Below are 55,579 nucleotides of genomic sequence, written 5' to 3' on the forward strand. Positions count from 1 at the left end.
ATTCACGAACATAAGTTGCAACATAGAGGATTTCCGCGCGTGTTAAACCTTTCACTGGGGGCATGTTGCCAAAATCCCAATGATGTGATCCCACGCCATTTTGGGCCGCATTCAAAAATGCCTCGTCGGAATGATGTCCCGGTTCATAAATTATATGGACCAACGGCGGCGCAACGCCATTTTGCCCTGCAGCGTTCACGCCATGGCATTCTGAGCATTTGGCGTCGAAAACCTGTTTACCGATTGACGCATTTTCCGACAGTTCGGTTGGCAATTGCACTTCGACAATCGGCGATCCTTCAGCGATTGCACTGGTGTCTGGATGCGCCATTGAATGGCCTTGTGGGGCAGTTGCGGGCTGCATGACCTTCCAGCCAATAAGGGCTACGCCCAACAAAAGGACCCCACCGATCAGATATCCCGATTTAATCATAATCGTACCTTTTTGAATTTTCTAAAGACTACACTCAAATCGATTTCACCCGAGTGCCTTGAATCTGATAATTTTGCCAAATCATAGGGAGTGTCCGAAAAACAGAAGGCATAGCTAGAAAAGTGATCCCACAGGCAAACACTCTGTGCTTTTGAGTTCTGTTCACTTTTGTTTCCCCATTTCGTCCTCAAATGTTTGCGCAATGGCTGGTACGTTGACCTAGTTTATGCAGTTTTAACGGGATGCTTCAACGTTTTGGAAGCACCAAATTTGTATCCAAATGTATCCTTGACTTTGAAGGAGGATAGACGCGTTTATTGGAAGCCTCACATAAACTAAAGGTTTCTAAAGCCGAAAATCAGCGTACTAAAAAATCAACCTTTAGAATTCGTCCACTTAGCAATGATTGCCTGTTGCGCGTCATGCTAATCCCAATTGGAGGATAGTTCTTAACAGGTAAAAACTGACGAGTATTGGCTCAAATCTAACCGCTTTTTCTCCGATTATACTGTGTGTTGGCGCGCATATATTCATGCATGAAGTCATGAATAAAAAAGTGCCACGGCTCCAAGAAAACAAAACGAAGGCGTAATGATGTGGGCCCTCACCGGCAGCCAATATTCCGGTACACCTGAAGCCCTAAAGAACATATTCACTTGCGAAAACGGACGCCAAGGATTTGCACTCACAGACCTCACGCTTCCAGAAATAAAGCAACCGCTAACAAAACACGCACCATACCAAATTCGCTAAACGCGCATCGCTCAATGGCTTGCCCATGCTCATCTAGAACGGTGTAGGTTTTCGCAAAGCGCACCCCCCTTCAAGATCATCAGATTCGTCACCCAAACACGTGGCTGCCGGATTGCTTGGATCCAAGGTAACGGCCCTATCAATCTCAATGACCGCCTGAGGAGACTCGATGCCCTGCTCCGCGACATGGCCTCCTCATAGCGCTCCATCCGGTAGTAGGTTTGCGCCATTAGCATCCAGCCCTGCGACGCACCGCCTTCAGGGGCCGCGAGCAAACCGGCAAAAAGCTTATCCGTTAGCTCAACAACACGCTCTTCTTCTTGGCCTTCTGTCTGACGGTTGGCGAAAACGAGGTTGGAAAACTCTGGCGACCCTTTGAGGCCCTAGTAGGAAAATGCAACAATACCACCAAAGCCCAAATCATGTGTGCGGTCCTGCTTTTTGTTCATTGATGAAGGTATCAATTTCTTGTTCTTCTGCGTCGCTCAGTCCCTTTGGTGTGGCCTGACGAGACGTTCGTCGGAAGGTGAGCACCCTAATTGCCACCGCCATCAAAAGCAAAAATGGTCGGGTGAGCCGTAATCGCCATACCGCACCTGAATGAAGGCGATGGCTAGGGCGTTGCTATCGCCGGCAACCAGCCTTTCCCGCACGAGCAAGTTCAAATCACGCGCCAATCCGGGCACATCGATGCCTTCAATTGGCGGCAAATCGAAATCCAGCACAGGTTGAGAAATGAGCACGGAAGGTACCTCATTTGGATCACGGTCTGGGTTCAGAACCCACCAACGACAAGCGCAATAAAAATTACCGTGAAGGCAATCAATCGTTTCATAGTTACTCTGCGGGGACTGTTGCGATTGGAAGGGCTTTACGCTACCGGGGACTATATTGAGGTACAAAGGTCGCCCGCAAGTTTCGAGCGGATTGCGCTTTCTGTCTTGGTACTTTGCCCCTCAGGATATCCAATAGGTGATTGGTTTGCCACTACGTTCCACCACAAGAGCACCGCGATCCGCGGCGTAATTGGGCCACGGACCCCTTCCATACCCTCAAATGTCACGCCAAATCCCGCAATAGCAATAATCGTTTCAGGGGTGACAAAGACGATTTCTTATATTTTCCACGCGCCATACCCAATGAAGCCAAACATCGCAATCGCGCGCCCCGTATGGGCGAAGGTCATTTCATGCGCGGCGCATGGCAAATTGCGCGCGCAGACCCCACAAAAGATACGTCAAGGGGGCGGATGCGTGTGGCCCCATCTTGAAGCAACGGGTTGAGGTCATTACCATCCAGAGGCGGTGGAATGGGTTTGAAGTCAGTAACATAAACGAGAAGAATCCCGTACTGATCCACGCCTGCACCACCAGTGTCCGCGCTTTTAGCCGCTCTGGGACGTTGCAGCCAAAGAGCGAAACGCCGGCGCCAAAAACGGGGGGGATCAGGACCCATAGCAATAGTGACCCTGCGTGACGCCCCCGTGCCCCCACAATTTTAAAAAGCAGCGGCTTGAGCGGGTGAGAATTCTCGGCCACGTTTAAAACCGTGAAATCACTGGTTAAAAAACTGCGCATCAAGGCGTCAACGTCTAGAGAAATCATAATATATTACAGTCACTTGGGTGACTCTATGTGCCTTTCCTCTTAAAGGGAAAGGGAGGTAAAAATCGTTAAATTTATCGGTCTATCTTGCCTTATGCTGCGGTGCTATTGGCGAGCGGGATGGTGATTGTGGCGCGCAACCCGCTCTCTTCGCGGTTTAACAGAGATATATCGCCACCGTGTGCGCCAATGATTGTGCGCGCAATCGACAGTCCGAGGCCATGCCCGCCGGTTTCTAACGACCGTGACTGCTCAAGCCGGAAAAAAGGATCGAACACACGCTCAAGTTCCGTGGCAGGGATTCCAGGGCCGTCATCCTCCACGATTATGACAAATTCGTCTTTTGAAACCGTGTGATACACCCGTGTATTTCCCCCATAGCGCACGGCGTTTTCAATGACGTTTCTAAGAGCGCGGCGCATTGCATTGGGGCGCAGGCGCACGTCGATTGTTGGGCCGTCTGCAAGCTCGAATGGAGTGTGCATGTCTGTTTGAAGGGATTGAAGGAAGGCTTTCAGATCAACGACTTCTGGCCCCTCCCCCCCCGTCAACCCGCGTGCAAAGGTTAGGGTTGCCTCGACCATCGACTGCATTTCTTCGACCGAGGCAACCAAACTGTCACGCGTTTCCTCATCATCCACCATTTCGGCGCGGACACGCAGGGCCGTAAGCGGTGAGCGGAGATCGTGCCCAAGGGCTGCCAACAACCGCGTGCGGTCGGCTACAAACCGCGTGAGGCGATCCTGCATCCGATTAAAAGTAGAGGTAAGGTCGCGCACCTCGGCGGGTCCAACCATAGGTAAATCAGAGACATCCTCACCGCGACCCAGACGATCCGCCGCCTGTACCAAACCCCGCAACGGGCCTGTAAGACGGGTCATCAAAAACCAAAAAACGACCCCCAAAATTGCGGCGGCAGAGAGGGCGAAAGTGAGCATGGAATAGATCGGCCATTGAATGGGTGGCCGTTCAAAACGCGTGCTCACATTAAGCCAATCCCCGCCCGTAATGCCAATGGACAGGTTCATTTCAACCGCCGACAACTCGCCGCGCATCATGGCAACATGCATTTGGGCCATTTCCTGCGAAAGGTGTGGGAGAGGCAAAATCTGCCCCTCTATTTCGTGCAGTTCGACGCGAATATCGCGACTAAAACTGTCGTCTAACAACGCCCGAATGCGTCCCTCAACCATGCCACTGTCAGAATGGTCCGCGTGTTGAACAATGGGCCGAGACGCCAATTCAAACCGCACCAAGGGGGAGTTGGACGCGCGCAAAATCGAGACGTGAAGTTCTGGAGGAGCCTCTTCAATTAAGCGCGCAACATTCGCCGCACGACCGGCAGCCTCAAACCCCAATGCAGCGCGAACCGCGAGGCTGCGTTCGTCAGCAAACAACCAAAGGCTAATAAATTGGGCTACCAACAAGGCTGCCATGACCAGAAGAACGAGCTGCACACGCAACGTACGTAAAAGCCCCATCATCCGCCAAAAACCTCAACATCAACCGACAGGCAGTATCCACCATTGCGAATGGTCCTGATGATTTTAGGGCGCAGGACGTCTATTTCAATTTTGCGCCGCAATCGACTGATTTGGTTGTCAATTGTACGATCAAGGGGCCCTCCAGACCGGCCTGCCGCCAAGTCCAAAAGCTGATCCCTGCTCAGAACGACACGGGGGCGTTCGAGCAGCACGACCAGCAATTTGAAATCCGCGCTTGTTAAGGCGATTTCTTCCTGACCTTCGCTCAACAAAACCTGCCGGTCTGCATCCAGAACTAAGTGTGCAAAACGTATTTTCTTACTCGCAAAATCACCGATCACCCTCTCGGGTTGTGCCGCACGACGCAGCACAGCTTTAATACGTGCCAGAAGTTCTCGCGGGTTAAACGGCTTAGAAATATAGTCGTCTGCACCAATTTCGAGGCCGACAATACGGTCCGTATCGTCGCCCAACGCCGTCAACAAAATGATGGGTATTTTTTGCTCTCCAGAAAGGCGCTGACAGACCGATAGACCGCTTTCGCCAGGCATCATGACATCCAAAACGATAAGGTCAAAATGCCCCATCGCCAGCTTGGAATCCATGTCCTTTGCATCTTTAGCTGGGGTGGCCCGCAGTCCATTTTTAATCAAAAAACGGGTCACGCTTTCACGGATTTGCAGGTGGTCGTCTACGACGAGAATATGTGGCGGGTTCATCATGTTCTCTTTCTAAATCAAATATATCCGTCGGGTCAGGCTCATTTTTGTCGCCAATTGTATCAGCCATCCTCCATTGCGACAGATGGATACAAATCCAAGCGTGCGCTGGCTTTGGTTTCTGTCATTTCTTGTCAGTGTAAAGCGGAAATAATTTTGGAGAGACAACAATGTCAAATACCCTCAAAACAGCAATATCTTTTGTCCTATTCACCGCAGTTAGCACCACCGCCTTTGCGGACGCTGGACATCATGACGGAGAAAAGCCCAAAGGCGCACCACAAGCGTTCAATGGTATGATGGGCGGGAATGGAAACATGGGAATGATGGGGGGTGGCCATCATGAAGACATGGCGGGAAGCATGGGCATGATGATGCAAATGCATTCGACCATGATGAACCAGAATATGATGGCGTTGATGCAGGGCGTGATGATGGAGGGCATTGAGGCAGACGCCGATGGCGACGGAACTGTTTCAGACGAAGAAGCGCATGGAATGTTGCAATCGATGCACGCAAATTCGGATGCGAATGACGACGGGACTCTTTCAATCGACGAATTTGAAGTGCTTCACAGCATGATGGTGCGCGCGCAAATGGTTGATAGGTTTCAAAATCTCGATGCAGATGGCGATGGCATGGTAACAATGGGCGAAATGACCGCACCTGCCGACCAAATGGACATGCCGATGCGAGGAAACGGTGGTATGGGTGAAGAGTCTGGTCCGTCCGACAACTAGGCGACCACGCGCGGCACAATCGAAAGGAAACCCCTTTATGCAACTGAACCGTAGGACATTGCTCGGCCTCATCGCAGCTCTCCCCGCAACAACTTTCGCCCCGATTACTTTCGCCCAAAACCGTGAGGTTTGGTCGGTGACTGAGACCTATGAGGCCCTGCAACTGGATGAAATTCTTCTGTTGGATATCCGCTCGCCTCAGGAATGGGCCGAGACAGGCGTGGCACAGGGTGCGTGGCCTGTGAGCCTGCATGAGGAAGGGTTTTCGGAGCGACTTATGGCGGCGCGAACGCTTGCCCAAGACCGGCCCGTTGCGCTGATCTGTGCGACGGGGGGACGCTCAGGGGCCGTTTATAAGAACCTGAAAGCGGCTGGATACGAAAATTTCATTGATGTCTCCGAAGGGATGCTTGGGTCAAGTGTCGGCGCCGGATGGATCAATACGGGTCTGCCAATTGTGACGATTGAAGAGGCGCAGGCCGCCCTTCCCGACGATCTGCTCTAAAACAATAAACGGAGACACAAATTGAAACGTCGAACCCTTCTAGGCGGTATCGCAGCAAGCACCGCAGTTGTGGGCTTTCCGAATTTATCCATTAGTCAGGAAGCTCCCAAACGTCTCGTCATGCCCCCACTTATGGATGCAACGACGACAAGGCGGGTTCGGTTGGAGGCGCAAAAGGGGCGAACTTTGTTTAAAGGTTCGTCCCGCGCTGACACATGGGGATTTAACCAACCCTTCCTTGGACCGACCCTGCGTATGGCGACAGGGCAAACAACGGTCACAGAGGTTACAAACAGTTTGAATGAGCCGATTTCGGTGCATTGGCATGGGCTTCTCGTGCCCGGGAGCGTCGATGGGGGGCCTCATCAACCCATCGCACCGCAGGCAACGTGGACACCAGAAATCTCCCTGACCCAACCCACCGCCACAGCTTGGTATCACTCCCACATTCATGGTGCGACGGCCAAACAGGTTCAGATGGGATTGGCAGGCGTGTTGCAAATCTCGGACGGCCAAGATGACGCCCGAGAACTCCCGTCAACTTACGGGGTGGATGACCTGACTCTCGTAATTCAGGATCGCCGGTTTACGCGCAATGGGCAAATGGATTTGTCCATCGGGATGGCCGAACAGATGACCGGTTTTCTTGGGGATACGATGTTGATCAACGGACAAATCGGCGCGACTGCGGTTGTGCCGCGCGGAGTGGTGCGCCTGCGACTTTTGAACGGATCGAACGCTCGGATTTATACGCTGGCCTTATCCGACAATCGGCCGATGCATCTCGTTGCGACAGATAGTGGGCTCCTAGATCAACCCATCGCCCTCACGAGCCTCAGGATTGCACCGGGGGAACGGTATGAAGTGTTGGTTGATTTTTCCAACGAACGCACGGTGACACTCGTTTCAGCGCAAAATCCGAACACGGGCATGATGGGCGGCGGCAATCAAAGCACCGCCGACTTCCCTGTACTTCCTTTTAGTGTCGATGCATCCCTTCTTACACGGATAACGCGCCTCCCCACGGCCCTTGGTGGTAGCCGCCCAACCGCCGATGCCGCCAACGCGAAATGGCGTCGCTTTTCCCTCGATATGTCGATGGGCATGGGTATGATGTTTCGCCAATCGGACCGGCGCTTTTCCATCAACGGGGCACCGTTTGACATGAAGCGCATCGATTTCAACGTCGACCTTGGCGCAATGGAACGCTGGACAATTTCCGCCGACTTGATGATGCACCCGTTTCACGTTCACGGCGCAATGTTTCAAGTCCTGTCGGAAAACGGCCAGCCACCACAAATTCAAAACACAGGGTGGAAAGACACCGTTCTGGTCAACGGGTCTGTCGATCTCTTAATCAAATTTGATCACCCTGCCTCCAAACAAGCCCCTTTTATGTATCATTGCCACATCCTCGAACATGAAGACGGCGGAATGATGGGCCAATTCACAGTTGGATGAAGGACGTGGTCTACCAAAGTCGCTCCCGATCCCTTCAGGGAACCCTCGCATGTTAAGGATCAAAGCCATCAAAACAAAGCCTCTCGTCATTGCGGTTTTCGCCGTTTTGGCGCTCGCTGCCATCTTGCTTTGGTATTTTGAGGTGCCTGCCATGTTTGACGCCGAGAAAACGACCGCATGGATCGAAAATCTGGGGGTGCTGGGCCCGCTCGCCATCATTGCGCTGATGACCCTCGCGGTTGTCGCCAGCCCAATTCCTAGCGCGCCAATCGCCGTTGCTGCGGGGGCCGCTTACGGCAAGATGGCGGGTATGATCTATGTGGCAATTGGGGCGGAAACGGGGGCCGTTCTCGCGTTTCTCATTGCACGTCATCTTGGCCAAGACGCTGTTGAGCGGTTCCTTGGAGAGAAGGCCGGAAAAGGCCTTTTGGGTTCGCAGAACGCGCTAACGTTTGCGGTATTCTTCAGCCGATTACTGCCGTTCGTCTCCTTTGACGTAATGAGCTACGCCGCAGGCCTCAGTCGCCTGCATCTCTGGCGTTTTCTACTTGCAACCTTCGCCGGCATTCTGCCTGCAAGCTTTGCCTTAGTCTTTCTCGGAGCCGAGGCCATGGAGGGCAATTCAAAGTGGATCATGGGCGTGATTCTTGGACTGGGCCTGCTAACAAGCGTGCCGCTTTTACTTGCGTTTTTCCGACGCAGAACGGCCCTTGAAGACAGTGATGACACCGATGAATAGTTCACAATATTTATTGCAAAAGCACATTCATTGTCGCTTGTTTTCTTAATTTTCTATCGTCAACGCGCTTTTTAACCGCTTGCCGTGGGAGAGTTGCAAGAGCCCCAACGTCGTCGTAAGCGTCCGGTGTTCCCACCGAATTGTGCAATAAGCGCGGCCAAACGCGCCCGACAAAATCGCATTAATCAATTTAGCCTTGCGGCCAGTCGCGGCCTTTGGATAGTGGCAAGCGAAAGATCGATCTATTTGGGAACTCAAGGTGTCGATAAGCATTCATATCAGACTTTTCATTGCCGAATGCATAGTCGCCATTTTGAACATCCCGTTCATTAAATCGATTGGGCGAGTTTGACCGAGCACCACTCCGGATGATGCAGATTTTGATGGCTGCCTCAGTTTAGTTTCCTACCATGCTCAAAGACGCGCAGCCTATGAGATATCATGGTTTTCAATCGTCGGTCCAACCGCTGCGAGTCACTTGTAATTCACTGCAAATTCAACGCCAGTAGCCGGCAATATACCGCGCCATATCCCCAATCATCTCGCGCGCCTCGCCCGTCGTCAGATCAAAATACGGGGCCGTATCCAGAACCGAGCGAATAGAATATTCTGCCCTATGAATCTCCGAAATCGGTGCCTGTAATTGACCACCCGGCCGATGCTCCGGATTGATGTCGAATGCAGGCGACAGCCGCCAGCCGTTCCCACCTCGCAAAAACCCATAATTCCGCAAGTGATCATCTGTTTTGCGCACGAGGCCGCGAAGGCCCGCGGACTTTTAAGCAAGAGGTATAGTCGCTATCGTTTCTTGCTTTCCCAATTTTTCATTTTGTTTAAAAAGTTGTTCATACTCAGAGTGATGCTCTAAAACCTAAGTGCTCTTCAATCGAATTTTGTCCGTTAAAACTTCAGCTTTTGAGGCTTTCAGGGACTTAGCTTCAGCAACTCTTTTTGGGGCTCGTTTATTCTACTTCTTAAGCCAATATAGCACGAAACTTCGGGTATCGAGATATTGATTTTTGCGCAGTGTTCCTTCAGATACGCTAGCCCAGCGACATATTTGGGGGCAACGTCGCGTCGGGCCAGCTTCCGCATTTTTTTGCGGTAAGCTTGACTGCAGTACCTCCACCGTAGTTGGGGTACTTAAAAAGCTACCGATGGCGGTACATGCAAACGCTTTTAAGTCATCCCCAAAGCTTCTTTGTACATCTCCATCACAGCTTCTTCTTCCGCCAAATCATTCGCATCACGCTTACGCAGGGCAATGATTTTACGAAGGACTTTAGTATCGTATCCACGGCCCTTTGCTTCGGACATGACTTCTTTTTGCTGCTCCGCGAGGTCCTTTTTCTCGGCGTCCAAACGCTCTATGCGCTCAATAAATTGACGCAGCTCGTCTGCGGTCACGCGATAAGTTGCATCGCTGGAAAAATCGTTCATCAGAAAACCCTCGTCGGTTTGTTTTGTTTTTTGCTGCGCCATAGCTACTCAACACAATCCAGAGCCGCAAGGGGCTTGCTCTGAAAGCTGACATCCTTTAGGCGGCAAAACACTTGTTCTTGGAGAAAATGAATGGACATCCTGATTATCGCTGGCGCGGTGCTATCCTTGATCGGCCTGATTGGCTTGATCTATTGTATTGTTTCCGCGCTGCGCGCGCGCAAACAGGGCCTAAGCGATGAAGAGATGCGCGTGCTTTTGCGTGGTCTTGTCGCTTGGAATATGGGGGCCCTGTTTACGTCAATCCTCGGCCTTATGATGGTCGTATCCGGAATTTTTTTAAGCTAAGTCAGCGCCTTAGACGGGAAGATTGTTGAAATAGTCTTCCGCGCTCTCGTCTTCTAGGGCGCGTTCAAAGGCTTCCAAATCCTCGGGAACTGGCAAACCAAGCGCGCGCATCTCAGACAGTTTTTCCCGCAAAGATTCCTGCAATATATGCACATCCTCTGGCGCTTTTTCAATTTCGTCCAACAATAGCAGAATTGCCGTTTTTAAGGTCTCAAAAGCCATACTTCCTCCATACTTAACGCGATTCGCCAAAATAGCCCCACGTCAATGCTGTCAGTATACAGTGCTTTTGCGCTTCGGCCTTGAGATATATCAAAGTTTGCCTATATATCTTTTCATCCCAGCGGGGAATCACAGGAAAAGGTGTCGAAGAATGGAACAAAGTTGGATTATGGGCCTCATAGGCGGGCTCATCATAGGGTGTGCTGGAGCAGTATATTTGTTGATGAACGGTCGCATTATGGGCGCAAGCGGTGTCATCGGTGGTTTCATTGATGGGTCGGGTCGCAACATGGAACGCGGCTCGTTTTTGGCAGGACTTTTCATCGTACCCGCGATTTTGGCCGCCACGGTTTACCCCTCCCAAACCAACGTTACCTCCAACCTATTTATCGTAGCCGCCGCGGGCCTTTTGGTTGGAATTGGCACACGCATCGCTAACGGATGCACGTCGGGCCACGGCGTTTGCGGTATCTCGCGTCTTTCGTTGCGCGGCATCGTTGCAACCGTTTTTTATATCCTAGCGGGCGGCCTGACAGTCGTTCTGTTCCGTCACATCTTGGGAGTGATCTAATGCGCAACTTTTATGCTCTTCTCGCCGGAAGCCTGTTTGGCACAGGGTTGCTGATTTCTGGGATGACGGACACCCAGCGCGTTATTGGCTGGCTCGACGTTTTTGGATCATGGGATCCGACGCTCGCCTTCGTCATGGGCGGCGCTATCCTCCCAATGGCGGTAGCATGGGCTTATTCCAAAGGGCGCACGCCAAAATTAGGTGGCACATTCCCTGCACCACCAGAACCACGCCTTGGTCGCGGCCTTGTGGTTGGATCGGTTTTGTTTGGGGCCGGTTGGGGGTTGGCTGGCCTTTGCCCTGGTCCCGCAATTGCATCTTTGAGCTTTGGCGGTGTGGGAGGCCTCACATTTGTTGCCTTCATGACGCTTGGAATGATTTTCGCGCCAAGGCTAAAATCTCGGCTAGAATCCGCCTAAATCACGTGGTAAGAGACGGCATGGATATTAAAACGATTACAGATACCTATGCCGTTTCTGCCCAGATTGAGCCAAACGATGTTCAGGCCTTGGTGGATGCTGGTTTTACCACGGTCATTTGCAACCGACCGGATTCTGAAGTTCCACCAGCCCTACAGGCGGCGGAAATCAAGGCCGCAGTGGAAGCTGCGGGGCTGAAATTTGTGATCAACCCCGTCGTCCATGGGCAATTGACCCAAGATATTCTCGATATTCAGGCCCGTGAGATCGAAACCGCGACTGGCAAGTGTTTTGCATATTGCGCTTCGGGAAATCGCTCAACTGTCGTTTGGGCCTTGGGAAGTGCCGGAAAAATATCCACAAGCCAAATCATTGCGGCAGGCGAGGCGGCAGGCTATCAGCTTGAAGCCATGCGCAACCAACTCGACATTCTCGCCGAAAAATAGGACTTTCCTAGTCGATTTGAATTGGGCTCACGTCCATCTCGAAATCAAGGTCTGGCAAATCGCCCATCGGTGGTAAATTGTCCATCGGTGGCAAGTCACTCATGGATGGAAAATCGTCCATTGCCGGAAAATCGCCCAATCCGTCGTCAGGCTCGTCCACTTCATCCGGTGGACTCATATCGGAAAAATCTTTCGGAACTCCGGTGTCCATTGGCAAAACGGCATCCGTCGCGGTGACAGGTATTGGCCCATCGACGGGTCCCATGGCCTCAAGCGGATTTCCATTCATTTGTGCCATCGAGGACTTTGACTGCGCCGTCTTAGCACCCTCACCACCCGAAATTTTTACCGCGCGAAAACCGTTGGACTGGCCCAACGATCCCTGAGCGACGACGCTTCCATCGCTCCCTTTTACTTTAAGGGTGTTCACGGACATACGCGGCAGTATAATTTCATACCCAACGACAAGATTGGGGACTTCGTCCAACGGCATGGTGAACGTATGCAGGGTCACGTCAATCTCCACCTCGGCTCCCATCACCCCTGCTTCGAGTTTTGTCGTCCATTTTTTGGAGGGACCGACATCCTCGGATGCTTTCGTATCCACCCGCAAGCTCGGATAGGCGAGGATCAAGTAAGCGGGCTTGGCCACCTTGCCCAACCCCACTGCAATCTCAAAACACGCATAATCGTCTTCTGGCAAAACGAGGGGCAGATGGCGCTGATCTTCGATAACACGGGAATAGGAAAACCCAAGAAACCGCGGAAGTTCCTCCTTGCCCGCAAGCTGATGCACGAATTCGGCAAGAACGGCATCTAGAAATGGCTCTACCAAGGACGCATCCGTACGGGTGGGGCGCCGCGCAATCGGCGGATTCGGTGAGACATCCCCTATTGTTTGAATCTCAATCAGACTCGCCAATAGGGCCGCATCCGGAATCGCAATGCCGAGACGATCGTCCGTAGATTGTATGAGCATGTACAGGCGGTTGTCCTCAAGTTTACTGAGCAACATTTCGCGAGTGTGACTTTTCAGGGAAACATCCGACACGATCAACGGTAGGTCCAGTGCATGATCCGCCGCCTTTGGAAGAGCATTGCGCATCGCTTTGCAGGGCGTCATCAACGATAGGTCGGGGCTCTCCCCGACCCGCTCCATCAAGCGTTTTAGTACTGATTGAACCGCGTCGGCAGTCATATTCCTTGAATTCCCAATGGCATACCCTCTGTTTTTGGGCAAACATGGTTGAGAATTCGTTACTAGTGGCCACGACTTCGCAAAAATTAACCCTTAGATCGCGATTTCCTCGCTTGGAAGGTCCAACATCGCATGGGTTACTTTGCGGTCAGGTAATTTACTCGGGAATGAAACGCGGAACGCCGCGCCACTCTGCCCTGGTAAATAGCTCACTTCGCCGCCAAGATTGATCATAATCTCACGGCAAATCGCAAGGCCAAGCCCGGCCCCTCCTGCTGCGGCCTGATCCCCGAGGCGCGAAAATTTCTCAAAAATCAAACCTTGGTTTTTGTTCGAAATTCCTGATCCATTGTCGCCGAAAATAATCTCAATCCACCCATCCGGTGTTGGTGTTCGCACGTGAATACGCAGCACAGGTGTTTCGGCGTCACAGTATTTTTGTGCGTTTGAAATCAGATTGATAAAGACCTGAGTTAATCGATCACTATCAGTATGAAGCGGAACCATTTCGCGCCCCGCATCCCGTATCACGGTGATCGGATGGGCATCATGCGAAATACTCGCCGAAACTGCGTGATCAAGCAACACGCCCAACGTGGCATCCTGTGCATTCAAGCTCACTTGCCCGTTTTCCAGCACCGAAATATCGAGTAAATCGTCCAAAAGCCGCGTCAAGCGTTGGGTCTCATCATGGATAATGCTCGAATATTTTTTACGCTCGGAATCCGTCATTTTTCCCTCCTCGCGCAGAATCTCTGAGAAGGCGCGAATACTGGTCATCGGAGTGCGCAACTCATGGCTGATCTGACTTAAAAAGGCGTCTTTTTGGATCGACAATTCGGTCAGTTTTTCATTCACTTCGCGCAATTGAAGTGCCGTGCGCCCAAGCTCTGCGGTTTTGTTCTCAAGCTGGCTTGAGTATTCTAACATCTGGGCCGTTTCGTCGGCCACCGCCATCAAATCCTCAACCGAAACTGCGGCCCCGCCGACGATCTGCCCAACCATTGCATGCGCGGTAGCAGCGCCAACCGATCCAGCCAATTCGCGCTCAATTCGACTGAGGAAATCTGGCGAAGTATCGGGCAGATACCCCTGTTTTCCCTGTGATTTTGCGGCCTGAAGAAACACTTTCTGCGCCTGATCCGCCCCCAGAATACGTTGGGACATCACCAGAAGATCTTCTGCTTCGCCGCCATGCCCCCTCCACTCTTGCGCGGTCGTCGAATGCTCAAATGCGTTGACGATTTGTGCTCCTTGCAGGCGTTCCAATGGAGAGGGGAAACTCAGTAAAGATACCGTACAAAACGCCAAAGTATTCAGGAATGTGGACCAGACTATCGCATGAACAACGGGATCCAAGCCTTTGATACCGAACAAAGATTGCGGCGCAAGCCAACTTATCCCGAAAGGGCCAAACTCCATCACAGAGGCACTCATAAGACCATTGGCACCAAGGCTGGGTAAAAACAACGCATAGGCCCAGATCGCAAACCCCGTCAGCAGGCCCGCGATGGCCCCGATCCGTGTTGCTCCGCGCCAAAACATACCACCGACGAGGGCGGGCAAAAACTGCGCAACCCCCGCGAAACTGATCAACCCAATGGCCGCGAGCGCCGCGCCGCCGCCTGAGAAACGATAATAGATATAACCAAGCCCCAATATGCCAGCGATTGATGTACGACGCGCAAGCAAAATAACACGCCGCACATCGCCCGAAACCGTCGCACCGCTTTGGTTTTTGGAGAGCCAAAGTGGCATTACAATGTGGTTTGACACCATCGTCGACAGGGCAATCGCCGCAACAACTACCATCGAGGTGGCCGAGGAAAAGCCGCCAAGGAAGGACAACATCGCAAGGCCATTTTGGTTCATCGATAGCGGCAGGCTGAGAACGAATAGATCGGGGTTATTATTGGGCAAAAGTTCGAGGCCAACCACAGCGATTGGCAGCACGAAGAGGCACATCAAAAACAAATACAGCGGGAAAGCCCAACTCGCTGTGGCCACGTGGCGTTCGTCGGAATTTTCCACCACCATGACTTGAAACATGCGCGGCAAACAGATGAACGCGGCCGCCGAAAGGAACGTCAAACTGATCCAGCGGCTGGTGTTGGGGGGGATGTCCGAGAGCGGCGACGCGTCGATCCGCACCAGCGTATCCCCCATACCATCCGCCACGCCCCAGACCACAAATATACCGACGGACAAGAGCGCGACAAGTTTTACAACCGCTTCAACTGCGATGGCCGTCACCACGCCGTGATGGCGCTCGTTGGCGTCCAGATTGCGGGTTCCAAATAACACCGTAAAGACCGCAAGCCCGATCGCCACCCAAAGTGCGGTGGCGTTCAAATCCATGCTGGCACCTTGGCCGCTATGTGTCGCAAAAACCGAAAATGAGAGCGTAACCGATTGAAGCTGCAAGGCAATATATGGCGTAGACCCAACGACCGCCATCAAAGTGACGATAACACCAAGCGACGTCGACTTCCCAAAACGCGAGGAAATAAGATCGGCAATGGAGGTGATCCGCTGCATTTTCCCAACTCGCACCAGTTTTCGGACAAACCACCACCACCCGATCATCACAATCGTGGGGCCGATGTAAATTGTCGCGAACTCAAGCCCTGAGCGCGCCGCATATCCAACGGCACCATAGAAGGTCCAAGCGGTGCAATAAATCGATAGGGATAGCGTATAGACCAGCGGGGATTGCAGCCAGCCAAGCTTCCCTGCCGCTGCGCGTTTTTCGGCGAAAAAGGCTATGAGAAACAGGGCGACAACATAGGTAAGGCAGACGGCAATTAGCGCATTAAACGGGACCATCTCTAGGCCTCGTGGTCCGACTTGGACGCTTTATACTCTTTGCGCCCGATACGATGCAACGGCCGAGCCAAAAGCGCCGCCAGCGCAATCAAAACGACCCACACCCCAAACATAAACAACACCGACCCAGAGATCCCGTCATCGGAGGCATTACTGCGGATCAAGGTCAGAACGCCGACAAGAAGAATGACGCCCAACAGTGGCAAAAGTCGGGCTGCGTCCATAGTTCGGCGCGCCCGATAGGTGGCATGCGCCACAAAGAGGGGGCGCGATGGTTCGTTCATGCGGGGCAAAGTGTTTGCATAATTTCAAGCACTTCGGCGTTGGAGAAGGGCTTGGTCATAAAATGGCTCACCCCGTAACTCTCGGCCAATGCGCGGTCTTTGGTTTGGCCGCGCGCTGTAAGCATCAACACGGGCAACGTCGCGGTCGCTTCGATTTCGCGCAACTCCTTCAGGATGTCAAACCCGCTTTTATGAGGCAGCATAACGTCCAAAATCACCACATCGGGTGCGACATCAAGAACCGCATTCACCGCCGAGCGTCCATCCGCATGGGTATCCACCCGCCAGCCATCACGCGCCAGAATAAAACGGATCGCCTCGACAATATTCGGCTCATCTTCAATCAATAGGACATGTTTGCCCATCTATCCCTCCCGATTCGACAGCCAGTTCGAGAACCCCTGTCAGGAGGCCTCCACCTCCCATTTTACGTGCCCTGACTATTTCGATACTCTTACCTCATGTCAAAAGCAACTTTGATGCGACGCAATCGCAAAACCGGCTAGATCCGGGTCACAGGCGTGTTTGACAGGAAAAGATCGGGCGTGGCCCCGATAATATCTGGCACAAGCGCTGCGGGTAAAATTAACATAGTTGCCTCTAGTTGCGGTGGCACATCAAACGAAAGAGGCGCGACCGACTGACAGATTGCATAGACGAGGAACTGGCGCGCAGAACTGCCCTGCCCCTGTTGAATATGGCGCCGCACGGGTAAATTTGGACGGCTCAGAGCTTGATACAGTGGCCATTCTGGATACGCCCCCCCAAACCTTGGTAAAGGAAATCCGCCGATTGCGTGCCTCAGCACCAAAGCCCCCGTGCCGTCACAAATTGCAAGGCCAATGGCGGCGTTTTCCGTTTCGACAGGGAGGGTCACGAGGCGCCGCATTGTGGAGGGAATGCTGGTGGAAAAAGCGCGGGCTAGCTTTGCGGGGTCGTATTGTGCGCGGATGGCCTCCTGCTGAAACGCTCCCAATGGCATTGCCGCAGCATCTTGCACATAGCGCGTGAAATACTGGCGCGCCGCCTCTTGAGCGGCATCGCCTTCAATTCCTGCTGCAATGACAAGATTGGGAATATCCGCATCGCCAACCTCTAGCGCAGGAAGATGAAAACTATGCTCTCGTAAGTATGCCTCCAAAACGTCGATAGGAGTCCCCGCCTGTGAGGAAGCCGCCTCATCGCGATCGAGATACGTCACCAAAGCCTGCGAAGACTCGGCCAAGCGTACCGAATCCTCATAGAGGTTGCGCTGAAAACGTGTGCGCCACGCCTGCTCCATGTCTTGCGGATCGGCCAGAATAGCCGCAGTGGAGCGGATCGCAGTCACGGTTGAGAGAACTTCATGCAGCGCCCCCGAGAGAATAGGATCATGTGCAAGCCGATCCGTCAGGGCCTCGACTTGGCGCTCCAACGCAGAAACCCGTTGTGTTTGACTGGCCAGCAGCGCCGCCCACCCCGGAAACCGCGCGGCAAACCCCTCTATTTGGTCGATCTCGGCGGCACTCGCCATTTGGCTGGCCGCGGCCGAAAGAAGGCGGGCCAAAAGGGTGGCTTCTGTGCCTTCAGAAAGGGCCGACGCATCAACTGCCAAGGCCCGTGCGATATCCATCAACAGTTTACCGCCAATTCTGCGACGATTGTGTTCGATCAAGTTGAGGTAGGACGGTGAAATTCCGACCTGCCTGGCCAATTCCCCCTGTCTTCGCCCGACTGCGACCCTTCGATCTCGTATTCTATGGCCTGTCAATTGGTGTGACGTCATGCTTCCTCCCGCGGAAACCTCAACAAATGCAGCATTTTCTGCGCGTGCGCGTTAATAACTTTACACATTAATCACTTTTAATGTCTATATCTTTACAAAAATAATCTTTGTTTAAAAGCTATTGTTGCGAAATTTTCGAACCCGGACGAATACTGTTCATGTTCTGTAAAGGGCGAGTGGCATATGCGGAGGAGGCATATGTTACTTAATTCAATCGGGAGGATATGAATGTCCAATTTACTCACTCGTCGTGGTTTACTTAAAACCAGTGCCATCGCTGGCGCTGGTCTTGCTGTTCCCACGATTTTCACAGCGTCGTCCGCAGCGGCCTATACCAATGCCCCTGACGGCAGTGGCGTAACGCTTGGTTTTAACGTACCCCAAACTGGCGCTTATGCCGACGAGGGTGCTGACGAACTTCGTGCCTACCAACTCGCAGTTGAGCACCTGAACGGTGGCGGCGACGGCGGCATGATGAACACCTTTAGCTCCAAGACATTGGATGGCACGGGTATTCTGGGTAACGAAGTTAAATTCGTAACCGGCGATACACAAACCAAATCCGATGCGGCGCGGGCTTCTGCTAAATCCATGATCGAAAAAGACGGCGCAGTGATGATCACAGGCGGCTCTTCTTCGGGCGTTGCAATTGCGGTTCAAGGTCTCTGTCAAGAAGCAGGCGTGATTTTCATGGCCGGCCTGACACACTCCAACGACACCACAGGTAAAGACAAAAAAGCCAATGGCTTCCGTCACTTCTTCAACGCATATATGTCCGCCGCTGCTTTGGCGCCTGTGCTTGAAAAAATGTATGGTAACGACCGCGTCGCGTATCACTTGACGGCGGATTACTCATGGGGCTGGACACAAGAAGAGTCCATCGCCGCAGCCACAGAAGCCATGGGCTGGACCACTGTGAACAAGGTGCGCACACCGCTCGCCTCTACAGACTTCAGCTCGTATATCGCACCTGTGTTGAACTCCGGCGCAGATGTTCTGATTCTGAACCACTACGGCGGAAACATGGTGAACTCGCTGACCAACGCTGTTCAGTTTGGTCTGCGTGAAAAGCAAGTCAACGGCAAGAACTTTGAAATTGTTGTGCCTCTTTACTCCCGCCTCATGGCGCGTGGTGCGGGCGAAAACGTTAAAGGTATCTTTGGCTCGACAAACTGGCACTGGTCCCTTCAGGACGAAGCGTCGCAAGCCTTCGTGCGCTCCTTTGGCGCGAAATATGGCTTCCCACCAAGTCAGGCCGCACACACGGTTTACTGTCAGACACTTCTTTATGCGGATGCGGCACAACGCGCGGGTACGTTTAACCCATGTGGTATCGTTGAAGCGCTTGAAGGCTTTGAGTTTGATGGTCTTGGCAACGGTCCAACACTTTACCGTGCCGAAGATCACCAGTGCTTCAAAGACGTGCTTGTTGTGAAGGGTAAAGAGAACCCAGAAAACGAGTTTGACCTTCTTGAAATCGTTGAAGTTACCCCAGTAAGCCAAGTGACTTACGCCCCAGACAACCCCATGTTTGCGGGTGGTGCTTTGGGTCAATGTAACCCAGGCGCTTAAGGCTTGATCGACAATGGTTGGGCGCATGCGTTGCGCCCAACCCCCTTGGCCCTACAAATGTAGGCGCCCCAAATCATAAAAAAATCGGGTGGGGATAATGGACACGCTCCTTCTTCAAATTCTGAATGGGTTGGACAAAGGGTCTGCGTATGCGCTGATCGCTTTGGGCCTAACTCTAATTTTCGGCACGTTGGGGGTGGTCAATTTTGCCCACGGTGCGCTGTTCATGCTTGGCTCATTTTGTGCCGTCACCTTTAGCAGACTCCTAAGTTTGTCATCCGTCAAGTTGGACGAGACGAAAGTTGATTTCCTCGGCAATCCCGCTGAGATCAAGACCCCCTATGTTGAAGCATGGTTTGGCCCCGAAACGGGTGCAGCCATCATCGACTGGGCGGTCCCACTTTCCCTCCTCCTTGCTATACCTTTCATGATCCTTGTCGGCTTCGTTATGGAGCGCGGGTTGATCAAACATTTCTACAAACGCCCCCACGCGGACCAAATCCTTGTGACCTTCGGGTTGGCGATTGTCCTTCAGGAAATCATCAAGGCGATCTACGGCGCAAACCCCATTCCTACACCGGCCCCGGATGTCTTCAGAGGCTCGTTTGACTTTGGCCTCGCCTTTGGTATGGACGCAAATAAAATCATCTACCCCTACTGGCGCATGGTTTACTTTAGCTTCTCCCTCGTGGTGATTGGTGCGGTCTTTAGCTTTTTGCAATTCACCACCTTTGGGATGGTTGTGCGTGCCGGTATGGCCGACCGCGAAACCGTCGGGCTCCTTGGCATCGACATCGACAAACGCTTTACCTTTATGTTCGGGATTGCGGCCGCCGTCGCGGGGGTTGCTGGGGCGATGTATACGCCGATCAACTCGCCCAACTACCATATGGGGATGGACTTCCTCGTACTAAGCTTTGTTGTTGTGGTTGTTGGCGGTATGGGCAGCCTTCCGGGCGCCGTGCTTGCGGGCTTCATGCTAGGGATACTTGAGAGCTTTGCTTCCATGAATTGGATCAAAGACATCATCCCTGGAATTGACCAGATCATCATCTATCTGGTTGCAATTATCATTCTGCTCACCCGTCCTCGCGGACTTATGGGCCGCAAAGGTGTGATGGAGGAATAATCATGCTAGGTCTCAACAAAAAAGACACCAAATTTCTGCTGCTCGTGATCGCTTTGACCATGTTGACGCCGTTTCTCACGCAACCTTTCGCCGAAAATTCCGGCTTGGCGCAATTCAACGCGGGCTACCCTGATCTCATGCAACGCTTTGCGATCTATGGTATTTTCGCGATCGGGTTCAACATCCTCTTTGGCCTCACGGGCTACCTCTCCTTTGGGCACGCAGCCTTTCTGGGCGTGGGGTCTTACTCCGCAGTCTGGATGATGAAACTCCTCACCGTAAACGTCATTCCTGGAATTATTCTGGCGATTATTGTCTCGGGCCTCTTTGCCCTCGTGATTGGATATGTTTCGCTGCGCCGGTCTGGGATCTACTTCTCGATCCTCACACTTGCCTTGGCACAGATGAGCTTCAACCTCGCCTATTCGGTACTTACCCCCATCACAAACGGGGAAACCGGCTTGCAATTGGCCCTAGATGATCCGCGCATCCTTATGGCGAAAAACACTTCGGGTTCGCTTCCAAACACCAACCTCTTTGGCCTTTCGATGAACAGTTCCGCCAAATGGGAAGTCCTTGGACACGTATTCACCTTCAACGTTGGCTACTACTTCTGTGGCGTGATTGCAGTGATTGCCTTCTACATCAGCCTGCGCATCTTCCGCTCCCCTTTTGGGCTGATGTTGCGCGCGGTTAAAACCAACCAAACACGCATGAGCTATACTGGTTTGAATGCGCGTCCCTACACTTTGGCCGCTTTCGTGATCTCGGGTATGTACGCAGGTTTGGCGGGTGGTTTACTGGCCTCGATGGATCCCCTCGCGGGCGCCGAACGAATGCAATGGACCGCTTCTGGCGAGGTTGTCATCATGACCATTCTCGGCGGTGCAGGTACATTGATGGGCCCTGTCCTTGGGGCTGGCTTCATCAAGTATTTCGAGAACATCTTCTCAAAAATCAACGATACGGTTTTGCACGGTTGGTTTAATTTCCTACCTGATGGTCTGGAAAACCTCCTTGTGACGCTGATCCACCCCTTCGTTGGCAAAGGCTGGCACCTGACCCTTGGCGCGCTCTTTATGCTCGTCGTGATCTTCCTGCCAGGAGGGCTGATGGAAGGCGGACAACGCATCACGAAATGGATTAAAAACAAGCGCAGTGGCGGGGGGGATCCAAACTCTAACAAAACGCATGCCCCGAAACCCACTCCTCACGTGGCCGAATAAGAAAGGATACGAACATGGGTATTCTAGAAGTAAAAAACGTCGGCAAGCGGTTTGGGGGGCTCCAGGCACTCGGAGACGTCAACCTCAGCATTGCTGAAAACACCGTTCATGCAATTATCGGCCCAAACGGGGCCGGTAAATCCACCCTCCTCAACGTTTTGGTTGGCAAACTCATTCCCGATACGGGTTCAGTGATGTTCGACGGCCAATCTGTTTTGGGGCGTAAGCCGCATGAAATCAATCAGATGGGCATTTCCCGTGTGTTTCAAACACCCGAGATTTTTGCCGATCTCACGGTTTTAGAAAACGTTCTGATCCCCTGCTTTGCAAAACGTGACGGGTCCTACCGCTTGCACGCCTTGGAAACCGTTGAAAACGAAGTGGACATTAACGAGCAAGCAGAAAAAATGTTGCTCGATGTGAATATGCAAGACAAACTGCACATGACAGCAAGCTCCCTCTCTCGCGGGGATAAGCGACGCCTTGAGATGGCCATGTGCTTGGTCCAAGAACCGCGCCTGTTGCTGTTAGACGAACCAACGGCTGGCATGGCGCGCGCCGATACCAATAATACCATCGACCTGCTCAAGGAAATCAAAGATAGCCGCGACATTACTATGGCCATCATTGAGCACGACATGCATGTGGTCTTCTCGCTCGCGGAACGCATCACCGTTCTCGCCCAAGGCACTCCATTGGTCGAAGACACCCCCGAAAACATCAAGGGTCACCCCAAGGTAAAAGAAGCTTACCTCGGCGAAACTCAGGAATAGGAGGCCCACATGGCTCTCGCGAAAAACGCAAACCACGCCGCCACGGCTCCGGCCTTTTTCTCCGTCTGGGATTTACATGCTTACTATGGCGAGAGCTACATCGTCCAAGGGGTGAGTTTTAACGTGCATGAAGGCGAAATCCTTGCCCTTCTCGGCCGCAATGGTGCGGGTAAAACCTCAACCTTACGGGCTCTGGCACGTCTCGATGATCCGATGCTTACCCATGGTGAAATCTGGCTCGATCATCAAAATTTGCATAAAATGAAGGCGCATGAAGCGTCGCGTGCAGGCTTGGCCCTAGTTCCCGAGGATCGCCGTATTATTCAGGGTCTTACGGTTGAAGAGAACCTGCAACTTGCGCAGATTGCCGAGCCTATTGGCTGGTCGCTTGAGCGCCTCTATGAGTTGTTCCCGCGCCTTGGCGAACGTCGCAAGCAGGAAGGCGTCACGCTTTCGGGCGGTGAGCAACAAATGCTCGCCATCGCCCGCGCCCTTGCCCGCGATATTAGGGTTTTGTTGCTAGATGAGCCCTATGAAGGGCTTGCGCCTGTCATCGTTGACGAGATTGAGAAAACCCTCAACATCATCAAAGCGCAAGGCATCACCACCGTGATCGTTGAGCAAAATGCCATTCGTGCGCTAAAACTTGCAGATCGTGCGGTCATTTTGGATACCGGGACCGTCGTTTTTGACGGCCTTGCTGACGAGGTCCTTAACGACGACAAATTGCGCGCGGAATACCTCGCTATTTAAAGCACGGCGCAGTTTCAAACGGCCCCGCAGAAAAATGCGGGACCACCCCTCGCGCTTTGCGCAAAAAGTGGTAAACATCGACCAAGGAATTTGTGCCCAGTCTCCTCACGCTGCGCACATCGGGAGGAGAGACTTCAAATGAGTGATAAAACCTACGCACCCAGCGCCGCATTTTCTGCAGAGGCTCACGCAGATAAAGCCACTTACGAAAAAATGTATGCCGCGTCGATCGCGGACCCCGATGCGTTTTGGGGCGAGCACGGCAAGCGAATTGACTGGATCAAGCCCTATACCGAAGTTTCAAACTCGAATTTCGAACTCGGAAGTGTGAACATCAATTGGTACGCCGACGGAACCCTCAATGTGGCTGCCAATTGTATCGATCGCCATCTTGCAACGCGCGGCGACCAAACGGCGATCATTTTTGAACCTGATAGCCCCGACACCCCCGCGCAACACATCACCTATAAACAGCTGCATGAAAACGTCTGTCGGCTTGCGAATGTCTTTAAATCTCAAGGCGTAACCAAGGGCGACCGCGTTGTCCTTTATATGCCCATGATCCCAGAGGCCGCCTACGCGATGTTGGCCTGCGCGCGCATCGGCGCGGTGCACTCTATTGTTTTTGCTGGATTTTCACCGGATGCGCTTGCCAATCGCATTAACGGCAGCGCGGCGAAACTCGTCATTACAGCCGACGAAGCCCCGCGCGGCGGACGCAATACAGCCCTCAAATCAAACGCAGACGCGGCACTTTTGCACTGTAACGACAAAGTAAAATGCTTGGTGGTAAAACACACGGGCGGCCAAACCACTTGGACTGAAGGGCGCGACATCGACGTCAAAGCGGAAATGGCCGCAGCTAGCACCGACTGCGCCCCCGAAGAAATGAATGCCGAAGATCCACTGTTTGTGCTCTACACGTCCGGCTCCACTGGCCAACCCAAGGGCGTTGTCCACTCCTCCGGCGGCTATCTCGTTTACGCCGCGATGACGCACCAGTACACCTTCGATTACCATGACGGCGACGTCTTTTGGTGTACGGCCGATGTGGGTTGGGTTACGGGTCACAGCTATATTATCTACGGCCCTCTCGCCAATGGCGCGACGACTATAATGTTTGAGGGTGTGCCGACATACCCCGACGCGGGGCGCTTCTGGGCGGTTTGCGAGAAACACAAAGTCAACCAATTCTATACAGCCCCAACAGCCATTCGCGCCCTCATGGCGCACGGAAACGGACCCGTTGAAAAACATGACCTTTCCAGCCTCAAACTACTTGGAACCGTGGGCGAGCCCATCAATCCAGAAGCGTGGAATTGGTACAACGACGTGGTCGGAAAAGGCAAATGCCCCATCGTTGACACATGGTGGCAAACCGAAACCGGCGGTCACCTTCTGACCCCCCTCCCCGGCGCAACTGCTACGAAACCTGGCTCCGCAACCCTGCCTTTCTTTGGCATCGCTCCTGTCGTACTTGACGCGACCTCGGGCGAAGAAATCCATGAGACCGAGGCCGAAGGTGTTCTGTGTTTCAAAACAAGCTGGCCCGGCCAAATGCGGACCGTTTTCGGCGACCACGAGCGGTTCGAGAAGACCTATTTTTCCGATTACAAAGGGTATTATTTTGCGGGCGATGGCTGTCGCCGCGATGCGGATGGGTATTACTGGATCACTGGTCGCGTGGATGATGTGATCAACGTTTCTGGCCACCGCATGGGTACTGCCGAAGTCGAAAGTGCATTGGTGGCCCATGCCCATGTCGCCGAAGCGGCGGTTGTTGGCTTCCCGCACCCCATTAAAGGCCAAGGCATTTACGCCTATGTCACCTTGATGAACGGTATTGAGCCAACGGATGAACTCCGCAAAGATCTTGAGAAATGGGTCCGTACGGAAATTGGCCCGATTGCCAAACCCGATATCATCCAATGGGCCCCGGGATTGCCAAAAACGCGTTCTGGAAAAATCATGCGCCGTATTTTGCGCAAAATTGCCGAAGATGACTATGGCTCCTTGGGCGATACGTCGACTCTGGCGGACCCAGGTGTTGTAGATGAGCTTATCTCGACCCGTATCGAGCTAAAGTAATTCAGCTAAAATCGTGAGAGTTAAGGCCACTCCTTGTCGGGGTGGCCCTTTTTTGTTGTGCTTCGGAAGTATCAAAGACTGGCAAGCGTGCGACAAAAAAGGGCGCCCCCAAAGGAGACGCCCTAGAAAGTAAAATCAGTCGCCTATTTCAATGCGGCGTCTGTGATGGCCAATGTATAGGCCCCTTCAGGCATTTTGGAGATGACAGGATCAGAGCCACCGCCCAAGAGAGTCGCAACCGTACGATCATAATCCGCGATGTCGAGCGCGCCGTTTGATCCCGCTGTAAGCTTAGCAATTTCGCGCATCATGCGCTCTTGGTGCTTCTCAGTTTGCGCACCTGTTTCGTCATTGTCCAAAACAATTGACGCAGCTTCGTCTGGGTTTTCTTCTGCCCATTTCCAGCCCTTCATTGAAGCACGCACAAAGCGTTCAAGCTTGTCGACTTCCGCAGGATCAGCAAGCTTGTCCTCTAGAACGTAAAGACCATCTTCAAGTGTCGAAACGCCTTCGTCCTCATACTTGAACGTCACCAAATCATCAGGAGTAAGCCCTGCGTCAATCACCTGCCAGTACTCGTTATAGGTCATTGTCGACACACAATCGGCCTGCCCCTGCAACAATGGATCAACGTTAAACCCTTGCTTTAGAACAGTTACACCGTCGCCACCCTCTGTGGTGTAGCCAAGGGTGCTCATCCAGCTCAGGAAAGGATACTCGTTGCCATAGAACCAAACACCAAGTGTTTTTCCGGCGAAATCCGTAGCGGGAGCAACAATGCCGCTTTCCTTGAGACACGTAAGCATCATGCCGGAGCTTTTGAACGGTTGTGCAATGTTCACGAGCGGAAGTCCCGCCTCGCGCGCGGCCAAAGCAGAAGGCATCCAATCCACAACAACATCGGCACCACCACCCGCGATAACCTGTGCTGGCGCCACATCGGGGCCGCCGGGTTTGATCGTAACGTTCAGGTCTTCTTCGTCGTAAAATCCTTGATCAAGAGCCACGTAATAGCCCGCGAATTGAGCCTGCGTCACCCATTTAAGTTGCAAAGTAAGATCATCAGCAGCATTCGCCGCACCCGCAGCAAAGCCCAAAGCTAGAGCGCTTGTCAGTAGTTTTTTCATTGGTAGTCTCCCATGTTGATTAGTTTTTTTAATTATCACCGACGCCGCTGAGACGGATGCCAAAAGGTTACCTTTTTCTCAACGAACGCCACAAATCCATAAAACAACGATCCCGAAATTGCCGCAATCGTAATTTCTGCCCACACCATATCAAGCCCTAAACGCCCGACCTCGGTTGAAATGCGGAACCCCATCCCACGAGTCGGAGAACCGAAAAATTCAGCAACGATTGCCCCAATAAGCGCCAGTGTTGTCGCAATTTTAAGCCCATTAAAAACAAACGGCATCGCAACAGGAAGGCGCAGTTTAAACAAGCTTTGCCAATAACTTGCTGCATAACTCTGCATCAAATCGCGTTGCATTGCATCTGTTTCTTTTAGCCCTTGAACCGTATTGACCAGCATTGGGAAAAACACCATCGCAACCACAACTGCGGCTTTGGAATGCCAATCAAACCCGAACCACATCACGAGGATGGGCGCAGTACCAATTATGGGCAAGGCCGCGACAAAGTTGCCAACTGGAAGCAGACCACGTTGCAAAAACGGAGAGCGATCAATCGCAATTGCGATCAGAAACGCGGAGCCACAACCGATGATATACCCCGTCAAAGCGCCCTTTACAAAGGTTTGAACAAAATCCGTCCAAAGAATTGGTAGACTTTCACTCAGCCGTACCGCGATGGCGCTTGGCGGCGGCAAAATTACGGCAGGCACTTCTATGCCCCGCACAAGCCCTTCCCAAACAACCAGAATTGTGACGCCAAACAGTGTCGGCACAAAAAGTTTTCCCGCACGCGTTTTCGCCAAAACGCTATTGGCGATTTTAATATTCACACCCATGGCCGCAGCCCAAAAAAGCAGTACAGAAACGATCCAAATCATTGCGTCATCCCCATTCTACGCAACGTGACGCGTTGTAAAAAACCAATAAATCCAACGAGACAGGCCGCCATAACCGCTGCCGAAAACAAAGCGCTCCAAATTTGGATGGTCTGCCCGTAATAACTCCCCGTCAACATTCGGCCGCCGAAACCACGCAACGGGCTGGATGAAAGTTCCGCTACAATCGCGCCGATCAGCGCCGCAGCAATCCCGATTTTCAGACTTGTAAAAAAGTAGGGCATCGAGTTTGGGAGGCGCAATTTCCAAAACGTCTCAGCCCCACTGGCATTGTAGGTTTTCATTAGATCAAGTTGCATATTATTGGGTGCACGCAGTCCCTTCACCATGCCAACAACGACCGGAAAAAACGACAAATAGGCTGCAATAATGGCCTTGGGCAACAGTCCCTGCACCCCGATAGAGTTCATAACGACCACGATCATCGGCGCGATGGCAAGGATCGGAATAGTTTGGCTAGCGATCGCCCACGGCATAACGCTCATATCCATCGCCTTGTTGTAGACGATGCCCACGGCCAATAGAATTCCACCGATCGTACCGATGGCGAAACCAACCAACGTTGAACTCAAGGTAATCCACCCGTGATAAATCAAGCTTCGTTTAGACAGACCCTTGCCCTCAAGCACCATGGCGCCCGTAGTTTTCCAGATTTCTTGCGTCACTTGATGGGGAGCCGGGAGCTTGGGCCGGTCTTGGGCCATTGTATCCGCGACGATTTCGTTCAGCGTAAGCTCAACATTTGCACGGCGCGCTTGGTCTTGCGTCCAGGTTTTGTTCATTTGGTAAGTTCCAAAATACCAAACAACAATGATTGCCGTAACAACCGTCAATATTGGAAAAATGCTACGCATAAGAGAATTTCCCTTCCAATATCGCACTGTTTTGCCAGTCGATGTTCGAAAATAACAAGCCCACATCAATCATCGCTATGACCTGCACGTAAGCCTTCCCGCACCCGATGTGCAATTTCGATAAACTCGGGACTTTCACGAATGTCCAGCGGCCGTTCTTTGGGCAGCGTACTTTCAATGACGTCAGCAATGCGTCCGGGCCGCGGACTCATAACGACGATCTTGGTGCTCAGATACACGGCTTCCGGAATCGAGTGCGTAACAAAGCCAATTGTTTTGTTGGTTCGCGCCCAGAGCTTTAGCAACTGTTCATTCAAATGATCTCGCACGATCTCGTCTAAAGCACCAAAGGGTTCATCCATCAGCAAAATATCGGCGTCAAACGCAAGGGCCCTCGCGATACTCGCGCGCTGTTGCATACCACCCGATAACTGCCACGGAAATTTATTGCCAAAATTCGCCAACTCAACAAGTTCGAGTACTTTCTCGACCTTCTCATTTTGCTCAGACTTAGAAAACCCCATGATTTCAAGGGGCAGTCGGATATTCCCCGCAATCGTGCGCCACGGATAAAGGCCCGCCGCCTGAAAAACAAACCCGTAGGCGCGCTTCTGACGTGCTTCCTCCGCACTCACTCCTTTGACGGTCAATTCCCCAGCCGACGGCGTCTCAAGAGCAGCAATCGTACGTAAAAACGTAGTTTTTCCGCACCCCGACGGTCCGATGAAGCTAACAAAATCGCCTTGGTTGATCTTAAGGCTAATATCCTTTAGCGCGTGGACTGGACCATCGTTTGTTTGAAATGTCAGGTCCAGATTTTTAGCTTCTATTACAGTTGCTTGGCTCACGCCGTCCCCCTTGAGATTGCCGGTTTTCCGGTCATTTTTGTACGTGCCGACACTGCCGGCACGTTGATTTAGATTCCCGCAGGAATGTTCATTGGATCCCTTTTAATTGTGCGTGGAGAGTTGAGTTCTTTCCACTTACTCAAGGCTTTTGAAGCGCTCGAGAAGGCCGGCCTTGGTACAAAGCGCCCGCGACCAGGTTGAGGCTGGCTATTCTGCCCCCATGCCCAAATAACTTCGCCACGGCTCAAGGTATAACGACTTTGAGCTTTAACATCGAACCCTTCAAACACGTTGTAATCCAAGACAGAATGGTGATTGGCTTGGCTGATTGTTTTTGAAATTTTTGGGTCCCAAACAACGATATCTGCATCGGCCCCTTCCATTATCGCCCCTTTTTTCGGATATATATTTAGGATTTTTGCAATGTTTGTTGAGGTTACGGCCACAAATTCATTGGGGGTCAAGCGGCCCGTTTCAACGCCCTCTGTCCAGAGAACAGCAAGCCGTTCTTCCACCCCATTTGAGCCGTTCGGAATGAGGCAAAAGTTATCTTTCCCCATCAGTTTTTGCTCTGAATTAAAGGCGGCATGGTCCGTCGCGACCACTTGCAATGACCCGCTCTGAAGACCCGCCCAAAGGCTGGCTTGATGCTCTTTATTACGGAACGGCGGGCTCATTACGCGCCGCGCCGAATGCATCCAATCGCCTTTGAAATACTCGCTTTCGTCCAATGTCAGGAATTGAATCAACGGCTCGCCGTAAATCCGCATGCCTTTTTGACGCGCCCGACGAATGGCCTCATGGGCCTGCTCACAGGAAACATGGACAATATAGAGCGGCGTTCCCGCGGCATCGGCAATCGTAATCGCACGATTTGCCGCCTCGCCCTCAAGTTCTGGCGGACGCGAATAGGCGTGCCCTTCTGGGCCTGTGATGCCTTCGGCTAAGTATTTTTTCTGAAGGATATCAACGATGTCACCGTTCTCGGCATGCACCATCGGCAGCGCACCAAGCTCCTTGCAGCGCTGGAAAGATGCGAACATTTCGTCGTCTTCCACCATCAATGCGCCCTTATAAGCCATGAAGTGCTTGAACGAATTGACTCCCATATCGACCGCGTCTTTCATCTCGCGGTAGATGTCTTCATTCCAGCCCGTGATCGCCATGTGATAGCCGATGTCGGAACAGATTTGCGGTGCGGATTTGCGGTGCCACTCGTTGATCGCGTTTTTTATCGAGCCATCAGGGCCGGGCAAACAGAAATCAATTAACATCGTGGTGCCACCGGCCGCCGCGGCCCATGTTCCACTCTCAAAAGTCTCCGCCGCCGTCGTGCCCATAAAGGGCATTTCTAGATGGGTGTGCGGATCAATCCCGCCGGGGATCACATAGGCCCCTTCCGCATCAATATATGTGTCGCCCGAGAGGTTTTCGCCGATCTGTTTGATGGTCTCGCCCTCAATCAGAACATCAGCCTTCCACGTGCGATCCGCAGTGCAAACGGTTCCGTTTTTGATGACTTTGGTCATAACATTTTTCCTTCCAATGACAGCGGGACGTGCAGATTACTCGACAATCTCAGCTGTTTCCAAAACGGCGTGCAGCAGAACATCTGTGCCTGCGGTCGCCCATTCTTGCGATATTTCTTCGGCCTCATTGTGAGAAAGGCCATCAACACAGGGGCACATAACCATCGCGGTCGGTGCCACTCTGTTGATCCAACAGGCGTCATGCCCTGCACCAGAGATCAGGTCGCGATGTGAATACCCCAAGCGCTCGGCGGCATTGCGAACGGCCGTTACGCAGGTTTCATCAAAGGTAACAGGATCAAATCCACCCGTTTTCTCAAACGAAACCCCAAGGCCCATTTCGTCACAAATTGCTTGCGCCCCTTCGCGCAGACGCGCTTCCATATCTTGGATGACGGCGAGGTCGGGCGAGCGAAAATCGACGGTGAAAACCACTTTTCCCGGAATCACGTTACGCGAATTTGGATAGACGTCAATGTGGCCCGCCGCGCCAACCGCATGGGGCGCATGCGACATTGCAATTTGGTTCACCAATTCAAGAACATGCGCCAAACCCAACCCCGCATCACGGCGCATCGGCATCGGAGTCGATCCCGTGTGAGAATCTTTGCCTGTGATGGTAACTTCGGTCCAAGAGAGCCCCTGTCCGTGGGTCACGACGCCAATGGTTTTTCCTTCGGTCTCAAGGATTGGCCCCTGCTCAATGTGCAACTCAAAGAACGCATGCATTTTCCGCGCGCCGACGTCTTCGTCACCGCGCCATCCGATCCGCTTCAACTCGTCGCCGAACGTTTTGCCCTCGGCATCTTCGCGCTCGTACGCCCACTCTTGAGTGTGCATTCCCGCGAAAACTCCGCTCGATAACATGGCGGGCGCATAACGCGTGCCCTCTTCGTTGGTCCAGTTGGTAACCACGATTGGGTGTTTGGTTTTGATCCCCAAATCATTCATCGTGCGGAGGAGTTCCAACCCGCCAAGAACGCCTAGAACCCCATCGTATTTTCCACCTGTCGGCTGCGTATCCAAGTGACTGCCGACATAAACCGGCAGCGCATCGGGGTCCGTTCCTTCCCTCTGCGCAAACATATTTCCCATCTGATCAAGGCCCATCGTACAGCCAGCATCCAAGCACCATTTCTGGAACAACGCGCGCCCTTCACCGTCCTCATCCGTTAGGGTCTGACGATTATTTCCGCCAGCAATACCCGGTCCGATTTTTGCCATATCCATGAGACTTTCCCAAAGACGTTCGCCGTTAATTTTGAGGTTTTCACCTGGTGCTGCCATGGGATGCTCCTTAATCCAAAGACTTAAGAACGTCCGATAACGTCCCGATAAGTTTATCAATATGTTCTTTTTCAATAATCAGCGGTGGGCTCAAAGCGATGATGTCACCCGTGGTCCGAACGAGAACTCCCTTATCATAAGCCTTCAAGAAAGCATCAAACGCGCGCTTGGTCGGCTCGCCCGGAATTGGCTCCAATTCCACCGCGCCAATCAAGCCCATGTTGCGAATATCAATCACATGCGGCAACCCCTTCAGACTGTGCAATGCTTCCTCCCAATAGGGAGCCATATCCGCAGCCCGTTTGAACAGTTCTTCCTCGCGATAGGTTTCAAGCGTCGCCAAACCCGCAGCACAGGCCACCGGATTTCCCGAATAGGTATAGCCATGGAAAAGCTCAATCACATGCTCGGGACCGGTCATGAACGCGTCGTGAATTTCAGAAGTAGCCAGAACGGCGCCCATCGGAATCACACCATTCGTCAATCCCTTAGCACAGGTAATCAAATCGGGTGTAACACCAAAATGCTCCGCGCCAAAACTTGAGCCAAGGCGCCCAAATCCCGTGATAACTTCGTCGAAAATCAGGAGGATACCGTGTTTTTTTGTAAGTGCGCGCAGCCGCTCGAGGTATCCCTTGGGCGGCATATACACACCCGCCGACCCTGACATAGGCTCAACAATGACAGCTGCAATTGTGTCTGCACCATGCAATGCGATCATCCGTTCAAGGTCATCCGCAAGCTCAACGCCATGCTCTGGCTGGCCCTTGGTCCAAGCATTCTTCTCGGGCAAATGAGTATGTGGAAGGTGCAAAACACCATTCAAAAGGGTGCCAAACATCCGGCGATTGTTCACAAGTCCGCCGACGGATATCCCACCGAAGTTCACCCCGTGATAGCCTTTTTCGCGCCCCACCAACCGTGTACGTGTGCCTTGCCCAATGGTGCGCTGATAGGCCAGCGCAATTTTGAGTGCAGTCTCAACCGACTCCGAACCGGAATTGGTGTAAAAGACGTGATTGAGTCCGTCAGGTGCCATATCCCGAAGAGTACTCGCCAATTCAAACGCTTTCGGGTGGCCCATCTGGAAAGCCGGAGCATAGTCCATTTCGGCGACTTGCTTTTGAACCGCTTCAGTTATTTTAGGCCGCGCATGACCCGCGTTACAACACCACAAACCCGCAGTTCCGTCCAAAACCTGTTGACCATCAGATGTCGTATAATACATTCCCTCGGCGGCAACAAAAAGGCGCGGAGCCTTCTTAAATTGGCGGTTGGCCGTAAATGGCATCCAAAAAGCGGATAGGTCGTTTGGAATAATTGTGTGATCGTTTGCCACTGTGGCCTCCCTAGGCGGGCATGTTATTTAGCATCCCGCCACCCAAAATAGTTTGACCATTTGGTCAATCTTACGCTAACAGAGGTGAGAAACCAGTCAAGTTTTTCGACCAGTTTTCACGCAGAATTCCTATAGGAATGGCAGGTTTCTGGGAAATAAACAAATAAATTGGCACATTTTTGAGCAGGCCGTTAAAAGCGGCACAGACGATTCCAAAATCGGCGCGAGAGTTCCGAGAGATGAGGCCGAAATGAACAGCAAGCAACCAAAGACACGAATCCAGCAAAAAAACATCTCATTGATTCTTGAGGCCGCTTTGGACGTTTTTTCCCAGTACGGTTTTCGAGGATCGACGCTGGACCATATCGCGAAAACCGCGGGTATGAGCAAACCGAATTTACTCTACTATTTTGCCTCCAAGGAGGCCATCCATACGACTTTGCTTGAGGGCCTCATGGAAACATGGCTCGACCCGTTGTACAAATTAAATGCTGAGGGAAATCCTCGCGACGAAATTCTTGCATATGTTCATCGAAAGCTGCAAATGAGCCGAGATTTTCCGCGCGAAAGCCGACTGTTTGCCAATGAAATACTACAAGGGGCTCCGCGAATTGGACCCGCAATTGAGGGCGAGCTCAAAAGTCTTGTCGACGAAAAATCTTTGGTGATTGATGGCTGGATTGCCGCGGGGAAAATCGCCCCCGTGGATCCACGCCACCTTTTGTTTTCGATCTGGTCCCTGACTCAGCATTATGCCGATTTTGACGTACAGGTGCGTATGGTTTTAGGCGAAGAACGGCCCGACCCGTTTCCGGATGCTGAGGCCTTTCTGGACACCATCTTTACACGGGTTCTGTCCCCTACTCAAACATAAAGGGCCCCGAAAAACAACGAGGCCCCATATTCAATGCTTTTGATATTACCTGTTATTCTGCTGCGAACGACGGGTTGTTGGGGTGTTGTGTCCAGTTGGAATACCCACCGGCTTTCTCGCCCGTCCGCTCGTCAATCGCGCCATCTTCGAGCGTTGTCATCGTGATGCAGTTTTCGACAGGACACACATTAACGCAAAGGTTGCACGCCACGCATTCGCTGTCGTCCACCGTGAAAACACGATCTTCGGACATTAAAATTGCTTGGTGGCTTGTGTCTTCGCAAGCTGCGTAACACCGACCACATTTAATACAATCGTCTTGGTTGATGACTGCTTTTGTGACGTGGTTCAGGTTGAGATACTGCCAATCAGTTACATTCGGCACAGCCATGCCAACGAAATCTGCGGTATTGGTGTGGCCCTTCTCATCCATCCATTCGCTCAGACCTGAAATCATCTCTTCGACGATTTTAAAACCGTAAGTCATAACGGCCGTACAGACCTGAACATTGCCAGCACCAAGTGCCATAAATTCGGCCGCATCGCGCCAAGTGGTAATGCCGCCGATTCCCGAAATTGGCAAACCCGCCGTTTCGGCATTACGGGCGATTTCCGCAACCATATTCATCGCAATCGGCTTCACCGCTGGACCGCAGTATCCGCCGTGTGTGCCTTTGCCATCGATCATGGGCTCAGGGCTCATTGCATCAAGATTGACGCTGGTGATGGAATTGATCGTATTGATTAGACTCACCGCATCCGCGCCGCCTCTGCGCGCGGCTTCCGCAGGCTTGCGCACGTCAGTGATGTTGGGTGTGAGCTTCACAATCACAGGCATACGGGTGTTTTGTTTGCACCACCGTGTGACCATTTCGATGTATTCTGGCACCTGCCCAACAGCCGAGCCCATTCCGCGCTCCGCCATCCCATGGGGGCAGCCAAAGTTGAGTTCAATTCCATCCGCACCCGTTTCTTCGACAACGGGTAGGATAGCTTTCCACGCGTCTTCTTCGCAAGGCACCATGAGGGATACGATCATCGCGCGGTCGGGATAATCCCGCTTTACCGCTTTGATTTCACGAAGGTTTGTCTGCAAAGGACGATCGGTAATCAGCTCGATATTATTGAGACCGAGCAAACGGCGATCCGCTCCGAAAATAGCGCCATACCGTGGGCCGTTTACGTTCACAACAGGCGGCCCTTCGGAACCGAGTGTTTTCCAGACAACCCCGCCCCAACCGGCCTCAAAGGCACGGCGAACGTTGTATTCTTTGTCGGTTGGCGGAGCTGAGGCCAGCCAAAATGGGTTGGGTGATTTGATGCCAACGAAATTGCTTGTTAGATCGGCCATGACTTAGGCACCTCCCATCAAAAATGTATGAATGTCTTCTGCGGCATCGCGCCCTTGGGCGACCCCTGTGACAGTAAGATCATCGCCGCCACTCGCGCAATCTCCGCCAGCCCAAATTCCCGCAATGTTTGTTGCGCCCGTTTCCGAGGTTTGGATTTTGCCGCCCGCCATTGCGATACCCTCTGGGGTTTCGATTAGCGTTTGGCCGATGGCTTTGAATACTTGATCCGCGGGAACGGTGAAAACCTCCCCCGTCCCTTGCAATGCGCCGCGCTCCGAGGTGGTATATTCAAACTCAACGCCCGACGCGGCGCCATTTCCAAGCACGGCTTTAGGTTGCGCGTTGTAGATAATCCGAACGCCTTTGGCCGTTGCCAATTCTTGCTCATAAACACTTGCGCTCATGGCTTCTTTACCACGGCGATAAACCATTGTGACGTTCTCCGCCCCCAATAGTTTGCTTTGGACTGCGGCGTCGACAGCGGTCATCCCGCCGCCGATCACCACAACATTGCGGCCAACGGGAAGGGCAGAAAGATCATCTGCTTGGCGCAAATCTGAAATAAAATCAACGGCATCCAAGACACCATCTTTGTCTTCCCCTGGCGCACGAAGAGCGTTTACTCCCCCAAGACCAATACCAAGGAACACAGCATCATACTCCGCGCGAAGGGTTTCGAGCGCAAGGTTTCCTCCCAAGGCCTTCCCTGTTTTAACGGTAATTCCGCCGATCTCCAAAAGCCACGCGACCTCGCGTTCTGCGAACTCGTCAACGGATTTATAGGCGGCAATCCCAAATTCATTTAACCCACCAGCTTTAGCGCGCGCGTCAAACAGGGTCACATCATGCCCCTTCATCGCCAACCGATGCGCTGCGGCCAAACCCGCTGGTCCGGCTCCAACAACGGCAACTTTTTTGCCCGTCGCCGCAGCCCGTACATAGGGATGAACACCCTTTGCCATCAACGTATCTGTTGCAAATCGCTGCAAACGGCCGATTTCGACAGGTTTCCCCTCGGCGGTTTCGCGCACACAAACTTCTTCACAAAGCGTTTCCGTCGGGCAGACCCGAGCGCACATTCCGCCCAGAATGTTTTGATTAAAAATTGTTCTCGCTGCTGCGTCGGGTGTTCCCGTGGCAATCTGGCGAATGAACAATGGAATATCGATGCTCGTCGGACAGGCGGTCATACATGGAGCGTCATAACAAAAATAGCAGCGATCTGCCGCAACTGCGGCCTCATGGACCTCAAGAGGCGCGTGAAGATCGGAAAAATTCTCGTTGTAGTCCGTGTCTGACAACCTTCCCGAAGCGATTCCGGGGGTAAACTGGCTGTTCGGCATAGGTGCCTCCCTGCTGGCGTGTTTGATATCCAGAGCGTTGCACATGTTTTAGCACTTTCAAAGCAATTTATTGACTAAATGGTCAAAAAATAAAATGCCGCTCTTAAAATGATTATAAATCAAGCAAACTTCCAGTATAAATGCGGCAGAATCTCGTGGCATCACGGTGCCAAGAGCAGAGTTTGGGTCCATTCACTCCATAGAATTCTTCTAACAACCCTGAAATTCTGCCTCCGCTACAACTTCTGTAACAAAATCTTGAGTTTTCGCTCTCGTAAGGTCAAGAATTGTTGTAGGAATGCTTTTCTATCACTTGGCAACTGGCTATAAGCGTCTAAAACACAATTTGGCATGTTGCTGCCAAAGAAGCGGTAACGGAAAACATCGAGGACGGCATGACAAAAAATCACGATTCAGATGTGGCATTCATTAAGGCCCTTGCAGAACTTCTAAATGAAAACGATCTCACCGAGCTGCATGTCAAACGCGAGTATGGCGACGACGATTGCTTGAATGTTCGTGTTAGCAAACAAACCAATGTTGTTGCCGCCGTTGCAGCCGCCCCCGTTGCAGCCCCTGCTGCGGCTGTGGCTTCTGCACCCGCATCCGCTCCCGCGGTCGTCAGTGAAGATCCGTCTGACCATCCCGGCGCGGTGCCTTCACCCGTTGTTGGAACCGCTTATATGGCGGCCGAACCCGGTGCAGCTAATTTCGTAAGTGTGGGTAGCAAAGTTACCGAAGGCGACACATTAATGATCATCGAAGCGATGAAAACAATGAACCATATTCCTTCCCCTGCGTCCGGCACGGTTAAGCGGATTTTGATCACCGACGGCGACGCCGTTGAGTATGGCCAACCATTGATGATCATCGAATAAGGCGCGCCCTATGTTTGAAAAAATTCTAATCGCCAACCGTGGAGAAATCGCGCTACGCGTGATCCGCGCTTGTCGCGAGATGGGGATCAAATCGGTCGCCGTCCATTCCACTGCGGACTCAGACGCCATGCATGTGCGCATGGCCGACGAAGCAATCTGTATTGGCCCCCCTTCCAGCACCGACAGCTATCTCAATGTGGCGGCCATCATTGCGGCCTGTGAAATCACAGGCGCTCAAGCGATCCACCCCGGCTATGGCTTCCTGTCTGAAAACGCGGCATTTGTGCAGGCTCTCGAAGACCACGACATCGCGTTCATCGGCCCGACGTCGGAACACATTCGCACGATGGGCGATAAAATCACCGCCAAAGAGACCATGTTAAAACTTGGCGTGCCTTGCGTTCCTGGCTCAATCGGGGGCGTCCCTGATTACGAGACCGCGCAAAAAGTTGCAAACGAAGTTGGCTACCCTGTCATCATCAAGGCAACAGCAGGCGGCGGTGGTCGTGGCATGAAACTTGCCAAATCCGCAGCCGATCTCGAAGTTGCCTTCCGCACGGCACGTTCTGAAGGCAAGTCGGTGTTTGGCAATGACGAAGTCTATATTGAGAAGTATCTCGGCACGCCGCGTCACATCGAAATCCAAGTCTTTGGCGACGGCAAAGGCAAAGCCGTGCATTTGGGCGAGCGGGATTGTTCGCTCCAACGTCGCCATCAGAAAGTTTTTGAGGAAGCCCCCGGCCCGAGCATCACCCAAGAGTTGCGGGACAGAATCGGTAAGGTCTGTGCGGACGCCTGTGCGCGGATCAATTACGTTGGCGCAGGTACGATTGAATTCCTCTACGAAAATGGGGAGTTCTATTTCATCGAAATGAACACCCGCCTTCAAGTTGAGCATCCGGTCACCGAAGCCATTTTTGGCATTGATCTGGTGCGTGAGCAAATTCGGGTGGCTTCTGGCCTTGAAATGTCCTTTGGCCAAGATGACCTTGTCATCAACGGTCACGCGATTGAGGTACGGATTAACGCCGAACGCCTACCGAATTTCGCCCCGTGCCCTGGGCGTATCACGCAATTCCACGCGCCGGGTGGCTTGGGTGTCCGTATGGATAGCGCACTTTATGACGGCTACACGATCCCCCCTTATTACGACAGTTTGATTGGCAAATTGATCGTCCACGGGCGTGATCGCCCCGAAGCGCTCGCACGTCTGCAGCGGGCCTTAGGCGAGCTGATCGTCGATGGCGTCGCGACCACCTTGCCGCTGTTTGACATGCTGCTCGCGGAGGAAGACATCCAAACGGGGAATTACGACATCCACTGGCTGGAACGTTGGCTCGAAGCAAACCTTTCTTGAGAATCACACGCCTGCCCTTATTCGGGTGGGCGTTTTCATATGCTGAGACTGGGAATGTCTGACCCTTTAACGCCAGAAATATTGCTCAATGGCTACGCGTCTGGCGTATTCCCGATGGCCGAAAGCCGCGAAAATCCTGATATATTTTGGGTCGACCCCCACCGCCGTGGAGTTATTCCCGTCGATGGTTTTCACATTTCACGTAGTTTGGCGCGTACCTTGCGAACCTCGTCGTTCGACATTCGAATCAACAGCGATTTTTCTGGAACAGTTGCGGCATGCGCGGATCGAGCTGAGACATGGATCAATGCCGAAATTTTTGATCTCTACCAAGAACTGCATCGATTGGGTTTTGCGCATTCAATCGAAGTTTGGGACACCCACACCCTTGTCGGCGGGGTTTACGGCGTCACATTAGGGGGAGTATTTTTTGGAGAAAGCATGTTCTCACGTCGCCGTGACACCTCAAAAATCGCTCTGGCCTATCTAGTAGACAGGCTTTGTCGGTGCGGTTTCACCCTATTTGACACACAATTTGTCACGCCCCATCTGCTCTCACTCGGAGCACAGGAAATTCCAAGAGAAACCTACCGGAAACGCTTATTTTCTGCGCTCCGAGTCGATGCGAATTTCTACTCAGCAGGAGCGATATCGTCGCCCGAAGACGTTTTGCAATGCAACACCCAGACGTCATACCGCGAGTGATCCAACGCATTGAGCGCAGGAGCGGACCCAATCATCCAGCCCTCAAAAACGATTTCACCCTGCAGGCGATCTTCAATAGTCAGATAGGCGAATGCATCACCAGAGGGATTGTCCTGCGGGTAACGACACTCTTTTAAAGTGACTAGCAATGGACCGACCATAAAGCTTTCGCCTATCGCCAGTTCAAAGTCCTGAAGCTCAGTACTCACCCGATCTAACCCGCGCAGAACAGCACCCGTACCTTGAGACACCTGCTCGACGGATTCAGTCTCAACGCTTTCTAGAAAAGGATCGCCGTTGGAATTTAGGACGTCTAGGCTGCGGTTCTCAGTCGTGATGCCAATGATCCCCAACTCTTCGTCAAAGGACGGCGAGGGCTCTTCAATAATGGTCTGAGCAAATGCCGGCATTGCGCAAAAAGCCAAAACTGCACACAGAGAGCGGGTCATTCCGCGCCGCTCCCGGAGACAAATTTCATCAACAACGATATGAGACTGACTGCACCTTGTGTATCTTCAATTTCGGCACCGGCTTGGAAGTTCGAAAGTGATCCGCCGGGACTGACTTCAACGAAATTACCGCCCAACAAACCCTCTGAGGCAATAGTTATGGCACTATCATCCGGCAGTTGGATACCATCGAAGAGCGTTATTTCAGTGTCCGCGAAAAATGTCTGCGTGTTCAAGGCCATTTTGGTGACGGATCCGATTTTTACACCGGCAAGACGCACGTCTGAGCCAACGGTAATACCTTCTGCGGAACGAAAGCTTGCAGACAATTCATAGCCAGCGCGGCTACTTCCAAATCCAGTTGCTTGTCCCGCAAAGATCAGAAACCCTGTAGCAACAACCAAAACGGCACTGCCCACTATGATTTGAGCTGGAGAATCGCTCATTGTTATTCTGGCTGCCAAGCTTCGTAATCTGCGCGACTCGCAGGTGAAGCTTGCCGCAGCGACCCTGTCGGCGCATATGCCGCGAGCGTGCCCGTTGTGTTCTTTTGGTGCGGTTTCTCCCAAACCTTATGAGCCAAAGGCGCATCGGTCGGCGTGTCGTTCCATGTGAAATGCAGCCAACCATGCCAATCTGGCGAAACTTTGCTCGCGTCGATATCACCGTTAAAGATGACCCACCGTTTGGAGCCGTCCTTGTTTTTGTAAAATAAATTACCAGCGGCATCTTCGCCAACTTTGGTCCCTTTGCGCCACGTAAATACACGTGTCCCCAAAGTTTCTCTGTTCCACCATGTGATCAAGCTGAGAATAAAGCGCATAGGAGTCTCCGACAATCGTTGGGGTAGATATGCCGCAACTCGCGCCTGAGGTCTAGTCCATACGCGCGAAGGTAAGGCAATTTGCCGCTGAAGCCAATTTATCAGGTATCTAGCGGTTAAATAGTTCTGGGAAAGAGATACTCCTCTTCCCAGAACTCGAGTTTCATTAGCCCGCGCTTACGGGCTCAGCTTTTTCATCACCATGGACCAAAAGAGGCGACGCGTCGCTTAAGACAGCTTCTTCGTTTACAACCACTTCCGTTACGCTGCCCATATCTGGGAGTTCGTACATTGTATCCAGAAGGATTTCTTCAAGAATGGACCGAAGCCCCCGCGCGCCCGTTTTGCGTTTGATGGCGCGACCGGCGATAGCTTTGAGGGCGTCGTCGGTGAACTTCAATTCCGCGTTTTCAAGTTCAAACAACAGCTGATATTGTTTGACCAGCGCATTTTTAGGCTTGGTCAAAATCGTCACCAGCGCATCCGCGTCAAGATCCTCAAGAGTTGCAATCACAGGCAGGCGCCCGACAAACTCAGGGATTAAACCGAACTTTAAAAGGTCTTCTGGCTCCAACTCTTGGAAAATCTCCCCAACACCCCGATTGTCGTTATTGCGGACATCGGCACCGAATCCCATCGCGCTACCTTTACCACGGGCAGCAATGATCTTGTCGAGGCCGGCAAACGCGCCGCCACAGATGAACAGAATATTAGTGGTATCGACCTGCAAAAATTCTTGCTGTGGGTGCTTACGCCCCCCTTGTGGAGGCACGGAAGCAACCGTCCCTTCCATAATTTTCAGAAGCGCCTGCTGTACACCCTCGCCCGACACATCGCGAGTGATCGACGGATTGTCAGATTTGCGTGTAATTTTATCGACTTCGTCAATATAGACGATGCCACGTTGCGCGCGTTCAACATTGTATTCGCTGGCCTGAAGCAATTTAAGGATGATGTTCTCGACATCTTCCCCGACATAGCCCGCTTCGGTCAAGGTTGTGGCGTCCGCCATGGTGAACGGAACGTCCAAAATGCGTGCAAGTGTTTGCGCGAGCAAGGTCTTCCCGCAACCCGTTGGGCCAACCAACATAATGTTGGACTTTGCAAGTTCGATGTCGCCTGTACCACCGGAGTGGTTCAAACGTTTATAGTGGTTATGCACAGCAACGGCGAGCACACGCTTTGCGTGCGCCTGGCCAATAACATAATCATCAAGAACTTCACAAATATCACTCGGTGTCGGAACGCCATCCGTGGCTTTCAGACCGCTAGACTTGGTCTCTTCGCGGATGATGTCCATGCAAAGTTCAACACATTCATCGCAAATAAAGACCGTTGGTCCTGCAATAAGTTTACGAACCTCATGCTGACTCTTTCCACAGAAAGAACAGTAAAGTGTGTTTTTGCTGTCGCCAGTCGTCGTTTTTGCCATGGTGATCCTTTGTTTGATCTCTGGTGGCCGCATTGCGCCCAGTCAAACCGTAATAAACGTTGTTTAGGCTGCCTTAGGCCCTAGCTTAGGACAGCCAATTTTCTTGTACAACGGCAAAATCATTGTGCCGTTAACGCATCGGTAGAAACCAACGCGCCCTTATGCGTCGCTTTTTTCGCGATTCTCAACGATCTCATCAATGAGACCCCAGTCTCTAGCTTCTTCTGCAGACATGAAATTATCACGCTCAAGCCCGTCGACGACGGTCTTCATATCTTGACCTGTATGTTTGACATAAATGCCATTCAAGCGGTCCTTGAGTTTTTGTGTTTCCTGAGCATGGATAAGAATATCCGTCGCCTGCCCTTGGTATCCGCCCGAAGGTTGGTGCACCATGATACGGCTGTTGGGCAGAGAATAGCGCATGCCTTTGGTGCCCGCCGCAAGCAAAAGTGACCCCATAGACGCCGCTTGCCCAATGCACAAAGTGCTCACTTTGGGTTTGATGTATTGCATCGTGTCATAGATCGACAATCCAGATGTCACCACGCCGCCGGGGCTGTTGATGTACATCGAGATTTCTTTCTCGGGGTTTTCGGCCTCAAGGTGCAAAAGCTGGGCCACAACAAGCTGACTCATCCCGTCATGAACGGGGCCATTTACGAAAATGATCCGCTCTTTGAGCAAGCGGGAGAAAATGTCATAGGCGCGCTCGCCGCGACTCGTTTGCTCGACCACCATGGGCACGAGGTTCATATACGTCTCAACTGGGTCGTTCATATTTGCCTGCCTACTCTTTGCGTCTTCACGTCAACGCGGATCCACTTAGCTTAGAAGTAGTAATAGTCCCAACAGGGACCTGCAAGGGCTGCCCTGTCACTTTACCGCGCGAAGGTTGTAATTGCCCTGATAAAGGGAAAATCTTATCAAAATGGTAATATTCGATAAAATGTGAAGGAAATTTTATACTTTCCCACCTGTTGCCCCCTTCGCTTTGCTCTGGCATTTAGGGGCATGACTCTGATCCTTTTCAACAAACCCTTTGATGTGCTTTCGCAATTTACGGACGCGGGCTCGCAAGGCAGTACGCGCCAAACCCTTTCTGATTTCATCAAAGTTCCAAAAGTTTACGCTGCGGGACGCCTTGATCGGGATAGTGAAGGCCTGTTGCTTTTGACGGACGACGGCAAATTGCAAAACAAGATTGCCAGCCCGAAATTCAAAATGGAAAAAACCTATTGGGTGCAAGTCGAAGGCACCCCGAGCGACGCCGATATCGAAAACCTGCGCCGTGGTGTCGCCCTCAAAGATGGCCCGACCAAACCCGCCAAAGTGGAGCGGATGACGGAACCAACAGGACTTTGGCCCCGAATCCCCCCTGTTCGATTCCGCAAAACGGTGCCCGATTGTTGGCTTTCGATCACGATTTCAGAGGGCCGCAATCGCCAAGTCCGTCGCATGACGGCCCATATTGGGGCCCCCACATTGCGCCTGATCCGCTACAGAATCGGCGATTGGTCCATCGAAGGGCTCGAAAATGGCCAATGGCGTGAGGCCTAGAACACAAATTCAGAGGGCTTTCGTTCACCGTTAAGTGCGCTCTTTATCTGGTCGCCCTGCACGCCTATAAGATGGAAAAAACTTAGGAGACCTGACATGCGGACCGCAAAAATTACGCGCAAGACTGCAGAAACCGATATTTCGGTCGAAATCAATCTCGACGGGACCGGACTGTACGACAACAAAACGGGTGTGGGCTTCTTTGATCATATGCTGGATCAACTTGGGCGGCACGCGCTCATCGATCTGACCGTCCGCGCCAGCGGCGATTTGCACATCGACGACCACCACACCGTCGAGGACGTGGGAATCGCGATTGGTCAGGCTTTGAGCCAAGCGCTTGGTGATAAACGAGGGATTCGACGCTATGGGTCTTTCCTGTTGGCGATGGATGACTCGCAAATCCGCACTGCGCTGGACCTCTCTGCACGGCCCTATTTCATTTGGAACGTCGACATGCCAACGCCAAAAATTGGCACCTTCGACACCGAATTGGTCCGCGAATTCTTTCAGGCCCTCAGCACCCACGGCGGCATCACCCTGCATGTCGACAAATTGCACGGGTTCAACAGCCACCACATCGCCGAGGCGACCTTCAAATCGGTGGCCCGCGCATTGCGTGAAGCGGTTGAAATCGATCCGCGCAAAGCGGATGCGATTCCGTCGACAAAGGGTGCGTTGTAAATGCTCACGGCGATCATTGACTATGACAGCGGCAACTTGCATTCGGCCGAAAAAGCGTTCCAACGCATGGCCTCCGAGACAAACGCGGGTGACGTCATCGTCACTTCCAACCCGGCCGATGTCTTGCGGGCGGATCGAGTTGTCTTGCCCGGAGATGGCGCGTTTCCTGCCTGCAAAGCCGAGCTTTTTGACCACACGGGATTGTTTGAAGCCTTAGAGGAGGTCGTCGTTGCACGGGGCCGCCCCTTCATGGGGATTTGCATCGGGATGCAGATGCTTTCAACCACAGGCCATGAGTATACAGACACCGCGGGATTTGATTGGATCGGCGGCGATGTCGTCAAAGTCGCCCCTTCGGACCCCACGCTAAAAGTCCCGCATATGGGGTGGAACGACCTCGTTTTGGATCACCCCCACGAAGTGCTGGAGGGGATTTCGACGGGTGATCACGCCTATTTTGTCCATTCGTTTCATTTCCGCGTCAAAAATCGTGCCCACCGTTTGGCGCATGTGGATTACGCCGAAGAAATCACCGCGATTGTCGGACGTGACAATTTGATCGGCATGCAATTTCATCCGGAAAAATCCCAACAAACGGGACTGCGGATGATTGCCAACTTCCTGAAATGGAAACCCTAAAACATTAAAAGCCCCGCCAATCGGCGGGGCTTTCTCACATGGCGCTTAATTCACGCGCGACCACGTTTGTTTCTTACAGATAGGGCCAACACAGCCCGAAACTTTAAGCGTATTGCCGTTCAAAGCCATTTTGGACTTATACACTTTGTCTTTGGAGGGTTGCCAAATTTTGCCGCCCGCATAGGCCCCCTCGCCCTTCACGCTCATATCCCAAACCAACTGCTTGCCGATGTTCGGCGATTTGGTTTCCCCCGAAGAATCAAAGGTGCGCGCAATCACGCCGCAAATTTTGTCGCCACAGGTCGCAACGGCGATATGGGCATAGGCCCCATCATCGACTTCGGTTTTCCATGTGCCGTCAATCGGATCCGCAAACCCTGCGCCGACAGATAGAACAAGCGCTGCTGCGGCTGTAAGTAGTGTTTTCATTCTGTATCCTCCCGTTTCAAAGCAAACCTGCGCCAGAATTCTCGCTTCGATCAACCATGACGTTGGGTCGCATTTTTCGCGCCATAGCTTTTGCTTTCCCACAAGAACCATGTCAAAAGGCGCTAACTCAGCTCAAAACAGGCCAGTTTCATGATCCTCTATCCCGCCATCGACCTCAAAGACGGCAACGCCGTGCGCCTGTTCAAGGGCGATATGGACCGAACCACCGTTTTCAACGAAAACCCAGCGGCCCAAGCGCTGGAGTTTGTTGAAGCTGGGTGCGAGTGGCTCCATCTGGTTGACCTAAACGGCGCATTCGCGGGCGAGCCAGTCAACGCCGCCCCTGTTGAAGCGATTCTGAAGCAATGCCGCGTCCCCGCCCAACTTGGCGGCGGCATCCGCGACATGGCAACCATCGCGCGCTGGATCGACAAAGGCCTCGCCCGCGTCATCCTTGGAACCGTCGCCGTTGAAAACCCCGACCTCGTGCGCGAAGCCGCCCGCGAATTCCCTGGAAAAGTTGCTGTTGGAATTGACGCGCGCAATGGCCGAGTGGCCACCAAAGGCTGGGCAACGGAAACCGATGTGATGGTCACAGACCTCGCTAAATCCTTTGAGGATGCAGGCGTTTCCGCGATCATTTACACCGATATCAACCGCGATGGCGCCATGAAGGGTCCCAACGTCGAAGCCACAGCCGCCCTCGCCCGCGCGGTGACCATTCCCGTTATCGCCTCAGGCGGCGTCAGCTCCTTAGCCGACCTGCGGGCGCTTCGCGATTGCGGAGCTTCCCTCAACGGTGCGATTTCCGGTCGTGCGCTCTATGATGGCGCGATCGACTTGGCCCAAGCGCTCAAAGTGCTAAAAGGCGAAACCGCTTAACGCCCCCTAGTCGGGAAGCGGTGTTTCCCCTATGACAAAGAAATCCTTCACCACGGAGCCGCCGCCATGCTCAAGACCCGCATCATCCCTTGCCTAGATGTCGCCGAAGGGCGTGTCGTGAAAGGCGTGAACTTCGTCGATTTGATCGACGCGGGCGACCCCGTGGAAAGCGCAAAAGCCTATGACGCTGCGGGTGCCGACGAGTTGTGTTTCCTCGACATCAAAGCCACCCACGAAAATCGCGGTACCATGTATGATTTGGCGCGGCGCACGGCGGAACATTGTTTCATGCCGCTTACAATTGGCGGCGGTGTGCGTACCCGTGACGATGTCCGCAAATTGCTGCTCTCTGGCGCGGATAAAGTGAGCTTCAACTCCGCCGCCGTTGCCAATCCCGACGTGATCGCCGACGCGGCAAACCATTTCGGAAGCCAGTGCATCGTGGTCGCCATCGACGCGAAAACCGTGTCCCCTGGCAAGTGGGAAATCTTTACCCACGGTGGCCGCAAAGCGACCGGTATTGACGCGGTTGAATTTGCGAAAAACGTTGTTTCCAAGGGCGCTGGGGAAATCCTGCTCACCTCGATGGATCGTGACGGAACCCGTGCAGGCTTCAACTTGCCCCTTACCCGCGCGATTTCGGATGCGGTTTCTGTACCGGTGATTGCCTCAGGTGGTGTCGGCACGTTGGATCACCTCGTCGAAGGTGTGACACTGGGCGGAGCCTCCGCAGTACTTGCCGCGTCGATCTTTCACTTTGGGGACTACACCATTCGCGAGGCCAAGGAATACATGGCCGCGAATGGTATCAATGTGAGGCTAGACAGATGAGTGAAATCGCAAAACTTGCCCAGACAATTTCCGAGCGTGCCAGCGCCGACCCAACCGGCAGCTGGACCGCGAAACTCCTCGCTAAAGGCCCCGAAAAATGCGCCGAGAAATTTGGTGAGGAAGCCGTTGAGGCGATCATTGCTGCGGTAAAAAACGACAAAGACGAACTCGTCAAAGAGAGCGCCGACGTGCTTTTTCACTTGCTGGTTATGTTGCAGTCGCGCGGCGTATCCCTTGCGCAGGTCGAAGCCGAATTGGCCCGCCGCGCAGGAACGTCAGGGATTTCCGAAAAGGCATCGCGTTAACCAAACAGGCGCGGATACTCGATTTTCGGACAGCGGTTTTGAATGACAGTAACGCCCCGCGCCTCTGCAAGTTCCGCCGCTTGCGCATTCTCTATCCCCAACTGCATCCAAATCACCTTGAGATTCGGAAAGCGCGCAAGGGCTTCCTCCACAACGGGCAACACATCTTCGCTTCTGCGGAAAATATCGATCATATCGACTTGGATATCGGCCTCAATTGCCGTCAAACTGGTGCGGACGGGTTCGCCCAACAGCGTCTGCCCCACATAGACGGGATTAACAGGAATGATGCGAAACCCCTTATCCTTCAGGAACTCAGAGACGTAATAACTCGCTCGTTCCGGTTTTTTCGACATGCCAACACAGGCAATGACCCTCGTGTCGGTAAAGATTTCGCGCAGCGTTTGATCTGTATGTTTCATCCCTAAAACCTTTCGAATCGTCCCATTTCACACAAGAAAAAACGCCCGAACTGGGGAAAGCTCGGGCGCTAGTGTGGAACGAGGGACAGTATTTGCGAGGGTGTTCCAAACCCTACTCTTTAAAAAATGGGTACTGAGTTCAAAATGTTAAGGGTTTCTCAAGAAAACGTGATCACACTACATCAATGCTGAAGGCCAGAACCCATTGGCAAGAGCGATATTGCCCGGCATATCTTCCTGCCAAACACTTCGAACCGTTGTGTTGTAGTTTAGGTACAAGCGGTCTTTGTGTATCGTCCATGCATCGGGTTCCGTGGTTGCAACAGCCCCTTTGGACATCGCATAGGCGCAATAGCCCCCGTATTTGGGAGCATAGGCACGCGGGTTCCCCATAAAGATCTCAGCGTTGTGCATCGACGAAAACACCCACATCGCGCCTTCCCATTTCACCGCATATTTCATCATCCCCTGCACGGGTTTGCTTTCAGTAAAATAGGCAACGGGATCATAGCCATTGATGGCCACCCCGTGGGTATTGAACACGTAGTCATTGCCCGCAAAAGCGGGTGGCGCAACGAGAGCCGCAAGCGGGGCAGCGCCCGCCATTGCGAGGAAATGGCGACGAGAGAACATGAGAATCCTTTCTGTTGCTCTAAATTTGGCAACAAATGGCAAAGAACCCAAGACCCCTAACGCAACCGTGACAGCCCGCGAGAAAGACGTCAGCGCCTATTTCGGGCGAACAGCATAGAGCGCGACCGCAGCAGCATTGGAAACATTCAACGACCCGAAGTCGGCCGCATAGGGAATTTTCGCTAACTTATCAACGGTTTCCTTGGTTTTTTCCCGCAAGCCAGGCCCCTCGGCCCCAAAGACCAAAGCGATGGGACGGTCCGTCATACCGACAACCGCGTCCTCAATAGACTCCTCGGCATCGCCATCCAAACCGACAACCAAATAGCCCATTTGTTGCAGTTTTTCGATGGCATCCGCGAGATTGCGAATCCGCAGATACGGCTGACGCTCTAGCGAGCCGGAAGCGGTCTTTGCCAATGCACCCGTTTCCGGAGCCGAGTGGCGTTCTGGTGCAATCACGGCCCGCGCCCCAAACACTTCCGCAGAGCGCAGAATTGCCCCAACGTTATGTGGGTCCGTCACGCGGTCCAACAGGATCACACGTGGCACCTGACCGTCCGCAGCAAGGCAGACTTCCTCAATCGGCCCCCAATCGAGCGGCTTAACTTCCAATGCGGCGCCTTGGTGAACTGACTGGGGATCAAGCGGGGCGGAAAATTTGCGTGTGGGCACGATTTCCGGCTCCATGCCGCTGGCCAAGATGTCACTCTCTAAACGATCATACGCGTTTTGGGTGACCATCAATCGCAGCCGTTCCCGATTGGGGTTGCGCAAAGCGTCGCGCACGGCGTGAATCCCAAACATCCAAACGCGAGAGGCCCGTGCCAAGCGTTTGTCCTGCTCTTTTTCAATCACCCATTTAGGTTTATCCATGGTCCACCGCCTTTAGTTTATTGCGCCGCGGACAATGCGCAGAGCCTAGGTGTAGATGCAAGGTATTTTCCTGTTGACGCCCCAATCTAGGGCTAGTATCTCACCCCTTGTTGGGCGATAGGCCGCAAGGTGTGGCAGGGGACTGTAACTCCCTCGAGGCGACTCACGCCTGGTTCGATTCCAGGATCGCCCACCATTTCAACGCTTTGCGTTGTAAAAATTGGCTTCGGAAATGTTCACGCATTTTCGAGGCCATTTTTTTTGCCCTGCGGTTTTCCAAGCGTTCACAACCAGCCCGAATCAAAAAAGGGAGCCCCGAAAGGCTCCCCCGTATTCCCGTCTTCACTGTCTGATCTTGGGAGAATCTAGAAAGGAGAGTCGGGGAAATAGAAGCTTGCTGCGTTCTCGGGCGTGATCAAAGTCGCACCCAGAATATAACGACCAGAAACCGGACCGTTGGACTTGAAGGCGGCAACGGTTACATCCATCGCCGTGGCGATCATCGCTGGTGGATACAGGACGTCAACTGGTATCAATGTTTCACCATCCATGATCGATTTGATGGTTTCTTTCATGCCAGCACCGCCGACAACAAACATGCCGTCACCGTCGCGACCAGCTTGTTTCAAAGCCGCCACAACACCGATGGCGATGTCATCGTCTTGGGCCCAAACCGCATCGATATCGGGGAAACGGCTTAGGAAGTCTTGCATGACTTCAAAACCGTCGTCGCGATTCCAGTTGGCGTGTTTGTGGTCGAGAATATTCACGCCGGAGCCTTCCATTTCGGCCATGAACGCATCGAACCGCTCATTGTCGATGATGGTTGGAATCCCGCGTAGAACAACGATGTTATCGCCTTCTTTCAAACGCGTTTTCATGTATTGCGCCGACACGCGACCCAATTCAGGATTGTTGCCCGCAACATAAATGTCTTCGATTCCGGGCAAGCTCAGGCCACGATCCACAACCGTGATCAGGGCGCCAGTTTTTTTGACGTTCAAAACTGGATCCGTCAGTGGCTCGGACTCAAACGGCAGGACCACAAGTGCGTCGATTTGGTGAACCGAGACAAGATCCTCAATCGCGGAAGCCTGAGCACCGGGATCTGGCGAGTTCACAAGGATAAGGTCTACGTCTGGATACAGAGCTTCGAGACGCGCTTCGGCTTGTTCTGCGTGCCAGTTCATCCCAGCCGCCCAAGCATGGGTTGGCGTTGGGTATGAGACCCCAATTTTAATTTGGTCCTGCGCGATTGCGGCGCTGGCAAGGGCCATGGCCCCCGTAACTGCGGCGACGAATAGTGATGTTTTCAGTTTCATAATCTTCCTCCCTAAGTTTCAATCTTAGCCGCCCTTTTTAGGTCCGGCCCCTTCTTTTGTGCGCCTCTCCTTGACGCACATTTCAACGCTAGGATTTTGGCTTGGATTTTTTGCCCCAGTCCGCGCGCTGCAACCAAACGGCGATAATAATAATCAGACCTTGCATTGTGCCGTTCAGATAATTCGAAATCATATCCGTAAAGTTCAGGATATTGCCAATGGTTGTCAGGATCAGCGCCCCCAAAATCGTGCCGCCAATCCGCCCGTAGCCGCCCTTGAGGACCGTGCCGCCGATGATCACCGCAGCAATCGCCTCCAACTCCCAAAGGACACCCGTCGTTGAGGAGGCCGAGCCAAGACGCGGGACATAGATAATGGTTGCCATTGCCACGCAAAGCCCTTGGATCACATAGGTCCATGTTTTGATGCGGTCGACTTTAATCGCCGAATACCGCGCCACGCTTTCGGAGGAGCCAATTGCCGTGCAATAGCGGCCAAAGGCGGTTCGGTTAAGCAAAACCCAGCCCGCGATCGACACAAAAATGAACACCCAAACCGGTACGGGCAGCCCAAAGAACGCCTCATAATAAACTGGGCGATAGGTTTCACGGATGCCATAATCCAACGACAAGGTGCCGCCGTCTGCGAAATAGGTCACAAGCGAGCGGAAAATCCCCATGGTCCCGAGGGTGACAATAAAGGCTTCGATTTTTCCTTTAGTGGTCAGAAATCCGTTTGCCCAGCCAGCGCCAACGCCCAAAATTACACTCACACCGCAGCCCAAAAGAACCGTCGCGACACCTGTGCCCATGATTTCAACTGCGCTGTTCATCACGATGATCATCACGCCGGCGATAACCGCAGCCATGGACCCAACCGAAAGGTCAATTCCACCAGCTGTAATAACGAATGTGGCGCCAATCGCGATGATGCCGATAAACGCGGACCTCGTGAGGAGATTGGTGATATTACCTTCACTCAAGAACGCTGAATTCAGTGAAAATCCAACGATACAGAGCAATATCAACGCGATCGCTGGCCCAAGTGTTTTAAAATCGACTGACGAAAGCCAGCTTTTTGTTTCTGTGGTTGTGGCTGAATCAGACATCCCGCACCTCTTCCTTCAGACCAGCGGCATAGCGCACGATCTCTGTTTCATTAATGGCGTCGCCCGTCACAGACCCCATGATACGCCCGTCGCGCATCACAAAAACGCGGTGGCAAATGCCGATAATTTCCGGCATCTCTGATGAAATCACGACCACAGACATTCCCTCAGCCGCGAGGGCCGCGATGAAATGATAAATCTGCTGCTTGGTGCCTACATCGATACCGCGCGTGGGTTCGTCGATGATAACAACACGCGGATTACACTCCATAACCTTGGCGAGAAGAAGTTTCTGTTGGTTGCCGCCGGACAAATCGCCAGCTTTGACGTTGGGGTCACGCGCGCGAATATCAAAGCGGCGCACACCGCGTGCCAGCGCCTTCTCTTCGGCTCCTTTGTCCAACATGAAATTCTTCACAAATTTTGGCAGCGCAAGCAGGGTCATGTTCTTTTGCATCCCCTGCTCCATGAGCAAGCCTTTGGATTTACGATCTTTCGTGAGGTAAACCACGCCTGCATCGCGGGCTTGGGCCACAGACGAAAACCGCACTTCGGCGCCGTCGATTTTGATCGTGCCACTTTCGATTTCCGAGAGGCCACAAATCGACTCAAAAACTTCCGAGCGCCCTGACCCAATCAGCCCCGAGAAGCCCAAAACTTCGCCAGCTCGCAAATCAAAACTGATGCCACGCACATTCTTTGTCGTTAAATTAGAAACTTCCAAAACGCGCGGCGCGTCCACATCAGCTTCTTGAATTGGCGGATAAAGATCGGACAATTCGCGCCCAACCATCATCTGTGCCATCGAATCCAGTGTGAATTCATCTGCTGGCTTGGTTGCGATCCATTGTCCATCGCGCAAGATTGTAATGCGATCCGAGATTTCTTTCACTTCTTGCAATTTGTGCGACACAAACATAATCGCCGTGCCACGCTTCTTTAACTTCGCGACTTGTTCAAAGAAAACACTGGTTTCCGCTTCAGTCAAAACCGCTGTTGGTTCATCCATAATTAATACGCGCGCATTGCGGCTAGTGGCTTTGACGATCTCAACCATTTGCTTTTGAGCAATGGAAAGACTCGAAATTCGCGCCTTGGGAGAGATGTCTAAGCCAACGTCGGAAAACATCTTTTGAACCTGTGCAGTCATCTCCCGACGGTTCAAAACCCCGTTACGCACGATCTCGCGACCTAAGAAAATATTTTCTTCAACGGTCATTTGTTCGGCCAAGTTTAGCTCTTGGTGAATAAGAACAATCCCAAGGTCTTCTGCTTGCCCGTTGGGTGGCAAGTTAACCTCTTCGCCGTCAACACGCAGAGTGCCCGAGGTTGCGGGGATAAAACCAGACATCACTTTCATAAGCGTGGATTTCCCCGCGCCGTTTTCCCCAATCAACGCATGAACTTCCCCTGCGCGCAGATCAAAGCTGATACTAAACAGAACAGGTATCGCACCAAAAGACTTGCTTACCCGCTCTGCGGACAGCACTGGCGTATCATGGAAACCTCCATCGGCCATGTCTTCTCCTCCCCCTAGAACAAGTCGCCTCCCGCGCTTTGTTCCCAATTATGAAAACCTTTTCAAGAATAATGTAAACCTTTTCATAAACTCCTGTAAACCTTTTCATTGCTCTTTTGTGCCGTCCCGTTTTAAACTCCTCAAACTTGCTGCAACCATTGGACTTTTAACATTATTTTGAAGTTCGAAATTTCAAAAAGGCCACACTGACTTTGGAACAACCCTCTCCAAGACCCGCCACAATCGAGGATGTCGCAAAACTTGCGGGTGTCTCGATTGCGACAGTGAGTCGAGCGATTCGGATGCCAGAAAAAGTGGCCGAAAGCACCCGCAAGAAGGTCACGGCGGCCATCGCAAGGACGGGCTACACGGCAAACGCTATGGCACAAAACCTGCGCATGCAGCGCTCGCAAATGGTGATGGTTCTAGCCCAGTCGATTGCCGACCCCAATTTTCCAGGCATCCTAACGGGCCTCGAAAAAGTCGCCAAGGCGCGGGGGTATGGCGTTTTGATCGGGAACACGGAGGGGGATGTTTTACTTGAGGAAAAGCATCTGCGCTTCCTTTCAACGGGTATGGCTGACGGCTTAATCCTTCTAACAGGCCACCTCCCTGTCGCAGGTTGGTTGCAACACCCAACAACCAAAATTCCGCCAATGGTGGCGGCCGCGCGTCCGATCAATCGCCCTGACATAAGCTATGTTGGCGTCAATGATGCTGCTGCCTCCAAAGTTGCGACCGACTACCTTATTTCCCTTGGTCATAAGAGAATTGTTTACGTCTCAGGCCCCCCCGGCGACGCCCTCTCGGAACATCGCCATCGGGGATATTGCGAGGCCCTCACGGAGGCTTTCAATCAAAGTTCTGTTTGGCGGGTTCAGGGCGATGGCACCACCGAGGGAGGCCGCAGCGCAATCGAACGCCTGTTTATCCGCGACACCCTCCCCACGGCCTTTTTCTGCTACAATGACAATACCGCAATCGGGGTGATCGCCGCGCTGCAATCTCGTGGTTTCAATGTCCCTGCCGATTTTTCGGTCGTAGGGTTCGACGACATCCCCTTCGCCAATAATATAACGCCTTCTCTCACAACAATCCGTCAGCCTCGCAGCCAAATTGGCGAGATCGCGATGACACATTTGTTGGACTTCCTCCCCACGCGCAGCATCCCCACAGAGACGTCCCTCCTCCACGGCGACCTGATTGTGCGGGGGTCTTGTTCAGCCCCGCGCATGAAACCTTTGGACTAATCCCTCAAAAATCTTGTAAGTGTCGGATCGTAACGCGACCAACATTTGAGGTTTTCCATGATCGACCTACTCCTTTCACCCCAAGCTTGGGCTGCTCTTTTGGCGCTTGTGACACTTGAGATCGTCCTTGGAATCGATAACCTCATCTTCATTTCAGTGGTCTCAAGCAAGCTTCCAGAGAAGCAACAGCGCCATGCCCAAAAGATCGGTATCTCCCTCGCGCTTATCCTGCGACTTGCGTTGCTTTCCGTTATTTCCGTGGTCGTTGGCCTCACCGCCCCTGTGTTTGACTTGGGAATTACAGGACCACTCGACACCCACGGAACCCCCGCGTTCGAAACCGCTTTTTCTTGGCGCGATATCATTCTCATTTCTGGCGGCGTATTTCTTGTATGGAAAGCGACCACCGAAATTCAGCACAAAGTTCAACCCGACCCCGCCAATACAATGTTCAAATCCAAAGAGGTCGCGAGCTTTGCCTCCGTCGTCACCCAGATCATCATTCTGGATGCGGTTTTCTCA

The 55,579-nt window shown here is 52.7% G+C and carries 61 protein-coding genes and 1 tRNA gene (2 of these 62 cut by a window edge); 28 read left to right on the forward strand and 34 right to left on the reverse strand.

Annotation, left to right across the window (positions count from 1 at the left end; all coding sequences use genetic code 11):
* Positions 1 to 433, reverse strand: the 5' portion of a protein-coding gene (locus tag AB9F26_RS17325; RefSeq protein ID WP_369768599.1) for a cytochrome c. It extends 26 nt beyond the left edge of the window; only the first 433 of its 459 coding nucleotides appear in the window; the start codon lies at positions 431 to 433; its stop codon lies beyond the left edge, outside the window.
* Between the two features lie 472 nt (positions 434 to 905).
* Here AB9F26_RS17325 and AB9F26_RS17330 point away from each other — a divergent pair, with 472 nt between their 5' ends.
* Entirely contained in the window at positions 906 to 1,025 is a 120-nt protein-coding gene (locus AB9F26_RS17330) for a DUF2933 domain-containing protein (RefSeq protein ID WP_369768635.1), read from the forward strand.
* 712 nt (positions 1,026 to 1,737) lie between these two features.
* On the opposite strand, the gene AB9F26_RS17335 is transcribed toward AB9F26_RS17330, so the two are convergent.
* The 4 genes from AB9F26_RS17335 to AB9F26_RS17350 all read right to left on the reverse strand — a co-directional run bounded on the left by AB9F26_RS17335 (position 1,738) and on the right by AB9F26_RS17350 (position 4,996).
* Positions 1,738 to 1,929 (reverse strand): cytochrome c-type biogenesis protein CcmH, encoded by a 192-nt coding sequence (locus AB9F26_RS17335; protein WP_369756568.1) that lies wholly within the window; start codon positions 1,927 to 1,929, stop codon positions 1,738 to 1,740.
* 444 nt (positions 1,930 to 2,373) lie between these two features.
* Positions 2,374 to 2,790, reverse strand: coding sequence for a hypothetical protein (locus AB9F26_RS17340; RefSeq protein WP_369768600.1), 417 nt, complete (start codon positions 2,788 to 2,790; stop codon positions 2,374 to 2,376).
* A 92-nt stretch (positions 2,791 to 2,882) separates the two neighbouring features.
* Entirely contained in the window at positions 2,883 to 4,274 is a 1,392-nt protein-coding gene (locus tag AB9F26_RS17345; RefSeq protein ID WP_335586245.1) for an ATP-binding protein, read from the reverse strand.
* A complete protein-coding gene (locus tag AB9F26_RS17350) occupies positions 4,271 to 4,996 on the reverse strand; it encodes a response regulator (protein ID WP_039002326.1) in 726 nt (241 codons plus the stop codon). Before AB9F26_RS17350 ends, AB9F26_RS17345 begins: the two co-directional genes overlap by 4 nt.
* A 167-nt stretch (positions 4,997 to 5,163) precedes the next feature.
* On the opposite strand from AB9F26_RS17350, the gene AB9F26_RS17355 reads away from it, so the two are divergent.
* From AB9F26_RS17355 to AB9F26_RS17370, 4 genes are read left to right on the forward strand one after another with little or no spacing between them, the layout of a single operon-like run.
* Entirely contained in the window at positions 5,164 to 5,733 is a 570-nt protein-coding gene (locus AB9F26_RS17355) for a calcium-binding protein (protein WP_369768601.1), read from the forward strand.
* 37 nt (positions 5,734 to 5,770) lie between these two features.
* Positions 5,771 to 6,238: a rhodanese-like domain-containing protein gene (locus AB9F26_RS17360; protein ID WP_369768602.1), complete on the forward strand. Its 468-nt coding sequence runs from the start codon at positions 5,771 to 5,773 to the stop codon at positions 6,236 to 6,238.
* Positions 6,239 to 6,259: 21 nt separating this feature from the next.
* Positions 6,260 to 7,699, forward strand: a complete 1,440-nt coding sequence (locus tag AB9F26_RS17365) for a multicopper oxidase domain-containing protein (protein ID WP_369768603.1) — start codon at positions 6,260 to 6,262, stop codon at positions 7,697 to 7,699.
* Positions 7,700 to 7,748: 49 nt separating this feature from the next.
* The gene (locus AB9F26_RS17370) at positions 7,749 to 8,438 is read left to right on the forward strand and encodes a VTT domain-containing protein (protein WP_335586249.1); all 690 of its coding nucleotides are present in this window, start codon (positions 7,749 to 7,751) and stop codon (positions 8,436 to 8,438) included.
* 496 nt (positions 8,439 to 8,934) lie between these two features.
* Here AB9F26_RS17370 and AB9F26_RS17375 read toward each other — a convergent pair whose 3' ends face one another.
* Together AB9F26_RS17375 and AB9F26_RS17380 are read right to left on the reverse strand one after the other, a co-directional pair.
* Positions 8,935 to 9,192 (reverse strand): HipA domain-containing protein, encoded by a 258-nt coding sequence (locus AB9F26_RS17375; protein ID WP_335586250.1) that lies wholly within the window; start codon positions 9,190 to 9,192, stop codon positions 8,935 to 8,937.
* Positions 9,193 to 9,617: 425 nt separating this feature from the next.
* Positions 9,618 to 9,878 carry a DUF2312 domain-containing protein gene (locus AB9F26_RS17380; protein WP_039002604.1) on the reverse strand — a complete coding sequence of 87 codons (261 nt, stop codon included), beginning with the start codon at positions 9,876 to 9,878 and terminating at the stop codon, positions 9,618 to 9,620.
* Positions 9,879 to 10,010: 132 nt separating this feature from the next.
* Here AB9F26_RS17380 and AB9F26_RS17385 point away from each other — a divergent pair, with 132 nt between their 5' ends.
* Positions 10,011 to 10,226, forward strand: coding sequence for a hypothetical protein (locus AB9F26_RS17385; protein ID WP_369768604.1), 216 nt, complete (start codon positions 10,011 to 10,013; stop codon positions 10,224 to 10,226).
* A gap of 9 nt (positions 10,227 to 10,235) precedes the next feature.
* Here the strand turns inward: AB9F26_RS17385 and AB9F26_RS17390 are convergent, their stop codons facing one another.
* Complete coding sequence (locus AB9F26_RS17390; protein WP_039002504.1) at positions 10,236 to 10,448, reverse strand: hypothetical protein; 213 nt, start codon at positions 10,446 to 10,448, stop codon at positions 10,236 to 10,238.
* A gap of 151 nt (positions 10,449 to 10,599) precedes the next feature.
* On the opposite strand from AB9F26_RS17390, the gene AB9F26_RS17395 reads away from it, so the two are divergent.
* From AB9F26_RS17395 to AB9F26_RS17405, 3 genes are read left to right on the forward strand one after another with little or no spacing between them, the layout of a single operon-like run.
* Positions 10,600 to 11,019 (forward strand): YeeE/YedE family protein, encoded by a 420-nt coding sequence (locus tag AB9F26_RS17395; protein ID WP_369768605.1) that lies wholly within the window; start codon positions 10,600 to 10,602, stop codon positions 11,017 to 11,019.
* Positions 11,019 to 11,438, forward strand: coding sequence for a DUF6691 family protein (locus AB9F26_RS17400; RefSeq protein WP_335586252.1), 420 nt, complete (start codon positions 11,019 to 11,021; stop codon positions 11,436 to 11,438). Before AB9F26_RS17395 ends, AB9F26_RS17400 begins: the two co-directional genes overlap by 1 nt.
* Before the next feature lie 20 nt (positions 11,439 to 11,458).
* A complete protein-coding gene (locus AB9F26_RS17405) occupies positions 11,459 to 11,884 on the forward strand; it encodes a TIGR01244 family sulfur transferase (protein WP_369756576.1) in 426 nt (141 codons plus the stop codon).
* Positions 11,885 to 11,891: 7 nt separating this feature from the next.
* Here AB9F26_RS17405 and AB9F26_RS17410 read toward each other — a convergent pair whose 3' ends face one another.
* From AB9F26_RS17410 to AB9F26_RS17430, 5 genes are all read right to left on the reverse strand, one after another.
* On the reverse strand, positions 11,892 to 13,082 hold the full coding sequence (locus AB9F26_RS17410; RefSeq protein ID WP_369757884.1) for a FliM/FliN family flagellar motor C-terminal domain-containing protein: 1,191 nt from the start codon (positions 13,080 to 13,082) through the stop codon (positions 11,892 to 11,894).
* Between the two features lie 93 nt (positions 13,083 to 13,175).
* Entirely contained in the window at positions 13,176 to 15,908 is a 2,733-nt protein-coding gene (locus tag AB9F26_RS17415) for an ATP-binding protein (RefSeq protein WP_369768606.1), read from the reverse strand.
* Between the two features lie 2 nt (positions 15,909 to 15,910).
* Entirely contained in the window at positions 15,911 to 16,192 is a 282-nt protein-coding gene (locus tag AB9F26_RS17420; RefSeq protein ID WP_335585735.1) for a hypothetical protein, read from the reverse strand.
* Entirely contained in the window at positions 16,189 to 16,557 is a 369-nt protein-coding gene (locus AB9F26_RS17425) for a response regulator transcription factor (RefSeq protein WP_039002511.1), read from the reverse strand. Before AB9F26_RS17425 ends, AB9F26_RS17420 begins: the two co-directional genes overlap by 4 nt.
* A gap of 137 nt (positions 16,558 to 16,694) precedes the next feature.
* On the reverse strand, positions 16,695 to 17,957 hold the full coding sequence (locus AB9F26_RS17430; protein WP_335585736.1) for a helix-turn-helix domain-containing protein: 1,263 nt from the start codon (positions 17,955 to 17,957) through the stop codon (positions 16,695 to 16,697).
* 228 nt (positions 17,958 to 18,185) lie between these two features.
* Between AB9F26_RS17430 and AB9F26_RS17435 the strand changes: the two genes are divergently transcribed.
* The 6 genes from AB9F26_RS17435 (at position 18,186) to acs (ending at position 25,498) form a co-directional block, all read left to right on the forward strand.
* Positions 18,186 to 19,529 (forward strand): substrate-binding protein, encoded by a 1,344-nt coding sequence (locus tag AB9F26_RS17435; protein WP_369768607.1) that lies wholly within the window; start codon positions 18,186 to 18,188, stop codon positions 19,527 to 19,529.
* 97 nt (positions 19,530 to 19,626) lie between these two features.
* Entirely contained in the window at positions 19,627 to 20,658 is a 1,032-nt protein-coding gene (locus AB9F26_RS17440; protein ID WP_335585738.1) for a branched-chain amino acid ABC transporter permease, read from the forward strand.
* A 2-nt stretch (positions 20,659 to 20,660) separates the two neighbouring features.
* Entirely contained in the window at positions 20,661 to 21,884 is a 1,224-nt protein-coding gene (locus tag AB9F26_RS17445; protein WP_335585739.1) for a branched-chain amino acid ABC transporter permease, read from the forward strand.
* Between the two features lie 14 nt (positions 21,885 to 21,898).
* Positions 21,899 to 22,657: an ABC transporter ATP-binding protein gene (locus AB9F26_RS17450; RefSeq protein WP_039002515.1), complete on the forward strand. Its 759-nt coding sequence runs from the start codon at positions 21,899 to 21,901 to the stop codon at positions 22,655 to 22,657.
* A gap of 9 nt (positions 22,658 to 22,666) precedes the next feature.
* Positions 22,667 to 23,410 carry an ABC transporter ATP-binding protein gene (locus AB9F26_RS17455; protein ID WP_335585740.1) on the forward strand — a complete coding sequence of 248 codons (744 nt, stop codon included), beginning with the start codon at positions 22,667 to 22,669 and terminating at the stop codon, positions 23,408 to 23,410.
* A 138-nt stretch (positions 23,411 to 23,548) separates the two neighbouring features.
* Positions 23,549 to 25,498: an acetate--CoA ligase gene (gene acs / locus AB9F26_RS17460; RefSeq protein ID WP_335585741.1), complete on the forward strand. Its 1,950-nt coding sequence runs from the start codon at positions 23,549 to 23,551 to the stop codon at positions 25,496 to 25,498.
* Between the two features lie 143 nt (positions 25,499 to 25,641).
* Here the strand turns inward: acs and AB9F26_RS17465 are convergent, their stop codons facing one another.
* The 7 genes from AB9F26_RS17465 to AB9F26_RS17495 form a co-directional block, all read right to left on the reverse strand.
* Positions 25,642 to 26,625, reverse strand: coding sequence for an ABC transporter substrate-binding protein (locus tag AB9F26_RS17465; protein ID WP_335585742.1), 984 nt, complete (start codon positions 26,623 to 26,625; stop codon positions 25,642 to 25,644).
* 35 nt (positions 26,626 to 26,660) lie between these two features.
* On the reverse strand, positions 26,661 to 27,467 hold the full coding sequence (locus AB9F26_RS17470) for an ABC transporter permease (protein WP_369768636.1): 807 nt from the start codon (positions 27,465 to 27,467) through the stop codon (positions 26,661 to 26,663).
* 38 nt (positions 27,468 to 27,505) lie between these two features.
* A complete protein-coding gene (locus AB9F26_RS17475; protein WP_369768608.1) occupies positions 27,506 to 28,381 on the reverse strand; it encodes an ABC transporter permease in 876 nt (291 codons plus the stop codon).
* Between the two features lie 65 nt (positions 28,382 to 28,446).
* Entirely contained in the window at positions 28,447 to 29,229 is a 783-nt protein-coding gene (locus tag AB9F26_RS17480; protein WP_369768609.1) for an ABC transporter ATP-binding protein, read from the reverse strand.
* Positions 29,230 to 29,297: 68 nt separating this feature from the next.
* Positions 29,298 to 30,758, reverse strand: a complete 1,461-nt coding sequence (hydA, locus tag AB9F26_RS17485; protein WP_369768610.1) for a dihydropyrimidinase — start codon at positions 30,756 to 30,758, stop codon at positions 29,298 to 29,300.
* Positions 30,759 to 30,794: 36 nt separating this feature from the next.
* The gene (locus tag AB9F26_RS17490; RefSeq protein ID WP_369768611.1) at positions 30,795 to 32,045 is read right to left on the reverse strand and encodes a Zn-dependent hydrolase; all 1,251 of its coding nucleotides are present in this window, start codon (positions 32,043 to 32,045) and stop codon (positions 30,795 to 30,797) included.
* 10 nt (positions 32,046 to 32,055) lie between these two features.
* On the reverse strand, positions 32,056 to 33,336 hold the full coding sequence (locus AB9F26_RS17495; RefSeq protein ID WP_335585794.1) for an aspartate aminotransferase family protein: 1,281 nt from the start codon (positions 33,334 to 33,336) through the stop codon (positions 32,056 to 32,058).
* 298 nt (positions 33,337 to 33,634) lie between these two features.
* On the opposite strand from AB9F26_RS17495, the gene AB9F26_RS17500 reads away from it, so the two are divergent.
* Positions 33,635 to 34,258, forward strand: coding sequence for a TetR family transcriptional regulator C-terminal domain-containing protein (locus AB9F26_RS17500; protein ID WP_335585748.1), 624 nt, complete (start codon positions 33,635 to 33,637; stop codon positions 34,256 to 34,258).
* Between the two features lie 52 nt (positions 34,259 to 34,310).
* Here AB9F26_RS17500 and preA read toward each other — a convergent pair whose 3' ends face one another.
* The gene (gene preA / locus AB9F26_RS17505; protein ID WP_335585749.1) at positions 34,311 to 35,609 is read right to left on the reverse strand and encodes an NAD-dependent dihydropyrimidine dehydrogenase subunit PreA; all 1,299 of its coding nucleotides are present in this window, start codon (positions 35,607 to 35,609) and stop codon (positions 34,311 to 34,313) included.
* Positions 35,610 to 35,612: 3 nt separating this feature from the next.
* Positions 35,613 to 36,953 carry an NAD(P)-dependent oxidoreductase gene (locus AB9F26_RS17510; protein ID WP_335585750.1) on the reverse strand — a complete coding sequence of 447 codons (1,341 nt, stop codon included), beginning with the start codon at positions 36,951 to 36,953 and terminating at the stop codon, positions 35,613 to 35,615.
* A gap of 395 nt (positions 36,954 to 37,348) precedes the next feature.
* Here AB9F26_RS17510 and accB point away from each other — a divergent pair, with 395 nt between their 5' ends.
* From accB to aat, 3 genes are read left to right on the forward strand one after another with little or no spacing between them, the layout of a single operon-like run.
* A complete protein-coding gene (accB, locus tag AB9F26_RS17515; protein ID WP_039002528.1) occupies positions 37,349 to 37,831 on the forward strand; it encodes an acetyl-CoA carboxylase biotin carboxyl carrier protein in 483 nt (160 codons plus the stop codon).
* Positions 37,832 to 37,841: 10 nt separating this feature from the next.
* Positions 37,842 to 39,188, forward strand: a complete 1,347-nt coding sequence (gene accC / locus AB9F26_RS17520) for an acetyl-CoA carboxylase biotin carboxylase subunit (RefSeq protein ID WP_039002529.1) — start codon at positions 37,842 to 37,844, stop codon at positions 39,186 to 39,188.
* Between the two features lie 54 nt (positions 39,189 to 39,242).
* Positions 39,243 to 39,893: a leucyl/phenylalanyl-tRNA--protein transferase gene (gene aat, locus AB9F26_RS17525; RefSeq protein WP_369768612.1), complete on the forward strand. Its 651-nt coding sequence runs from the start codon at positions 39,243 to 39,245 to the stop codon at positions 39,891 to 39,893.
* On the opposite strand, the gene AB9F26_RS17530 is transcribed toward aat, so the two are convergent.
* From AB9F26_RS17530 to AB9F26_RS17550, 5 genes are all read right to left on the reverse strand, one after another.
* A complete protein-coding gene (locus tag AB9F26_RS17530) occupies positions 39,821 to 40,342 on the reverse strand; it encodes a DUF2155 domain-containing protein (RefSeq protein WP_369768613.1) in 522 nt (173 codons plus the stop codon). The two genes, aat and AB9F26_RS17530, sit on opposite strands and share 73 nt — an antisense overlap.
* A complete protein-coding gene (gene mlaD, locus AB9F26_RS17535; RefSeq protein ID WP_335585754.1) occupies positions 40,339 to 40,788 on the reverse strand; it encodes an outer membrane lipid asymmetry maintenance protein MlaD in 450 nt (149 codons plus the stop codon). The genes AB9F26_RS17530 and mlaD overlap by 4 nt, the downstream gene beginning before the upstream one ends.
* A 2-nt stretch (positions 40,789 to 40,790) precedes the next feature.
* A complete protein-coding gene (locus tag AB9F26_RS17540; RefSeq protein ID WP_369756587.1) occupies positions 40,791 to 41,165 on the reverse strand; it encodes an NADH:ubiquinone oxidoreductase subunit NDUFA12 in 375 nt (124 codons plus the stop codon).
* A 166-nt stretch (positions 41,166 to 41,331) separates the two neighbouring features.
* The gene (gene clpX / locus AB9F26_RS17545) at positions 41,332 to 42,597 is read right to left on the reverse strand and encodes an ATP-dependent Clp protease ATP-binding subunit ClpX (RefSeq protein WP_039002609.1); all 1,266 of its coding nucleotides are present in this window, start codon (positions 42,595 to 42,597) and stop codon (positions 41,332 to 41,334) included.
* 159 nt (positions 42,598 to 42,756) lie between these two features.
* Positions 42,757 to 43,377 carry an ATP-dependent Clp protease proteolytic subunit gene (locus AB9F26_RS17550; protein WP_039002536.1) on the reverse strand — a complete coding sequence of 207 codons (621 nt, stop codon included), beginning with the start codon at positions 43,375 to 43,377 and terminating at the stop codon, positions 42,757 to 42,759.
* Positions 43,378 to 43,611: 234 nt separating this feature from the next.
* On the opposite strand from AB9F26_RS17550, the gene AB9F26_RS17555 reads away from it, so the two are divergent.
* From AB9F26_RS17555 to hisH, 3 genes are all read left to right on the forward strand, one after another.
* Positions 43,612 to 44,157: a pseudouridine synthase gene (locus tag AB9F26_RS17555; RefSeq protein WP_369768614.1), complete on the forward strand. Its 546-nt coding sequence runs from the start codon at positions 43,612 to 43,614 to the stop codon at positions 44,155 to 44,157.
* Positions 44,158 to 44,253: 96 nt separating this feature from the next.
* Positions 44,254 to 44,841, forward strand: coding sequence for an imidazoleglycerol-phosphate dehydratase HisB (gene hisB, locus AB9F26_RS17560; RefSeq protein WP_335585757.1), 588 nt, complete (start codon positions 44,254 to 44,256; stop codon positions 44,839 to 44,841).
* Positions 44,842 to 45,480, forward strand: coding sequence for an imidazole glycerol phosphate synthase subunit HisH (hisH, locus tag AB9F26_RS17565; protein ID WP_335585758.1), 639 nt, complete (start codon positions 44,842 to 44,844; stop codon positions 45,478 to 45,480).
* 45 nt (positions 45,481 to 45,525) lie between these two features.
* Here the strand turns inward: hisH and AB9F26_RS17570 are convergent, their stop codons facing one another.
* On the reverse strand, positions 45,526 to 45,909 hold the full coding sequence (locus AB9F26_RS17570) for a DUF2147 domain-containing protein (RefSeq protein ID WP_369768615.1): 384 nt from the start codon (positions 45,907 to 45,909) through the stop codon (positions 45,526 to 45,528).
* Between the two features lie 150 nt (positions 45,910 to 46,059).
* Here AB9F26_RS17570 and hisA point away from each other — a divergent pair, with 150 nt between their 5' ends.
* The 3 genes from hisA to AB9F26_RS17585 all read left to right on the forward strand — a co-directional run bounded on the left by hisA (position 46,060) and on the right by AB9F26_RS17585 (position 47,927).
* On the forward strand, positions 46,060 to 46,791 hold the full coding sequence (gene hisA, locus AB9F26_RS17575; protein ID WP_369768616.1) for a 1-(5-phosphoribosyl)-5-[(5-phosphoribosylamino)methylideneamino]imidazole-4-carboxamide isomerase: 732 nt from the start codon (positions 46,060 to 46,062) through the stop codon (positions 46,789 to 46,791).
* 66 nt (positions 46,792 to 46,857) lie between these two features.
* Positions 46,858 to 47,622: an imidazole glycerol phosphate synthase subunit HisF gene (hisF, locus tag AB9F26_RS17580; protein WP_039002543.1), complete on the forward strand. Its 765-nt coding sequence runs from the start codon at positions 46,858 to 46,860 to the stop codon at positions 47,620 to 47,622.
* Positions 47,619 to 47,927, forward strand: coding sequence for a phosphoribosyl-ATP diphosphatase (locus tag AB9F26_RS17585; protein WP_369756590.1), 309 nt, complete (start codon positions 47,619 to 47,621; stop codon positions 47,925 to 47,927). Before hisF ends, AB9F26_RS17585 begins: the two co-directional genes overlap by 4 nt.
* Here AB9F26_RS17585 and AB9F26_RS17590 read toward each other — a convergent pair.
* The 3 genes from AB9F26_RS17590 to rlmB all read right to left on the reverse strand — a co-directional run bounded on the left by AB9F26_RS17590 (position 47,924) and on the right by rlmB (position 49,858).
* Complete coding sequence (locus tag AB9F26_RS17590; protein WP_369756591.1) at positions 47,924 to 48,349, reverse strand: CoA-binding protein; 426 nt, start codon at positions 48,347 to 48,349, stop codon at positions 47,924 to 47,926. The two genes, AB9F26_RS17585 and AB9F26_RS17590, sit on opposite strands and share 4 nt — an antisense overlap.
* Before the next feature lie 177 nt (positions 48,350 to 48,526).
* Positions 48,527 to 48,982 carry a YHS domain-containing (seleno)protein gene (locus tag AB9F26_RS17595; protein ID WP_369768617.1) on the reverse strand — a complete coding sequence of 152 codons (456 nt, stop codon included), beginning with the start codon at positions 48,980 to 48,982 and terminating at the stop codon, positions 48,527 to 48,529.
* 96 nt (positions 48,983 to 49,078) lie between these two features.
* Entirely contained in the window at positions 49,079 to 49,858 is a 780-nt protein-coding gene (gene rlmB, locus AB9F26_RS17600; protein ID WP_335585763.1) for a 23S rRNA (guanosine(2251)-2'-O)-methyltransferase RlmB, read from the reverse strand.
* 112 nt (positions 49,859 to 49,970) lie between these two features.
* On the opposite strand from rlmB, the gene AB9F26_RS17605 reads away from it, so the two are divergent.
* Positions 49,971 to 50,054 (forward strand) — tRNA-Tyr (locus tag AB9F26_RS17605).
* Between the two features lie 169 nt (positions 50,055 to 50,223).
* Here the strand turns inward: AB9F26_RS17605 and AB9F26_RS17610 are convergent.
* The 3 genes from AB9F26_RS17610 to AB9F26_RS17620 form a co-directional block, all read right to left on the reverse strand.
* Complete coding sequence (locus AB9F26_RS17610; RefSeq protein WP_335585764.1) at positions 50,224 to 51,180, reverse strand: substrate-binding domain-containing protein; 957 nt, start codon at positions 51,178 to 51,180, stop codon at positions 50,224 to 50,226.
* An 88-nt stretch (positions 51,181 to 51,268) separates the two neighbouring features.
* Positions 51,269 to 52,288, reverse strand: coding sequence for an ABC transporter permease (locus tag AB9F26_RS17615; protein WP_335585765.1), 1,020 nt, complete (start codon positions 52,286 to 52,288; stop codon positions 51,269 to 51,271).
* Positions 52,281 to 53,807, reverse strand: a complete 1,527-nt coding sequence (locus AB9F26_RS17620; protein ID WP_369768618.1) for a sugar ABC transporter ATP-binding protein — start codon at positions 53,805 to 53,807, stop codon at positions 52,281 to 52,283. Before AB9F26_RS17620 ends, AB9F26_RS17615 begins: the two co-directional genes overlap by 8 nt.
* Before the next feature lie 212 nt (positions 53,808 to 54,019).
* Here AB9F26_RS17620 and AB9F26_RS17625 point away from each other — a divergent pair, with 212 nt between their 5' ends.
* Both AB9F26_RS17625 and AB9F26_RS17630 read left to right on the forward strand, forming a co-directional pair.
* Entirely contained in the window at positions 54,020 to 55,057 is a 1,038-nt protein-coding gene (locus AB9F26_RS17625) for a LacI family DNA-binding transcriptional regulator (RefSeq protein WP_335585767.1), read from the forward strand.
* Positions 55,058 to 55,114: 57 nt separating this feature from the next.
* On the forward strand, positions 55,115 to 55,579 hold the 5' portion of the coding sequence (locus AB9F26_RS17630) for a TerC family protein (protein WP_335585768.1). It continues 303 nt past the right edge of the window; the window shows 465 of its 768 coding nt (coding positions 1-465); its start codon is at positions 55,115 to 55,117; the stop codon falls past the right edge of the window.

Origin of the sequence: Falsihalocynthiibacter sp. BN13B15, assembly GCF_041205415.1 — a bacterium.
Taxonomy (GTDB): Bacteria; Pseudomonadota; Alphaproteobacteria; order Rhodobacterales; family Rhodobacteraceae; genus Falsihalocynthiibacter; species Falsihalocynthiibacter arcticus.

Bases quoted from the DNA above. Each gene is read 5' to 3' on its own strand.
- AB9F26_RS17340 (WP_369768600.1), bottom strand. From the start codon at position 2,790: ATGATTTCTCTAGACGTTGACGCCTTGATGCGCAGTTTTTTAACCAGT.
- AB9F26_RS17345 (WP_335586245.1), bottom strand. From the start codon at position 4,274: ATGATGGGGCTTTTACGTACGTTGCGTGTGCAGCTCGTTCTTCTGGTC.
- AB9F26_RS17350 (WP_039002326.1), bottom strand. From the start codon at position 4,996: ATGATGAACCCGCCACATATTCTCGTCGTAGACGACCACCTGCAAATC.
- AB9F26_RS17355 (WP_369768601.1), top strand. From the start codon at position 5,164: ATGTCAAATACCCTCAAAACAGCAATATCTTTTGTCCTATTCACCGCA.
- AB9F26_RS17360 (WP_369768602.1), top strand. From the start codon at position 5,771: ATGCAACTGAACCGTAGGACATTGCTCGGCCTCATCGCAGCTCTCCCC.
- AB9F26_RS17370 (WP_335586249.1), top strand. From the start codon at position 7,749: ATGTTAAGGATCAAAGCCATCAAAACAAAGCCTCTCGTCATTGCGGTT.
- AB9F26_RS17380 (WP_039002604.1), bottom strand. From the start codon at position 9,878: ATGAACGATTTTTCCAGCGATGCAACTTATCGCGTGACCGCAGACGAG.
- AB9F26_RS17385 (WP_369768604.1), top strand. From the start codon at position 10,011: ATGGACATCCTGATTATCGCTGGCGCGGTGCTATCCTTGATCGGCCTG.
- AB9F26_RS17390 (WP_039002504.1), bottom strand. From the start codon at position 10,448: ATGGCTTTTGAGACCTTAAAAACGGCAATTCTGCTATTGTTGGACGAA.
- AB9F26_RS17395 (WP_369768605.1), top strand. From the start codon at position 10,600: ATGGAACAAAGTTGGATTATGGGCCTCATAGGCGGGCTCATCATAGGG.
- AB9F26_RS17400 (WP_335586252.1), top strand. From the start codon at position 11,019: ATGCGCAACTTTTATGCTCTTCTCGCCGGAAGCCTGTTTGGCACAGGG.
- AB9F26_RS17405 (WP_369756576.1), top strand. From the start codon at position 11,459: ATGGATATTAAAACGATTACAGATACCTATGCCGTTTCTGCCCAGATT.
- AB9F26_RS17410 (WP_369757884.1), bottom strand. From the start codon at position 13,082: ATGACTGCCGACGCGGTTCAATCAGTACTAAAACGCTTGATGGAGCGG.
- AB9F26_RS17415 (WP_369768606.1), bottom strand. From the start codon at position 15,908: ATGGTCCCGTTTAATGCGCTAATTGCCGTCTGCCTTACCTATGTTGTC.
- AB9F26_RS17420 (WP_335585735.1), bottom strand. From the start codon at position 16,192: ATGAACGAACCATCGCGCCCCCTCTTTGTGGCGCATGCCACCTATCGG.
- AB9F26_RS17425 (WP_039002511.1), bottom strand. From the start codon at position 16,557: ATGGGCAAACATGTCCTATTGATTGAAGATGAGCCGAATATTGTCGAG.
- AB9F26_RS17430 (WP_335585736.1), bottom strand. From the start codon at position 17,957: ATGACGTCACACCAATTGACAGGCCATAGAATACGAGATCGAAGGGTC.
- AB9F26_RS17435 (WP_369768607.1), top strand. From the start codon at position 18,186: ATGTCCAATTTACTCACTCGTCGTGGTTTACTTAAAACCAGTGCCATC.
- AB9F26_RS17440 (WP_335585738.1), top strand. From the start codon at position 19,627: ATGGACACGCTCCTTCTTCAAATTCTGAATGGGTTGGACAAAGGGTCT.
- AB9F26_RS17445 (WP_335585739.1), top strand. From the start codon at position 20,661: ATGCTAGGTCTCAACAAAAAAGACACCAAATTTCTGCTGCTCGTGATC.
- AB9F26_RS17450 (WP_039002515.1), top strand. From the start codon at position 21,899: ATGGGTATTCTAGAAGTAAAAAACGTCGGCAAGCGGTTTGGGGGGCTC.
- AB9F26_RS17455 (WP_335585740.1), top strand. From the start codon at position 22,667: ATGGCTCTCGCGAAAAACGCAAACCACGCCGCCACGGCTCCGGCCTTT.
- acs (WP_335585741.1), top strand. From the start codon at position 23,549: ATGAGTGATAAAACCTACGCACCCAGCGCCGCATTTTCTGCAGAGGCT.
- AB9F26_RS17465 (WP_335585742.1), bottom strand. From the start codon at position 26,625: ATGAAAAAACTACTGACAAGCGCTCTAGCTTTGGGCTTTGCTGCGGGT.
- AB9F26_RS17470 (WP_369768636.1), bottom strand. From the start codon at position 27,467: ATGGGTGTGAATATTAAAATCGCCAATAGCGTTTTGGCGAAAACGCGT.
- AB9F26_RS17475 (WP_369768608.1), bottom strand. From the start codon at position 28,381: ATGCGTAGCATTTTTCCAATATTGACGGTTGTTACGGCAATCATTGTT.
- hydA (WP_369768610.1), bottom strand. From the start codon at position 30,758: ATGACCAAAGTCATCAAAAACGGAACCGTTTGCACTGCGGATCGCACG.
- AB9F26_RS17490 (WP_369768611.1), bottom strand. From the start codon at position 32,045: ATGGCAGCACCAGGTGAAAACCTCAAAATTAACGGCGAACGTCTTTGG.
- AB9F26_RS17495 (WP_335585794.1), bottom strand. From the start codon at position 33,336: ATGCCATTTACGGCCAACCGCCAATTTAAGAAGGCTCCGCGCCTTTTT.
- AB9F26_RS17500 (WP_335585748.1), top strand. From the start codon at position 33,635: ATGAACAGCAAGCAACCAAAGACACGAATCCAGCAAAAAAACATCTCA.
- preA (WP_335585749.1), bottom strand. From the start codon at position 35,609: ATGGCCGATCTAACAAGCAATTTCGTTGGCATCAAATCACCCAACCCA.
- AB9F26_RS17510 (WP_335585750.1), bottom strand. From the start codon at position 36,953: ATGCCGAACAGCCAGTTTACCCCCGGAATCGCTTCGGGAAGGTTGTCA.
- accB (WP_039002528.1), top strand. From the start codon at position 37,349: ATGACAAAAAATCACGATTCAGATGTGGCATTCATTAAGGCCCTTGCA.
- accC (WP_039002529.1), top strand. From the start codon at position 37,842: ATGTTTGAAAAAATTCTAATCGCCAACCGTGGAGAAATCGCGCTACGC.
- aat (WP_369768612.1), top strand. From the start codon at position 39,243: ATGTCTGACCCTTTAACGCCAGAAATATTGCTCAATGGCTACGCGTCT.
- AB9F26_RS17530 (WP_369768613.1), bottom strand. From the start codon at position 40,342: ATGACCCGCTCTCTGTGTGCAGTTTTGGCTTTTTGCGCAATGCCGGCA.
- mlaD (WP_335585754.1), bottom strand. From the start codon at position 40,788: ATGAGCGATTCTCCAGCTCAAATCATAGTGGGCAGTGCCGTTTTGGTT.
- AB9F26_RS17540 (WP_369756587.1), bottom strand. From the start codon at position 41,165: ATGCGCTTTATTCTCAGCTTGATCACATGGTGGAACAGAGAAACTTTG.
- clpX (WP_039002609.1), bottom strand. From the start codon at position 42,597: ATGGCAAAAACGACGACTGGCGACAGCAAAAACACACTTTACTGTTCT.
- AB9F26_RS17550 (WP_039002536.1), bottom strand. From the start codon at position 43,377: ATGAACGACCCAGTTGAGACGTATATGAACCTCGTGCCCATGGTGGTC.
- AB9F26_RS17555 (WP_369768614.1), top strand. From the start codon at position 43,612: ATGACTCTGATCCTTTTCAACAAACCCTTTGATGTGCTTTCGCAATTT.
- hisB (WP_335585757.1), top strand. From the start codon at position 44,254: ATGCGGACCGCAAAAATTACGCGCAAGACTGCAGAAACCGATATTTCG.
- hisH (WP_335585758.1), top strand. From the start codon at position 44,842: ATGCTCACGGCGATCATTGACTATGACAGCGGCAACTTGCATTCGGCC.
- AB9F26_RS17570 (WP_369768615.1), bottom strand. From the start codon at position 45,909: ATGAAAACACTACTTACAGCCGCAGCAGCGCTTGTTCTATCTGTCGGC.
- hisA (WP_369768616.1), top strand. From the start codon at position 46,060: ATGATCCTCTATCCCGCCATCGACCTCAAAGACGGCAACGCCGTGCGC.
- hisF (WP_039002543.1), top strand. From the start codon at position 46,858: ATGCTCAAGACCCGCATCATCCCTTGCCTAGATGTCGCCGAAGGGCGT.
- AB9F26_RS17585 (WP_369756590.1), top strand. From the start codon at position 47,619: ATGAGTGAAATCGCAAAACTTGCCCAGACAATTTCCGAGCGTGCCAGC.
- AB9F26_RS17590 (WP_369756591.1), bottom strand. From the start codon at position 48,349: ATGAAACATACAGATCAAACGCTGCGCGAAATCTTTACCGACACGAGG.
- AB9F26_RS17595 (WP_369768617.1), bottom strand. From the start codon at position 48,982: ATGTTCTCTCGTCGCCATTTCCTCGCAATGGCGGGCGCTGCCCCGCTT.
- rlmB (WP_335585763.1), bottom strand. From the start codon at position 49,858: ATGGATAAACCTAAATGGGTGATTGAAAAAGAGCAGGACAAACGCTTG.
- AB9F26_RS17610 (WP_335585764.1), bottom strand. From the start codon at position 51,180: ATGAAACTGAAAACATCACTATTCGTCGCCGCAGTTACGGGGGCCATG.
- AB9F26_RS17615 (WP_335585765.1), bottom strand. From the start codon at position 52,288: ATGTCTGATTCAGCCACAACCACAGAAACAAAAAGCTGGCTTTCGTCA.
- AB9F26_RS17620 (WP_369768618.1), bottom strand. From the start codon at position 53,807: ATGGCCGATGGAGGTTTCCATGATACGCCAGTGCTGTCCGCAGAGCGG.